45 protein-coding genes (2 of these 45 running past the window's edge) are annotated in these 57,671 nt (G+C 62.0%); 31 read left to right on the top strand and 14 right to left on the bottom strand.

Annotated features, from left to right (window positions below; translation table 11 throughout):
* On the bottom strand, window positions 1–945 hold the 5' portion of the coding sequence (locus ACI2KA_RS15925) for an isochorismate synthase MenF (protein WP_404503444.1). The gene continues 231 nt to the left of window position 1, outside the view; only the first 945 of its 1,176 coding nucleotides appear in the window; its start codon is at window positions 943–945; the stop codon falls past the left edge of the window.
* An 81-nt stretch (window positions 946–1,026) separates the two neighbouring features.
* Between ACI2KA_RS15925 and ACI2KA_RS15930 the strand changes: the two genes are divergently transcribed.
* Window positions 1,027–5,484, top strand: a complete 4,458-nt coding sequence (locus ACI2KA_RS15930; RefSeq protein WP_404503445.1) for an amino acid adenylation domain-containing protein — start codon at window positions 1,027–1,029, stop codon at window positions 5,482–5,484.
* A gap of 63 nt (window positions 5,485–5,547) precedes the next feature.
* Complete coding sequence (locus ACI2KA_RS15935; RefSeq protein ID WP_404503446.1) at window positions 5,548–6,894, top strand: condensation domain-containing protein; 1,347 nt, start codon at window positions 5,548–5,550, stop codon at window positions 6,892–6,894.
* A 160-nt stretch (window positions 6,895–7,054) separates the two neighbouring features.
* Here the strand turns inward: ACI2KA_RS15935 and ACI2KA_RS15940 are convergent, their stop codons facing one another.
* From ACI2KA_RS15940 to ACI2KA_RS15970, 7 genes are all read right to left on the bottom strand, one after another.
* Window positions 7,055–9,895 carry a condensation domain-containing protein gene (locus ACI2KA_RS15940; RefSeq protein ID WP_404503447.1) on the bottom strand — a complete coding sequence of 947 codons (2,841 nt, stop codon included), beginning with the start codon at window positions 9,893–9,895 and terminating at the stop codon, window positions 7,055–7,057.
* 64 nt (window positions 9,896–9,959) lie between these two features.
* Entirely contained in the window at window positions 9,960–10,190 is a 231-nt protein-coding gene (locus tag ACI2KA_RS15945) for a phosphopantetheine-binding protein (protein ID WP_404503448.1), read from the bottom strand.
* Between the two features lie 39 nt (window positions 10,191–10,229).
* Window positions 10,230–11,069, bottom strand: a complete 840-nt coding sequence (locus tag ACI2KA_RS15950; RefSeq protein WP_404503449.1) for a siderophore-interacting protein — start codon at window positions 11,067–11,069, stop codon at window positions 10,230–10,232.
* A 234-nt stretch (window positions 11,070–11,303) separates the two neighbouring features.
* On the bottom strand, window positions 11,304–12,257 hold the full coding sequence (locus ACI2KA_RS15955; protein ID WP_404503450.1) for an ABC transporter substrate-binding protein: 954 nt from the start codon (window positions 12,255–12,257) through the stop codon (window positions 11,304–11,306).
* A 23-nt stretch (window positions 12,258–12,280) separates the two neighbouring features.
* The gene (locus tag ACI2KA_RS15960; RefSeq protein ID WP_404503451.1) at window positions 12,281–13,345 is read right to left on the bottom strand and encodes a FecCD family ABC transporter permease; all 1,065 of its coding nucleotides are present in this window, start codon (window positions 13,343–13,345) and stop codon (window positions 12,281–12,283) included.
* A complete protein-coding gene (locus ACI2KA_RS15965) occupies window positions 13,342–14,355 on the bottom strand; it encodes a FecCD family ABC transporter permease (protein ID WP_404503452.1) in 1,014 nt (337 codons plus the stop codon). Before ACI2KA_RS15965 ends, ACI2KA_RS15960 begins: the two co-directional genes overlap by 4 nt.
* Window positions 14,352–15,152, bottom strand: a complete 801-nt coding sequence (locus tag ACI2KA_RS15970) for an ABC transporter ATP-binding protein (protein ID WP_404503453.1) — start codon at window positions 15,150–15,152, stop codon at window positions 14,352–14,354. Before ACI2KA_RS15970 ends, ACI2KA_RS15965 begins: the two co-directional genes overlap by 4 nt.
* A gap of 214 nt (window positions 15,153–15,366) precedes the next feature.
* Between ACI2KA_RS15970 and ACI2KA_RS15975 the strand changes: the two genes are divergently transcribed.
* Complete coding sequence (locus ACI2KA_RS15975) at window positions 15,367–16,668, top strand: NtaA/DmoA family FMN-dependent monooxygenase (RefSeq protein ID WP_404503454.1); 1,302 nt, start codon at window positions 15,367–15,369, stop codon at window positions 16,666–16,668.
* A 2-nt stretch (window positions 16,669–16,670) separates the two neighbouring features.
* Here the strand turns inward: ACI2KA_RS15975 and ACI2KA_RS15980 are convergent, their stop codons facing one another.
* Entirely contained in the window at window positions 16,671–17,462 is a 792-nt protein-coding gene (locus tag ACI2KA_RS15980) for an IclR family transcriptional regulator (RefSeq protein WP_404503455.1), read from the bottom strand.
* Window positions 17,463–17,715: 253 nt separating this feature from the next.
* On the opposite strand from ACI2KA_RS15980, the gene ACI2KA_RS15985 reads away from it, so the two are divergent.
* On the top strand, window positions 17,716–19,815 hold the full coding sequence (locus ACI2KA_RS15985; protein WP_404503456.1) for a TonB-dependent receptor: 2,100 nt from the start codon (window positions 17,716–17,718) through the stop codon (window positions 19,813–19,815).
* 235 nt (window positions 19,816–20,050) lie between these two features.
* Here ACI2KA_RS15985 and ACI2KA_RS15990 read toward each other — a convergent pair whose 3' ends face one another.
* Window positions 20,051–21,238, bottom strand: a complete 1,188-nt coding sequence (locus tag ACI2KA_RS15990) for an acyl-CoA dehydrogenase (protein ID WP_404503457.1) — start codon at window positions 21,236–21,238, stop codon at window positions 20,051–20,053.
* 96 nt (window positions 21,239–21,334) lie between these two features.
* Between ACI2KA_RS15990 and ACI2KA_RS15995 the strand changes: the two genes are divergently transcribed.
* From ACI2KA_RS15995 to cml, 9 genes are all read left to right on the top strand, one after another.
* On the top strand, window positions 21,335–22,255 hold the full coding sequence (locus ACI2KA_RS15995) for a LysR family transcriptional regulator (RefSeq protein WP_404503458.1): 921 nt from the start codon (window positions 21,335–21,337) through the stop codon (window positions 22,253–22,255).
* A 134-nt stretch (window positions 22,256–22,389) separates the two neighbouring features.
* Window positions 22,390–23,451, top strand: coding sequence for a LacI family DNA-binding transcriptional regulator (locus ACI2KA_RS16000; RefSeq protein WP_404503459.1), 1,062 nt, complete (start codon window positions 22,390–22,392; stop codon window positions 23,449–23,451).
* Complete coding sequence (locus tag ACI2KA_RS16005; protein WP_404503460.1) at window positions 23,448–24,470, top strand: ABC transporter substrate-binding protein; 1,023 nt, start codon at window positions 23,448–23,450, stop codon at window positions 24,468–24,470. The genes ACI2KA_RS16000 and ACI2KA_RS16005 overlap by 4 nt, the downstream gene beginning before the upstream one ends.
* A 380-nt stretch (window positions 24,471–24,850) precedes the next feature.
* The gene (locus ACI2KA_RS16010) at window positions 24,851–25,678 is read left to right on the top strand and encodes an ABC transporter permease (protein ID WP_404503461.1); all 828 of its coding nucleotides are present in this window, start codon (window positions 24,851–24,853) and stop codon (window positions 25,676–25,678) included.
* The gene (locus tag ACI2KA_RS16015; protein WP_003499009.1) at window positions 25,675–26,454 is read left to right on the top strand and encodes an ABC transporter permease; all 780 of its coding nucleotides are present in this window, start codon (window positions 25,675–25,677) and stop codon (window positions 26,452–26,454) included. Before ACI2KA_RS16010 ends, ACI2KA_RS16015 begins: the two co-directional genes overlap by 4 nt.
* A complete protein-coding gene (locus ACI2KA_RS16020; RefSeq protein WP_404503462.1) occupies window positions 26,447–27,472 on the top strand; it encodes an ABC transporter ATP-binding protein in 1,026 nt (341 codons plus the stop codon). The genes ACI2KA_RS16015 and ACI2KA_RS16020 overlap by 8 nt, the downstream gene beginning before the upstream one ends.
* Before the next feature lie 2 nt (window positions 27,473–27,474).
* Window positions 27,475–28,395 (top strand): nucleoside hydrolase, encoded by a 921-nt coding sequence (locus ACI2KA_RS16025; RefSeq protein ID WP_404503463.1) that lies wholly within the window; start codon window positions 27,475–27,477, stop codon window positions 28,393–28,395.
* On the top strand, window positions 28,392–30,185 hold the full coding sequence (locus ACI2KA_RS16030; RefSeq protein WP_404503464.1) for an adenine deaminase: 1,794 nt from the start codon (window positions 28,392–28,394) through the stop codon (window positions 30,183–30,185). Before ACI2KA_RS16025 ends, ACI2KA_RS16030 begins: the two co-directional genes overlap by 4 nt.
* Before the next feature lie 214 nt (window positions 30,186–30,399).
* Entirely contained in the window at window positions 30,400–31,590 is a 1,191-nt protein-coding gene (gene cml, locus ACI2KA_RS16035; RefSeq protein ID WP_404503465.1) for a CmlA/FloR family chloramphenicol efflux MFS transporter, read from the top strand.
* A gap of 68 nt (window positions 31,591–31,658) precedes the next feature.
* On the opposite strand, the gene ACI2KA_RS16040 is transcribed toward cml, so the two are convergent.
* The gene (locus tag ACI2KA_RS16040; protein ID WP_404503466.1) at window positions 31,659–32,831 is read right to left on the bottom strand and encodes a M20 aminoacylase family protein; all 1,173 of its coding nucleotides are present in this window, start codon (window positions 32,829–32,831) and stop codon (window positions 31,659–31,661) included.
* Between the two features lie 310 nt (window positions 32,832–33,141).
* Between ACI2KA_RS16040 and ACI2KA_RS16045 the strand changes: the two genes are divergently transcribed.
* The 14 genes from ACI2KA_RS16045 to ACI2KA_RS16110 all read left to right on the top strand — a co-directional run bounded on the left by ACI2KA_RS16045 (window position 33,142) and on the right by ACI2KA_RS16110 (window position 47,728).
* Window positions 33,142–33,849 (top strand): phosphoribosyltransferase, encoded by a 708-nt coding sequence (locus tag ACI2KA_RS16045; protein WP_404503467.1) that lies wholly within the window; start codon window positions 33,142–33,144, stop codon window positions 33,847–33,849.
* Between the two features lie 206 nt (window positions 33,850–34,055).
* Entirely contained in the window at window positions 34,056–35,111 is a 1,056-nt protein-coding gene (locus ACI2KA_RS16050; protein WP_404503468.1) for a dipeptidase, read from the top strand.
* 49 nt (window positions 35,112–35,160) lie between these two features.
* A complete protein-coding gene (locus tag ACI2KA_RS16055) occupies window positions 35,161–36,801 on the top strand; it encodes an ABC transporter substrate-binding protein (RefSeq protein WP_404503469.1) in 1,641 nt (546 codons plus the stop codon).
* 18 nt (window positions 36,802–36,819) lie between these two features.
* Window positions 36,820–37,887, top strand: a complete 1,068-nt coding sequence (locus ACI2KA_RS16060; protein WP_404503470.1) for an ABC transporter permease — start codon at window positions 36,820–36,822, stop codon at window positions 37,885–37,887.
* Entirely contained in the window at window positions 37,884–38,816 is a 933-nt protein-coding gene (locus ACI2KA_RS16065; protein WP_404503471.1) for an ABC transporter permease, read from the top strand. Before ACI2KA_RS16060 ends, ACI2KA_RS16065 begins: the two co-directional genes overlap by 4 nt.
* The gene (locus ACI2KA_RS16070; protein WP_404503472.1) at window positions 38,813–39,649 is read left to right on the top strand and encodes an ABC transporter ATP-binding protein; all 837 of its coding nucleotides are present in this window, start codon (window positions 38,813–38,815) and stop codon (window positions 39,647–39,649) included. Before ACI2KA_RS16065 ends, ACI2KA_RS16070 begins: the two co-directional genes overlap by 4 nt.
* Window positions 39,646–40,395: an ABC transporter ATP-binding protein gene (locus ACI2KA_RS16075; RefSeq protein WP_404503473.1), complete on the top strand. Its 750-nt coding sequence runs from the start codon at window positions 39,646–39,648 to the stop codon at window positions 40,393–40,395. The genes ACI2KA_RS16070 and ACI2KA_RS16075 overlap by 4 nt, the downstream gene beginning before the upstream one ends.
* Window positions 40,396–40,572: 177 nt before the next feature.
* Entirely contained in the window at window positions 40,573–41,475 is a 903-nt protein-coding gene (locus ACI2KA_RS16080; RefSeq protein WP_404503474.1) for a LysR substrate-binding domain-containing protein, read from the top strand.
* 182 nt (window positions 41,476–41,657) lie between these two features.
* Window positions 41,658–43,193, top strand: coding sequence for an ABC transporter substrate-binding protein (locus ACI2KA_RS16085; protein ID WP_404503475.1), 1,536 nt, complete (start codon window positions 41,658–41,660; stop codon window positions 43,191–43,193).
* Window positions 43,194–43,422: 229 nt separating this feature from the next.
* Window positions 43,423–44,373 (top strand): ABC transporter permease, encoded by a 951-nt coding sequence (locus tag ACI2KA_RS16090; RefSeq protein WP_404503476.1) that lies wholly within the window; start codon window positions 43,423–43,425, stop codon window positions 44,371–44,373.
* Window positions 44,370–45,191, top strand: a complete 822-nt coding sequence (locus tag ACI2KA_RS16095; RefSeq protein WP_404503477.1) for an ABC transporter permease — start codon at window positions 44,370–44,372, stop codon at window positions 45,189–45,191. The genes ACI2KA_RS16090 and ACI2KA_RS16095 overlap by 4 nt, the downstream gene beginning before the upstream one ends.
* A gap of 53 nt (window positions 45,192–45,244) precedes the next feature.
* Complete coding sequence (locus ACI2KA_RS16100) at window positions 45,245–46,642, top strand: amidase (protein WP_404503478.1); 1,398 nt, start codon at window positions 45,245–45,247, stop codon at window positions 46,640–46,642.
* 97 nt (window positions 46,643–46,739) lie between these two features.
* Window positions 46,740–47,306 (top strand): DJ-1/PfpI family protein, encoded by a 567-nt coding sequence (locus tag ACI2KA_RS16105; RefSeq protein WP_404503479.1) that lies wholly within the window; start codon window positions 46,740–46,742, stop codon window positions 47,304–47,306.
* Between the two features lie 71 nt (window positions 47,307–47,377).
* A complete protein-coding gene (locus ACI2KA_RS16110) occupies window positions 47,378–47,728 on the top strand; it encodes a ribbon-helix-helix domain-containing protein (RefSeq protein ID WP_404503480.1) in 351 nt (116 codons plus the stop codon).
* Between the two features lie 183 nt (window positions 47,729–47,911).
* Here ACI2KA_RS16110 and ACI2KA_RS16115 read toward each other — a convergent pair whose 3' ends face one another.
* The 3 genes from ACI2KA_RS16115 to ACI2KA_RS16125 form a co-directional block, all read right to left on the bottom strand.
* Entirely contained in the window at window positions 47,912–48,832 is a 921-nt protein-coding gene (locus tag ACI2KA_RS16115) for an ABC transporter permease (protein WP_404503481.1), read from the bottom strand.
* Window positions 48,825–49,835 (bottom strand): ABC transporter permease, encoded by a 1,011-nt coding sequence (locus tag ACI2KA_RS16120; protein ID WP_404503482.1) that lies wholly within the window; start codon window positions 49,833–49,835, stop codon window positions 48,825–48,827. The genes ACI2KA_RS16115 and ACI2KA_RS16120 overlap by 8 nt, the downstream gene beginning before the upstream one ends.
* A 143-nt stretch (window positions 49,836–49,978) precedes the next feature.
* Window positions 49,979–51,688: a peptide ABC transporter substrate-binding protein gene (locus tag ACI2KA_RS16125; RefSeq protein WP_404503483.1), complete on the bottom strand. Its 1,710-nt coding sequence runs from the start codon at window positions 51,686–51,688 to the stop codon at window positions 49,979–49,981.
* Window positions 51,689–51,993: 305 nt separating this feature from the next.
* Between ACI2KA_RS16125 and ACI2KA_RS16130 the strand changes: the two genes are divergently transcribed.
* From ACI2KA_RS16130 to ACI2KA_RS16145, 4 genes are all read left to right on the top strand, one after another.
* Window positions 51,994–53,157: a M20 aminoacylase family protein gene (locus ACI2KA_RS16130; protein WP_404503484.1), complete on the top strand. Its 1,164-nt coding sequence runs from the start codon at window positions 51,994–51,996 to the stop codon at window positions 53,155–53,157.
* Window positions 53,158–53,205: 48 nt separating this feature from the next.
* Complete coding sequence (locus ACI2KA_RS16135; RefSeq protein WP_404503485.1) at window positions 53,206–55,056, top strand: ABC transporter ATP-binding protein; 1,851 nt, start codon at window positions 53,206–53,208, stop codon at window positions 55,054–55,056.
* A gap of 291 nt (window positions 55,057–55,347) precedes the next feature.
* A complete protein-coding gene (locus ACI2KA_RS16140) occupies window positions 55,348–56,301 on the top strand; it encodes a sugar-binding transcriptional regulator (RefSeq protein ID WP_404503486.1) in 954 nt (317 codons plus the stop codon).
* 144 nt (window positions 56,302–56,445) lie between these two features.
* On the top strand, window positions 56,446–57,671 hold the 5' portion of the coding sequence (locus tag ACI2KA_RS16145; protein ID WP_404503487.1) for an ABC transporter substrate-binding protein. It continues 88 nt past the right edge of the window; the window shows 1,226 of its 1,314 coding nt (coding positions 1–1,226); its start codon is at window positions 56,446–56,448; its stop codon lies off the right edge, out of view.

Here is a 57,671-nt window from a genome sequence, read left to right on the forward strand (position 1 = left end):
AATCAGCCGGTGGGCGCGCTCGGTGGGAAAACCGCAGACAGCCGGCGTCGGATGCAGCAGGCAGGCAAGCTGCAGGGCATTGGTCTCAGGATCGGCGAGACGGCCCTCGATGCGGGTCGAAAGATGCCAGAGCGCGGCGGTGTTGATGAGCGATGGCTTTTCGGGAACGTCGAGTTCCGCGCAGCACGGCGACAGCAGCGAGCGGATGTCCTCGATCACCAGGCTGTGCTCGTAATGATCCTTTTCCGAGGCCGCAAGACGTTCGGCATTGGCCTTGTCCGCCGCCGGATCGACCATGCGTTTTGCCGATCCCGCCAGCGGGTTCGAGGTGATCTTTTCGCCCTGCTTGCGGATGAGCAGTTCCGGGCTGACGCCGATCAGGTCGCCGCCGTCCGGCAGCGGGATGCGGAACTGGTAACCGTCGCGGTTCTGCTTGGCGAGGCTCGCCAGCAATCTTTCGACATTGACCTCGGAGGCGAAGGTCAGTTCGCGCATCACGGAAAGCACCGCCTTGCGGACGTCGGAATGGCGGAAATTGACGATGGCATGTTCGACGGCGCGCTTGAAACCGGTTTCGTCCGGCAGGCTGTTCTGGCCGACAAGCACCGGCATGGCCGAATCAGTGGAAAGCGGAACGGCATCGCGCGCGCTCCACTCATAGTTGTTGGGTATATAAAGGCATGAGGGTTCGCTGACATCGAAGGGGATAGCGCCAATCGCGATCGGATTGTCCTGCCCGGCCCGGCGCGCCCGCTCGAAAGCGCCTTTAATCGCCTGCTGCAAAGGGCTTTCCGTGTCCTCGCCACCTCGGGCGGGAAGCGTTATCCTTTCGCGAATGCCTTCGGCCCGCAGCTGCCCGGAACCGGATGTAAACAAAAATTCTCTATTAAAATCAGTAATTTCGTCGGATTCGACGTCATTCGTCCTGAGTGCTCCCGTTTTCATGGGATGCCTCCTGTTCGAGTGGTTGACGATGGCTTATACTTGATTATGATAATCATGTTTTGTCAATCGGTGCAAATTCACATGCTAAATTTAACCCCGATGCAGGTGGCCTATTGGGTCGGACGCGAGGCGGATGGGATACTCGGAAAAGTTACGCCGCATCTTTATCTCGAATTCGAGGGACAGGCGTTTGAGGTGGAAAAACTGGCTGTTGCGGTTAAAAGGCTTGGCCGGCGTCACCCCATGTTGAGCCTCAGGATCGATGCTGAAGGGCAACAGTCCGTCGACCCTGAGGGCCGGCCGTTGCACCTTGATGTCGAGGATCTGACCGCACTCGATCCGGAAGCGCTTGCACATCGGCTTGAAGCTAAGCGGCGGGACTGGAGCCATCGGCGAACGAATCTGCACATTGCCTCGCCGGCGGCGATCTCGCTCAGCCTGTTGCCGCAGGGACGGAGCCGGCTGCATGTGGATACCGACATGCTGGCGATCGATCCCGCCAGCGTGCGGATCGTGATGGAGGACCTTGCCCGGTTTTACGAAGAGGGCGAAGGCAAGGACAATACCGCGCCTTCGGCCCGGCTGACGCCCTCCTTCTTCGACTGGGCGGCGCGTCTCGCCTCCGATCCGGACCTCAGGGCTCTGCGGGAAAGGGACCGGTCGTGGTGGCGGCAGCAGCTTGCGGATATTCCCGATGCGCCGCCGCTGCCGTTCCGGCCCGATGACGCCACGCCTGCGGTTCACACGGACCGTTTTGCGACGATGCTTTCGGCTGGCGAACGCGCCAGTCTCGAGCAGGTGGCGCGCGGCTGCTCCGTCACGCCGTCGGTGCTGCTGCTCGGCATTTTCGCCCTGGCGCTGTCGCAGGCGACGCAGGCGCAGAAGTTCCGGCTTTCCGTGCCGGCTTTCTGGCGCGCGCCGCTGGTGGAAGGGGTGGATGGTATTGTCGGCGAGTTTTCCAACGTGCTGGTGCTCGGCGTTGAAATCAGGCCGGAAGAGAGCCTCAAGACACTGATCGGCCGGCTGTTCGGCGAGATGAACGGACGTCTTGCCCACCAGTCCTATCCCGGCGTCAGCGTCATGCGCGACCTGTCGCGCCTGCGCGGCGGTTTGCAGACTTCCCCGGTGGTTTTCACCGCCGGCGTCGATCTGGCGGGCGGCGACCTGTTTTCAGAAAGGGTCGGGCGGGTCTTCGGCCCGATGATTCATACCGTCTCGCAGGGGCCGGGGGTTGCGCTGGATGCGCAGGTGGCGGCGATGGATGGCGGCCTGCTGATCAACTGGGATGTGCGGCTGGATGCGCTGCCGCACGATTGGCTGCGGGGCCTGTTCGACACCTATGTCACTCTCCTTCGCCGGCTCGCCGAAAACTGCGATCTCGTTTCCGCAAGCGTGGCGCAATTTGGCGCGCTGGAGCTGAGCCCGGCAATCGAGGTAAAAGGAAAACCGATGGAACGTCCTCTCTCCCCCCTGCAGCAGGCCTATCTGCTCGGGCGCGGCACCCACCTGCCGCTCAGCGGCGTGGCGATGCAGGAGTTTCGCGAATATCGCGGCAATATCGATCCGGCCCTGCTTCGCGCGCGCCTTGCCGCGATGGTGGCGCGGCATGACAGCCTGCGCACCCGCATCGACGAGCGGCGTCTGGTGCAGATGGTCTCCGACGAGACGACGCTGAACCTTGATAGTGTTGATCTTTCCTCCTTGTCTTCGGCCGAGGCGGAAGCGCGCATGGATGCCGTGCGGCGGGATTTTTCGCACGCCCATTTCGATCTCGCGGCCTCTCCCTGGCAGGTCACGGTCTTCCGCCTGCCGGATGTCGATCCGGCTGCGCACAAAGTGGCGGTCTTCCTGCGTTTCGATGCGCTCATCCTCGACGGGCGCGCCATTGCGAGCCTTGCCGCCGAACTCTTCGACGATGCCGCGCCGCCGCCGTCCGGTGTCGTGGCTGCGGCCGCGCAGCAGGACCTTGCCGAAGCGCGCACGCAAGATGCCGCCTATTGGGCCGAAAAGCTGAAGAATGCCGAGGTGCCGTCGCAGCTGCCGTGGAAAGCTCCGCTCGAAACCATCGCCGTGTCGCGCTACAGCCGCCGGAGCCTGACGGTGGAAAAGCAGCGCTTCGCCGTCTTTTCACGCATCGGTGCAAAAGAGCGGCTGTTCAAGAATTCGGCGCTGACGGCGGTCATCCTCGATGTGCTGTCGCGCTGGCTGAATGAAGGCGCTCTCGTCGTCGGCATTCCCGTCGCCCCGCAGGTGGAAGGCGCCTTCGCCAACCGCTCGAGCTTCATCGCCGTTCAGTGGAACGCGGCAGAGGGCGACTTTGCAAAGCGCGCGGCAGGCCTGCAGACCGACGTTCTGGAAGGGCTGAACCATCTTGCCTTTTCCGGTATCGATCTCAACCGCGTTCTTCTCAACGCCAATCAGGGCGGGCTTGCGCTGCCGGTGGTGATCACCAACGGCCTGTCCTGGCCGACGCTGTCATCCGAATCGACCATGCGCTGGACCAATGGTCTCACCCAGACACCGCAGGTGGCGCTCGATTTCCGTTTTTCGCAAAATCCGGCGGGTGATCTCGTTCTCGATATCGATTACGCCGAGCAGGCGATCGATGCGGCCATGGTGGCGGATATTCTCGCTGCCATCGAGCGCGCGATCACCGGGATCGCGGATAGCGGGTCTTTCGCTTTCGACGCCAATGATATTGTCGATCTGTCCCATTACCGGCTGAACGGCGATGAGATGAGCTTCGTCTGCCCGCCATTCCTGGAGCGGATCGCCGGCCATCTTTTCGAGGGCGACACATCCCGCACGGCCTTGATCAGCGGCAAACGGCATGTTTCCTATGGTGAACTGGGTGGACTGGTGGCGCGGGCGATGGCTGGCCTGAGGGCGCGGGGTGTCGGCCGGGGCGATGTCGTGGCCGTGTGCCTGCCGCGCAGCCCGGAACATACCGCCATCACGCTCGCCGCGGCACTGACGGGCGCCATCTGGGTGCCGATCGATGCCGGCTCGCCGGAAGACCGGCTGCATTACCTGCTGACCAATTGCCAGCCGTCGGTCATCGTCGCCCGCAATGTTCCGCAGGGCTTCGAGGCCGTCGATCCGGCGGCGCTTCTCGCCACGCCAACCACGGCGGGAACGCCTGTCGCCATGGCCGAGCTGGCGGCGCTGTCGCGCAGCGAAGAGCCGGCCTATTATCTCTACACGTCAGGCACCACCGGCAAGCCGAAATGTGTCGTGCTGTCCAACCGCGCCACGGCCAATGTCATCGGCAGCACGCTTGCGGAATGGGCGGTGACGGAAAAGGACGTGTTCATTTCCGTCACCCCGCTGCATCATGACATGTCGGTCTTCGATGTTTTCGGCGCGCTGGTCGCGGGTGCGACGCTGGTGCTGCCGGAACCGGGCGAGGAAAAGGATGCGGTCCGTTGGAATGAACTGGTGGCCGAACACGGCGTGACGCTCTGGTGCTCGGTGCCGGCCATTCTCGAAATGCTTCTGTCCTGCCGCCGGGGCGGCCAGCTCTCCTCGCTCCGGCTCGTCGCGCAGGGCGGCGATTACATCAAGCCGATGATCATCGAGGAGCTGCGCCGGCTGGAGCCCGGACTGCGGCTGATCTCGCTCGGCGGCCCGACGGAAACGACGATCTGGAGCATCTGGCACGAGATTGTCGCCGACGACATCGCGGCCATACCCTACGGCCATCCGTTGCCGGCCAATCGTTATTTCGTTCTCAACGACCGGGGCGATCATTGCCCGGCCGGTGTCGTCGGCCGTATCCATACGGTCGGCGTGAATGTGGCGATCGGTTATCTGGAGGACGGCACCATCACCCAGACTGATTTCGTCACGGTGGATGATCCCGAGGGAAGGCCGGTGCGCGCCTTCCGCACCGGCGACCGGGGCCGTTACCGGCCGGATGGCAAGATCATGTTCGCGAGCCGGGTCAATGGCTACGTCAAGGTGCGGGGCGTGCGCGTCTCCCTGCCGGATGTGGAAAACGAACTCATTCGCCACCCTGCCATCCAGCGGGTGCTGGTGGTGGATTACGGCGTCGAGCAGAAAGGCGAGGCCGCCATCGGCGTGCTCTACGTCACCGCACCCGGTCTTGAACTCTCCAGCGCCGATCTGCGTAATTTCTCCCGTAGCCACCTGCCGGAATCGCATGTACCCGGCCGGTTTCTCAAGGTCGACGATCTGCCGCTTTCGGCCAATGGCAAGCCGGATCGCCGCCGTGCCCGCGAGTTGCTGATGGCGACGGCCGGCGGCGCGGAACCGGTCAAGATCGCCGCGCCCGCGGCTGCCGCTGTCGATCAGGGCGATCGCCGGGTGCTGGATATCTATCTTGGCGTGTTGGGCAAGAAATCGGCGAATGTGGATGCGGGCAGCGACCTTCTGGCGCTTGGCCTCCTGCCGTCGCATCTGAAAACCGTGTCGGCGGAAATCCGCACCGCTTTTGGCGTGGAGCTCTCGCCGCAGCAGCTTCTGCGATGCCGCAACGCCAGACAGGTGACTTCGCTTCTGGCCGCCAAGGCGGCGTGATGCCAACCATGTCGGGCGGCGAACCAACCCGTCCGATAACAGGAATAATCCGAGGACAAACAGATGGCGCATATCGATCCTGCCGGCGGCTGGCTGCCGCTGACCCAGCCGCAACTCGATTTCTGGGAGGAGTTTTCCTTCCATCCCGACGAGCCGGTTTCTACCGTCGCCCATTACATCGATCTTTCCGGTGCGGTGAATGAAGGCGCCCTCATTCAGGCGATCGCCCGCACCGTGCGCGAATCCGATGTCCTGTCGATCCGCTTTCGCCTCGGCGAGGATGGCGAGACGCCGCAGCAATGCTGCGATCCGGACCAGGCGCCGGCGGTGGAGCTTGTCGATCTGCGCGCGGATCCGGCGCCGTTTGAAGAGGCCCTGCGTCGCATGAATGCCGATGTGGAGGCGAGGCTCGATCTTAGGACCGACCGGCTTTCCGCGCAGGTGCTCTACCGCATTTCCGATGATCGTTATCTCTGGTACATCCGCGCCCATCACATCGTCGTCGATGGTTATGGCCTGACGCTGGTGGAGCAGCGCTGCGGCCAGCTCTACGGCCACTATTGCGGCAAGGGCGAGGCGGGGCCGGATTTCCACCCCTTCGCCAGTTTCCTCGCCGAGGAGGATGCCTATCGGCAGAGCCGCCGTTTCGCGAAGGACCGCGATTTCTGGACTGCCTATCTCGCCGCACCGGCCGATCTGCCGGTGCTGGACAAGGATTGCGAGGATTATGGCGGCGGCGGCCTGCATGCCGATGCGGGGCTGCCGGAGGGTTTCAGCGAAAGGCTGCAACAGGTGGCGGGCCGGCTGGAAATCGGCTGGCCAGACCTTCTGGTGCTTCTCTCCGGCCTTTATCTCCATCGCATGCTGCCGCGTGCGGATCGCGACGTTCTGACGTTGTGGTTGCCGTTCATGAGCCGCTGGGGCAGTGTCGGGGCGCATATGCCCGCCATGCTCGTTAATATCCTGCCCTTCCACCTGACGGTCGAACCGCAGGAGAGCATCGGCGCGTTTCTGGCGCGCAATGCCGCCAATCTGCGCCGGCAGCGCCTGCATGGCCGTTACCGCATCGAGCAGATCGCTGCTGACCGGGAAATCTCGAAGGGCCGGCGCTTCTTTTTCTCGCCGCTCATCAACGTTCTGCCCTTCAGCGCGCCGGTCTTTGCCGGGCTTGCCGTTTCCCGGCATATTCTCGCCAACGGTCCGGGCGACGGCTTCAACCTCACCTTCCGCGGTGAGGATGACGGCAGCGACCTGAACCTGCATATCGACGCCGATTCGGCGCTGACGCCGGCGGAGGACTTCGCCCGTTATCGCGAGGAATTGCCGCTGTTTCTCGATGCCATGCTGCAGGACGAGGCGATGGCGCTTGCGGCGAAAGAGGCATCCTCGATGGTTCGTCTGGCGGTTTGAGCGGCCGACCGCCCGAGGATGCGCGATCGGCCTCGGGGTTGTGCCCGGGCACGGAATGCGGATGCCGGCGCTGTGCCACACATTCCCATCAGCATTTGCAGGCAAAAAATAACCCGGCTTCGCCACGCGAAGCCGGGTTTTCCCTTTTCCTTTGTCCGTGTCAGGTAAGGGCGGCCAGCGTCCTGCCCGAAGCCCCGGCTTCGGCAAAACGGCTGAAGACGCCGCTGGTGGTGTTGCGCAGCCGCTCGACATCCGCCGGGCCGTAGCGATCCGAGCGGTAGCTCATCAGCACCCGGATGGAGCGTTCGCCACCGATCATTTCCTCCATCACCTCGAATTGCAGCCCCAGCATGGATTCGTGCTTGTCGGGGTCGATCTGGCGGAACTCCACGGACTTGCCATCCTGTCCGGTAAGCGTGCCGTTCAGCTTGTTCTTGGCGTGGATCTGGATGAAGACCTCGAACAGATGGTCGCGGCCCGGCGTCATGCCGAGCGCCTCCTCGACGAGATCGATCGGGATTTCGCTGTGTTCCAGCGAGCCGTTGATGGTGTTCTTCACCGAAGAAATCAGTTCCCCGACGGTCATGGTCTCGCCGAAACGCACGCGATGGGCGACGACCGTGGTGAAATAACCGATCGTGTCGAAATAATTGCTGTCGGTGCGGCCCGAAGCCGAGGTGCCGACCACGAGGTCGGTCAAGCCGCCCAGATGACGCAGCGACGCGGCAATGGCGGCGTAAACCACGTTGAACAGCGAGGCGCTGTTCTGTTTGGCGATGGCGTAAAGCCCGTCGCTGACGTGTTTCTCCAGCTTGAACTCGATCCAGCCGCCTGCCGGAGCTTCGTCCTGCAAGGCCTCGGGCGCCGTGTGGCTCTGCCCCTCGAGGGTAAGGCCCTTCGGCGCATCCCGCAGCATGTCGGTCCAATAGGCGAGATGGCCGGCATTGACGCCCGACGCCACCTGTTTCCGGGCAAATTCGTGGAAGGGCGCCGGCGATGTTGCAAAGACCGGAACCTTGCCCGCCGCCCGTGCCCGATAGGCCTCGGTCAGCTCGTCCATCATCAGGTTCACCGACCATTCGTCCAGCACGATGTGGTGGAAAAGGAAGGACAGAACCTGGCGGCCGGTCTGCGGATCGCGCAGGAAGCGCAGCCGCATCGGCAGTTCGCGTGCAAGATCGAACCGCCAGCCGGCTTCCGAGCGCCGGTCCACGCCTTCGCTTTCTTCGCTGGTCCAGAACCATTTATAACCGGGAAGATCATGCATCGGCACGATCTTCTGCAGGACCGTATCGTCCTCGACGTAAAAATGGGTCCGCAGGCCGGGATGGCGCTCGATGATGTCGAGGAAGGCGCATTCGAAGGCGTTTTCATCCACGGGGTCGAGGAAATCGAGCGCGAAGGGGATATTGAAGATGTCGCCGAAACCGAAGGCGGCATAGGCCTTCCAGAGCGACATCTGCGCCAGAGAAAGCGGCGCGGTGAGCGAGCCGGCCGCCGTCGCCTCGGCTTGGGCGGGCGCTGCGGTTTCGAGCCGGGTCGCCTGCCCGGCGAGCGCGGCGGCGGTCGGATAGCTGAACAGGTCGTTGAAGCGCAGCTCGATGCCGTGATTGCTGAGAAGGCGTCCGATGATGCGGGTGGCGATCAGCGAATGGCCGCCGAAATCGAAGAAATCATCCTCCGGCCCCATATCCGGCGCGGCAAGCGCTTCGCGGAATTCGGCGAGGATCGTCGCGGCGGTGTCGTCATCGCCGTGGCCGGCGGTGGGCTGGGGGGCCAGCCGCTCCGGTAGAAGCGTGGCGTTTTGAGGCGCGATGCCGAAAGAATCAGCGCCGCCTTCGAGATGGCTGACGAAACGTTCCAGCAGGAAGGCAGTCGCATGCGGCGACGTTTCCTTGCCGCCGGTCAGTTCGAGGCGGATATCGCCTGCCGCTGTCAGGCCTGCAGCAAGGGTCAGGCCGAGGCCGGACTGCAGCGAGGGCAGCGGCAGGTGTTCGAACTGGAGGCCATGCTCCTGATCGGCCTGAACCGGCGTCGTCAGCGCCCGCAGGGTGACGGTGGCTGCATCGCCATCATTGTCGTTTCGCTGTTCCAGTCCCGCCAGCAAGGCTTTTTCCGCCTGTTCGGGCGCGTGGCCGCGTTCGATCAATACCCGCGCCGTTGCCTCCCGCAAAATCGGAACGGTGGCATCGACGCCGGGCTGGCGGAGCAAACGCACCGTCACAGTCGCAGGGCCGCCATTCGTTGCCAGGAAAAGCGAAAACCGCGCGCCGACGCGGGCAAGAAGCGCGTTCGTCGCAGTGGCGCTGTTCAGGTCAAGCAGGGTGGCGGGAAGATCGACGCCGTGGCTGTGGCTTGCCGGCCTTTCGACCCTGTCTTGCCGCAGCGTCACGATGCTGGAGCCTGAGGCCGGCCGTTGCAGCCATGGGAGTGGAAGCGGATCGACGCCGCCATTTTCCACCGCCCGCGGCGCAAGCGGCTTTGGCGTTTCGCCGGCATAGGCGGCGGATATGCCGTCCAGCAGGATCTGTGGCGAGAGGACTTCGCCAAGCAGGCCGTGGACCAGAAATGCCAGCAGGATTTCACCTTCGCTCAAAAGCACAACGGCCTGGAAAGGCGGGTCGGTTTCGGCATCGAAGGGTCTTGCCTGAAGGTCGTGCAGCAGGGTGAGGGCCTCACCCGCCGAGGGAACGTGCAACAATTGCACGATGGATGCGGAGGGGGCCTCCAGGCTCTTGGCAAGGGTGCCATCCTCTCCGAAGGCAAAGCGTGCCCGAAGCTCGGGCCAGGTCCCGCAGATCGTCTTCAGCGCCGAGGTCAGGCGCAGCAGGTCGCATTCTTCGCCGATGCGATAGGCGAGAAGATGGCGGAAAACCTGATCGGGATCCTGAAACTGTGCGAACCAGACCCGTTCTTCATATTGGCTTGGCGGGGCTGCGTCCCCTCGCGCGAAGGTGTCTTCAATGCGCCGTGCGAGCATACGCGTATTGTCTGCTGCCATGGTCCTCTCCTTGGAAATATTCGGGGTCGTCGCGCTCAGGCCGGAAAAGTACTGTGCCGCGGGATCAATGCGTCGCGCGCGACCTTTCGATCAGCACCTGCCAGGCGGCGAGCGTGGGTTGCCGGGCCAGATCGTCATAGTCGATCCGCGCCCCGGCAAGCTGCGAAAGCGGCGGGATGAGGCGCATGAGGGCGAGCGAATGAAGCCCGCGGCCGAACAGGTTGTCCCCCGGTTCGATATCGCGCTGCTCATCCTCCAGAACCCCGGCAAGAAGGGCTTTAAGTTCCGTCATCATTGTTTTGCCTCCAGCATGACGCCCGCCGCGATTGCCGGTTCATTCATCGAAATGATCATGAACGCCGCTGGCGCCGCGCCGCCAGTAACCGGAGGCGCGTGTCCATTTGGGATTGGCGCCGAGTTCCCCGATCAGAAGTGCGCGCAGATCCTTTGCGGTTTTCGATTCGCACGCGACCCAGCTGGAAAAATCGCCCCGTGGCAGGTCCAGACTGCGCAGCGCCGCCGTCAATGCGTCGTGATCGGTTCCGTTTTCGCTCTTTTGGGTCACCCAGACGATGGAAGCGTCCGCCTTTGTCGCAATCTCCAGACGGTCCGCATCGGTCTCGACCGCGATCAGGGCGACGGCGCGGGTGCCGGCCGGCATTTCTTCGAGCCGCCGCGCAAGGGCGGGAAGGCCGGTATCGTCGGCGATCAGCAGATGCCAGTCATAGGTGAAGGGAACGGTGAAGGAGCCGCGCGGACCGGCGATCCACGCCCTGTCACCCGCCTTGGCGGCTTTCGCCCAGTTGCTGGCGGGGCCGTCATGATGGGTGGCGAAATCGATGGCGAGTTCACCCTTCTCGGCGTCAAAACTGCGCGGCGTGTAATCGCGCGCCAGAGGGCGCGGCGCGCCTTCCGGGAATTCGAGGCCGTTCGGGCCGATCACCGGCAGGTTCGGCTCGGTTTCGCCCGGAAGCGGGAAGAACATCTTGACGTGGTCGTCAAAACCGAGGCTGGCGAACCCCTCAAGTTCCGGACCGGTGAGGACGATGCGCACCATGGACCGGCTGAGCTTTTCCACCCGTGCGACGTCAAGGCAGCGCAGCCTGACGGTGTGGCGATGACGTTTGGGCGTGCGGTCCGGAAGCGATGACTCTATGGTTTCTGGCATGCTCATGCTGCTGTCTTTCCTGGGATGCCGCCGCCGGGTTCGGCGGTCTCGCTGTCCCGGGCCGGCTTGGCGGACGATCGCGTGTCGGCAGTGTCGTCGGCGCGATGATCCGGCGTTGTTGCGTCAAGATGCGCGAACCATAACAGGCGCTTCCGGCTGCCGCAATATAACTTTCTTCAAAAACTCAAGTTTATGCCCGGCGTATCGCCACGCCGGGATTGGCGCCTGCGGAAGCGCTTCTCAGCGGCGGCTCGCCCAGCTTTCCACGGCATCCAGCGCATGCAGCGCGCTTGGAATGGACGGCGTCGTGACCTTTGTGGAATCGAAGAAAACGATCCTACCGTCGCGGGCTGGTTTTACGAAACGTTCCCAGCCGGGAATGATCTTTTCCAGTGCTGCACGGGTTCCGGCCTCGCCACGGGCGGGGCTGGTGTAGCTGTTCATCACCACCAGCAGGTCGGGGTTGAGCTTGCCGAAAGCCTCCGGGCTCAGCGGTACGGTCAGGGTCGAGCCCATGCCGCCCGAAGAGGCGGCATTGTCGATTTTCAGCCGGGTATAACCCAGGTCCTCAAGCGCCTGCACCGCGCCGGACATGTCGCCGACCGCATTGATCTGGTCGGTCAGGAGGATCGCCAGATAGGTCTTGCCGCTGGCGTCTTCACCCAGCGCTTTCTTGACGGCGGTAAGCCGTTCGTCATAGGCCTTCCGGCGTTCGGCGAAAATGTCGCTTCGTCCCACCAGGCCGGCAAGACTCTCCTCCACATTGAAACCATAGGCATGGCCGGTGCTGACCTTTTGCAGGTAGACGGGTGCGACGGTGGAAAGCTGCGCGGCCTTGCCGCCATCCATTTCCGTGGCCACGATCAGGTCGGGTTGCAACGCCCGCAGCTTTTCAAGATCGATCTGACCGACTGCGCCGAAGCCCTTGGGTTTCGCGTGGCCTTCGCCGAGAACCGTGTCGACGAAATCGACGGCGGTGGCGAACTTGCCGTCGCTGTTGCGGCCATAGGCGCCGACGACATTGGCGCCGAGATCCATCAGCGGCACGCCCAACAGCGGCTCGTGCATGACGACGATGCGCTGCGGCTTTTCCGGGACGGAAACGGTGCGGCCGCCGGCATCGGTCACGCTGCGGTCGGCGGCAAGGCTGGTTCCGGCGGCCAGAAGGGCGGCGACGAGGATGGCAATTCGCATGGCATTCCCTTTATTCGGTTCATTCAGTGGCTGTTGTTTCGGCGCAGCGCCTGCAGGCGCAGCGTGAGGATGAAAAGCGGCACGCCGATCAGCGTCAGCGCCAGGCCGATCGGCATTGGCGTATCGGCCACCAGCCCGCGTGACAGCGTATCGGCCGTCACCACCAATATGCCGCCGGTCAGCCCCGACAGGAGAAGCCTGGCGCGGCCGACGGCGGGCGAAACGAAGGTGGCGAGATGCGGGGCGATGACGCCGAGGAAGGTGAGCGGGCCGACCGCGGTGACGGCGGAGGCGCTGAGGATCACCGCAAAAACGATGACGAGCGGCCGCGAGCGTTTGACCGTTTCGCCGAGCGCCATAGCCATCTCGTTGCCGAGATCGAAGACGGCGAGCGCCCGGCCGATGAGGAAAATACCCACAAGGCTTGCGGCGAAGAGGGGCACGAAAACGACGATGGCCGGCCAGCTTGCCTGAAACAGCGAACCCGCCATCCAGTCGGCCAGCGCCAGCGATGTCTCGGCCGGCGTGTAGAGCAGAAGCACCGAGGAGACGGATGAGAGAGCGGATTCGATTGCGATGCCCATCAGCAATATGGCAAGGCCGCTCGAACGCTCACGTCCGACGAGAGCGATCAGGACAAAGGCGACGGCAAGACCGCCGCCGACGGCCGCCAGCGCCACCATGGTTTTCGGGGCGGCCGGCACCAGCACGAGAAGCAGCATGATGGTGGTCATCGACCCCTGGCTCAGGCCGAAAAGCCCGGGATCGGCCAGCGGATTGCGGGCAACGGATTGTAGCATGGCGCCTGCCAGCGCCACGCTCCAGCCGGCCATGAAACCGAGCACGATGCGTGGCAGCCGCACCGTCCACAGCGCATAGGCCTGGTCATCGCCGAGATGGCCGCCGGCAAGGCCGCGCAGCAGATCTGCAACGCCCGTTTCGGTGCTGCCGAGGCTGACGGACAGGGCGGCAAGCAGCAGCGCCAGCCCCATCAGCCCGAGGCCGGCTTTCAGATTGCCGATGCCGAGCTGCAGGCCGCTCGGCAACCGCAGAACCGCTTTGCCGTCGGTGGCGAATTGCCGTTTCATGCGAGCCCCCTTGCCGAAGGCGAAAGATAAAAGCGCTTGACGATGACGATGAAGACGAGGCCGCCGAGCAGATCCATGAACAGCCCGGTATTGACCACATAGGGCGCAAACAGGGTCTGCGCGCCCAGATCGGCCAGCACGCAGAGACCGGCGCCGACAAGGGCGGCGGCCGGCAGGGCGAGCGTGAAATTCACGCCCACCAGGGGCCGGATCATATGCGGCACGACAAGGCCGATGAAACCGATGGGGCCGCAGATCGCCACCGCCGAGCCCGACGCCAGCATGGTGGAAAACAGCGCGATGCGGGAAACACGCGTGACATTCACGCCGGCGGAAGCGGCTTTTTCCGCGCCCAGCAGAACGAGCGTCAGCGGCCGGGCGACCGACAGCAGGATCACCAGCGCGACGGCGCCGATCCACCAGAAATCGGTGAGCCGTTCGGCATAGACATGGTTGATGTTGCCGCCCACCCAGCTCAGGAATTCGGCGCGACGTGTGGGATTGGAGAGAAGCAGCGCGTTGGTCACGCCGATCAGCAGCATGGAAACCAGTGCGCCGGAGAGGATGAGCGACAGGCCGCGCGGATCGTTCGCCCGGCCGGCGAGACGCGCCACGAAAAAGCAGGCGGCAAAACCGAAGCCCGCGCCCGCGAGCGCGACAAGACCCTGCACTTCGGGAGACACATCGAACACCAGCGCGCCGGTAATCACAAACAGCGTCGCGCCGGCGTTCAGCCCCAGCGTGGAAGGCGAGGCGAGGGGATTGCGGACCAGCCCCTGCAGCACGCAGCCGCTGACGGCCGTGGTGGCGCCCACATAGATCGCAATCAGCGCGCGCGGGATTTGCTGATAAAGCAGCACCGACTGTTCATAGGTTTCTGCCTCGCCACGCCAGAGCGTCGCCATGATTTCCGCAAGCCGCATGTCGCCGGACATCACGAGCAGATTGACGGCGAGGATGGCGACGAGCGAAAGTGCCGCGGCGAAGATCAGCGTCAGTTTCGAGCTCATGCCGGAATGGCCTGTTCCTGCTGCTCGAGCCGGGGCACGCAGATGAGCCGGCCCTGCCGGGAGAAGATGTCGGCTTCAAGGTCGAAGACCGCGGCGACATTTCCGGGCGTGACGGTTTTTTCCACCGGCCCGGATGCCAGAACCTGCCCGGATTTGAGCATGATGACGTCATCGGCGAAGGTGGAGGCGAGGTTGAGATCGTGCAGCACGACGATGACCGTCTTGCCGTGCCTGTCCGTCAGGTCGCGCACGAGACCGAGAACGGCATATTGATATTTCATGTCGAGATGGTTGACCGGCTCGTCCATCAGGATGACCTCGGTATCCTGCGCCAGCACCATGGCGATGAAGGCGCGCTGGCGCTGGCCGCCGGACAGCGTGTTGACCTGCGCTCTTGCCTTGTCCTCCAGCCCGACGGTCTTCAGCGCCTCGGCAAAAAGCGCACGGTCGCGCTCGGTCGGGCCGCCTGCAAGACCGTAACGGGCGTAACCGGCAAGCTCGATCAACTCACCGAGCGTCATATAGTCAGGGCAATGGCACTCCTGCGGCAGATAGGCGATGCGCCGCGCCAGTTCGCGGCGTCCGATCTCACGGACCGAACGCTCGCCCAGCCTTATTGCGCCGGAAGATAAAGGCACGAAACCCATGATGGTCTTCAGCAGCGTCGACTTGCCGCAGCCGTTGGGGCCGACCAGCGCCGTCACCCGGCCGGGCCGGAAACGGGCGGACAGCCCCTGCAAGACGGGAACATGGCCATAACTGGCATGAAGGTCCGTGGCGTCAAGCACCGGATACAACTCCTGTTATTCACAAGCACATGCGTCGAGACGCCGCACGGTCAAGATAAGCTTTTGAATTCATACATCGAACCTGCGCAGAACAGCTCTTGTTCCGGCAAGGTCGACGAGGTGGTCTTGAAGCGACACTAAACTATAGTAAAACTCTCCACAAATCGAAATTTGCCGATTCAGGGTGCGGATTTCTGGCCGGTTATTGCAATCGAGGTGCATCATGTCCGTCGCAGCCAAGCTTCATATCGGCATGTCGCTGGCCCCAACCTGGCTCAGCGGCGAGGCGTGGCGGCGCGCCGACAGCGAGATAGACGGGGTGTTTTCCAGCGATTATTTCGTCGATCTCGCGCAGCGCGCGGAAGCGGCGCATGTGGATTTCGTGTTCCGGCCCGATACGCTTTTCCTGCGCACCGAAGGGCTGGAAACCGGCGGCGGATTTGCCAGCATGGACCCCACCATGTTGCTCGCGGCAATTGCCCGGGAAACCAGCCATGTCGGCCTCCTGTCCACCGTTTCGACGACGTTTCTGCCGCCCTATGTGGTTGCCCGTCAGCTTCAGTCGCTGAATTGGCTGAGCAATGGCCGGGCCGGCTGGAACATCGTCACGGCGCTCGAAGGTCATGAAAATTTCGGATTGCAGCAGATGCCTTCGCCGCAGGAGCGTTATGAGCGTGCCGCCGAGTTCACGCAGGTGGTGCGGCAGCTCTGGGCCAGTTTTCCCAACGAGGCGCTGAAGCTCGACAGGGAAAGCGGCCGGTTTGCCGATTCCTCGCTGGTGCGGCCGGTCGCGCATGAGGGCAGGCATTTCAGCGTCAAAGGCCCGCTCAACCTGCCGGCCCATGCCAGCCGCATTCCGCTGGTGCAGGCGGGCGCCTCGCCGGAAGGGCGGGATTTTGCCTCCTCGGTGGCGGATGCGGTCTTTGCTTCCACGCCGGACATGCAGGCGGCCATTGAATTGCGGGCGGATTTGCGACGCCGGGCCGAGGGTCACGGCCGCAGGCCCGACGGGGTGAAGCTGATGCCCGGCCTCAGCCTTTATCTGGCCGACAGCCGGAAGGAGGCGCTCGAACTCTTCGGCGAGACCCATGCCCGCGCCAGTCGTGCCCGCGCCTTCGCCGCCATCCGCGACATGACCGGCCTCGATCTTGCGGAATGGCCGCTCACGCGGGTCGTGGCCGCCAGCGATCTGCCGCCGCCGCCGCAGGCACCGAGAAGCCGCACCCATGCCGGCCTGCTGCGCCGGCTGATCGAGCGGGAGACGCTGAGCGTCGCGGATCTGCTGCGGCGGCCGGAAGTGATGGGGTCTGGGCACTGGCAGATCATCGGCACCGTGGAAGAGGCTTTTGAAAATATCCGTGAATGGGCGGCGGCCGGTGCGATTGACGGTTTTGTCGCCGTGCCCGGCGGTTCGGTCGCCTCGATGCGGCTGGTGCTGGAGCGCCTGCTTCCCCGGCTGGGCGATGCCGGGCTGTTCCGCACCGGCTATTGCGGCCGCAGCTTTGCGGAGCATCTGGCCGAATAGGCTTACGCGCCGCCGGATTCGGCCGTCGCCTGTCGGGCGGCCTCGATCAATCGGGAAAAATGCCGTTCCGTCTCGGCCGTGGCGACGAAGGATACGGTGGTGACGACGCAACAGAGTTCGCCCTGGGCATCGAAAACCGGCGCGGCCTTGCCCGTGAGGGCCGAAAACAGATGTTCATGGAGCTCCGCGCCGCCCGTGTCGCGGATAGTCTCGAGAATGCCGGCATCGGCGCGGGAGCCGCGAAAGGCGGGTGGTTGCAGCCTGCGCACCGCCGCCACCCTGTCGGGCGGCAGATAGGCCTGGAAAACCAGCCCGCAGGCGCTGTTGTCCAGCGGCAGGACGTCGCCCAGCGCCACGGTGCTGATGGCAAAACTGGCGCTCTTTGCCCATCGCACCACGGTCGGGCCGCGATCGGTCCAGATCGCCACGCCGCAACTGGCGCCGATCTGCGAGGCAAGCATCTTCATCCGGCGGCCGGCGGTCTCGACCGGATTGATTCGCCTGAGCGCGCTGATGCCTATTTTGAGCGCCGCCGGGCCAAGATCGTAGCAGCCGCTCGCAGGGTCCTGCGTCACCAATCCTTCCCGCACGAGGCTTTGCATGTAACGATGCGCGGTCGACCGGCCGGTGCCGGCGCGTTTGGCCAGTTCGCCAAGCGCAACCGCCGTGTCCGATTTTGCGAGAAGATCGAGAAAACGCGCCGCGACCGCTACCGACTGGATGAGAGCCGAGCGCTTCTCGCCATCGTTTTCCGGCAGTTCGTCCGTTTCGTCATCCGTGGTGTTCAAGCGCATTTCCCCCGTTTGCCCAGCATGCCTAACCCATCAGGCCGCGAATCGAAATCGATTTTATCCGCCGCTTTGACGGCTTTCGCGCGTTATGCCGACGATGGCGCAGAGGCGGTCGGTAAATTTTGTTGTAAATATGGCACATCCCGTTACGGAAGCCTTTTTGTCCGCAATACAGAACGCATTCTCTATTGCGAAACGGATAACGCTTCCGTTACTTGAATATGACTTTAATACTCATGTTTATTAGGGGTGTATGATGGGGTTTCGTTCTAGCGGTCGTTTGATGAGCGGGGTCAGCGTTCTGACGCTGTCGGCTTTGTTTGTAACGCCGGTTTTCGGTCAGGATCAGCAGGCTGATGCGGCGGGCAACACCGTCTTGAAGCCGATCGTCGTGACCGGTGAAAAAGTGGCGCGCGACATGAAGAACACGGCGTCGTCCGTTTCGGTCAAGTCCGCCGAGGAAATCAGGAAGGAAAAGACCGGCGACCCGACCGTTTCGGATGCGATCAAGGATATTCCGAACGTCGTCTACACCGACAATGTCAGCGCCCCGATCATTCGCGGTCTGGATACGCAGGGACCGAACACCGGTGCGACGGCATTTTTCGCCGGCACCGTGCCGCGTGCCACGATCAATGTGGACGGCCATTATCTCGGCTATAATGAATTCATCTATGGTGCGACCTCGATCTGGGATGTCGAGAGTATCGAAGTTTTCCGCGGCCCGCAGACCACCTCGCAGGGTGCAAACGCCATTGCCGGCGCGATTATCGTCAACACGAAGGATCCGACATTCACGCCGGAAGCGTCCTATCAGGCGGAAATCGGCAATTACCACCAGAAGCGGGCTTCATTCGCACTTTCGGGTCCGCTCGTTGAGGATCAACTGGCGGCACGTCTGGCGGTTGATTATTCCGGCCGTGACACTTTCATCGATTATATCAATTCAGGGTTCGCGCATGCGGGCACGAATCAGGACTTCAAGGAATTCAACGCTCGTTTCAAGCTTCTGTGGGAACCGCCGGAGATTCCCGGGCTGACGACCAAGCTGACCTATTCCTATAATGCCGCCAACCGTCCGAGCCAGGAAGCGGCATCACGTCCTTTCGAGGATCTCAACCACGTCACCACCACCATGCCGAGCTGGAGCCAGAATACCCATACCGGTATTCTGGACATCAATTACGACTTCGAGAACGGCGTGAAACTTTTCAACCAGACACAGTTCTCCGCCTCCGATGCGCGCCGCAGGGTGGGTGTCGTCAACAACGGCGACGCCGATATCGACCAAACCAACGCTTCACACGAGACCCGTGTCACCTTCGGCGATCAGGACGATGTGGTGAGCGGAGTGGCTGGTATCTACTACGCCCATACACAGGCTGACGAAATTCTGCTTCTCACCGGCCGTTACAACAACAGCGTTTCGACGTTCGATGATACTAAGGACAATCTCGGTATCTTCAGCGAAGTGAGCTACCGGCTAACCGACCAGTGGAGGTTGACGGGTGGATTGCGCTTCCAGCACGACCAGATCCAGCGTGCAGGCCGTTCGGTCTATTCCGCGACGGCTGTGGACTACGACACGACCTTTTCGGAACTCCTGCCCAAGGTTTCGCTTTCTTATGACGTTAACGATGACTGGACCGTTGGCGGCATGATCAGCCGTGGATACAATCCGGGTGGCATCTCGCTCAACGTTTCATCTGGAGAATGGTTGCCGTTCGAGAAAGAAACCATATGGAACTACGAGCTTTATACGCGAGCAAAACTGCTGGACGACCGGCTGACGCTCAACGGCAACCTGTTCTACATGGATTACAAGAACGCCCAGTTTAATATTCCAGTCGTCATCTCGGCAGGCGTTACCCAGTCCTATACCATCAATGCGCAGAAGGCGCATGCCTATGGTTTTGAAATGGGCGCCGATTATCAGATTCTCGACAATCTGACGCTGAAAGCCAGCGCCGGCGTGCTGAAGACGGAGATCGACGAGATTTCCAGCAATGCCAGCTATGCCGGCAATGAATTCGCGAAATCGCCAGGTTACATGCTTGGCTTCGGTGCAAGCTGGGATGTGACCGATAAGTTCACCGTCTCAGGGCAGGTCCGCCATATCGATGGTTATTATTCCGATACGGCCAACACGGCGACCTATGCGATCGATTCCTATACGATCGCAGATGTTCGGGCGAGCTATAAGTTCCAGGATGCAATGGAGGTCTACGCCTATGTCAAGAACGTCTTCGACGAGCGAGCGCCCACCTATATGCAGCAGAACCGCGGCATTGGCGGCATCGAGGCCAGCATGACCGAACCGCGCATGTTTGGCGTCGGTATTCGCGGCACGTTCTGAGCCGTCACCTGGGTTGAAAAGCGAAAGGCCTCCGAAATGATTTTCGGAGGCCTTTTTGTTTCAAGGGGTATTGCTCCCGATGGTACGATTTGAGCTTGGCTCAGAGGGCTGGCTCACATTTGCCGGGCCGTCATGCACTCTCCCTCCGTCATTCCGGCTCAAGGCCGGAATGACGGTGAGAAGAAACGTCGCCGTTTGCTATGATCGACGCCATTCCCGCTCCGGCCCACAAGCCTCAGAAAAACGCCTGAATGCCGGTCTGCGCCCGGCCGAGGATCAGCGCGTGGACGTCATGTGTGCCCTCATAGGTGTTGACCGTCTCGAGGTTCTGGGCGTGGCGCATGACGTGATATTCGATCTGGATGCCGTTGCCGCCATGCATGTCACGGGCCTGGCGGGCGATATCCAGCGCCTTGCCGCAATTGTTGCGCTTGACGATGGAGATCATTTCCGGCGCCATCTTGTGGTCGTCCATCAGCCGGCCGACGCGCAGCGACGCCTGAAGGCCGAGCGCGATTTCGGTCTGCATGTCGGCGAGCTTCTTCTGGTAAAGCTGCGTGCCGGCGAGCGGCTTGCCGAACTGCTTGCGGTCGAGGCCATATTGCCGGGCGCGGAACCAGCAATCTTCCGCAGCGCCCAGCACACCCCAGGAAATGCCGTAGCGGGCGCGGTTGAGGCAGCCGAACGGGCCTTTCAGGCCGGAAACATTCGGCAGCAACGCATCTTCGCCGACTTCGACGCCATCCATGACGATTTCGCCGGTGATCGAGGCGCGCAGCGAAAGCTTGCCGCCGATCTTGGGGGCGGACAGGCCCTTCATGCCCTTTTCCAGCACGAAGCCGCGGATCTCATTGCCATGCGCTTCCGATTTCGCCCAGACCACGAAGACATCGGCGATCGGCGCGTTGGAAATCCACATTTTCGAGCCGCGCAGGCGATAACCGCCCTCGATCTTCTCGGCGCGGGTCTTCATGCCGCCGGGGTCGGAGCCGGCGTCGGGCTCGGTGAGGCCGAAACAGCCGATCAGTTCGCCGGAGACGAGGCCGGGCAGGTATTTCTTCTTCTGTTCGTCCGAGCCGTAAGTGAAGATCGGATGGATGACGAGCGAGGATTGTACGCTCATCATCGAGCGGTAACCGCTGTCGATGCGCTCCACCTCGCGGGCGACAAGACCATAGGCCACGTAGCTGGCATTGGCCGCGCCATATTCTTCCGGCAGGGTGACGCCGAGCAGGCCGGTGCGGCCCATCAGGCGGAACAGTTCCGGTTCGGTGGTTTCGGAAAGATAGGCTTCCTGAATACGCGGCAAAAGTTCGGATTTGCCGAAGGCCTCGGCGCTGTCGCGGATCATCCGCTCGTCATCGGTCAGTTGGTCTTCGAGCAGAAAAGGATCCTGCCAATTGAATGCTGCGCGTTCGCTCACGTTATGCCTCCGGATTTGCTGGCCGGATTATTGGTATTCAAGCCGGATGGCACAAGCCATGTTTACTCATTTTTGCATTACATATAGTAATGGCTCATGACGTCTCTCAGCCGCAAACTCCTGCCCTCCACCAGCGCGCTCGCTGCCTTCGATTCCGTGGCCCGGCTCGGCAGCTTCTCCGCTGCCGCCGATGAGCTGGCGCTGACGCAAGGGGCGATCAGCCGGCAGGTTATGTCACTGGAAGAACAGCTTGGCGTGCGCCTGTTCGAGCGCGGCGCGCGCGGCGTGGCGCTGACGGCCGAAGGGCAGCTCTATGCGAAATCCATTGCCGCAGCCCTTGGCGAGATACGCTCCGCGTCGCTGCAGATCATGACCAAAACGCATGGCAATACGCTGAACCTCGCCATGCTGCCCACCTTCGGCACCCGCTGGCTTTTGCCGCGCATTCCCGATTTTGTGGCGAGCCATCCCGAAATCACCATCAATTTCGCCACCCGCATCGGCCAGTTCGATTTCGAGCGTGAGCAGCTGGATATGGCGATCCATATCGGTCAGGCCGACTGGCCGGGGGCGGAAAGCACCTTTCTGATGCATGAAATGGTCGCGCCGGTGTGCAGCCCGCAATTTCTTGGCGCCCACCCGGTGGAAAAGGGCGAGGACATCGCCGCCCTGCCGTTGCTGCACATGGCCTCGCGGCCGGGCGCATGGGGCCACTGGTTCGAAAGCCTCGGCCTGTCGCTCGCCTTGCCGCAGGGCATGCGCTTCGAGCAGTTCTCGAGCGTCGCGCAGGCCTGCATCGCCGGGCTCGGCGTGGCGCTGATGCCGCTGTTCCTGATCGACAACGAGCTGAAATCGAAGCAATTGGTGAAAGCCTTCGATCATCAGGCCAAGAGCCCCAGTTCCTATTATGCGGTGGCGCCGCTTTCGCGCGCCAATCACGTGCCGGTCGTGTTGTTTCGCGACTGGCTGGTGCGCCAGGTCGAGGCTTATCGTGCAGCCAGCGCCCAGGCCTTGTAAAAATAATCGCTCTTTTTTCGGGCATTTAACCTTTGTGCCCAGCTTTTCGCCCTATTTTGTCGGCGCAGGACTCGACAGCGGTCCGCGCCTCGCTTATCCTGATTAAACGTTTAATCAGTCTTCCCGGACCATTCATGGCGTCGTCACGGCCTGCCACCAATCTGAGCGCGATCGCAGCGGCACTCGGCGTGTCGGCGGCAACCGTGTCCAATGCACTCTCCGGCAAGGGCCGTGTTTCGCCTGAGCTGGTGGAGCGCATCCGCAAGACGGCGGACGAACTGGGTTATGTGCCGAGTTCGGCGGGCAGGGCGCTGCGCACCGGCAGAAGCGGTGTGCTTGGGCTGGTTCTGCCCGATATCGCCAATCCGCTTTTTCCGCAGATCGCGCAGGCCATCGAAAAGGCGGCGGTCACTGCCGGTTACGGTGTGCTGATTGCCGATTCCCGCGGTGAGGTCGCCATGCAGACGGACGCCATCAACCGGCTGATCGAGCGCGGCGTGGACGGCATGGTGATCGTTCCCCGGCGCGGCACCCGCATCTCCAATGTCGATTGTCCCGTCGCGGTGGTCGACAGCCCCTCGACGCCCGGCAATACGGTCGCCGCCGACCATTGGGATGGCGGCCGGCAGGTGGGTGACTATCTGGCGGGGCTCGGCCATCGCAAGGTGGTGCTGGTGGGCAAGAACCGCGATTCTAACGTGCAGAACGACCGGCTTGGCGGCATACGCGACGGTCTCGGCAAGACGTGTGTGACGCAGACGCTCTGGATAGACGCCATCGAAAAGGCGGATGGCGCGGGCTGCCGGCTGGGCCTTGCCGATCTGGTGGCCGAAGGCTTTACCGCCTTTGCCGCCATTTCCGACCTACATGCGCTGCGCGCGCTGACGGAATTGCAGCGCGAGGGCATCGAGGTGCCGGAACAGGCGAGCGTTACCGGTTTCGACGATCTGATTTTCTCGGCCGTGGTCACCCCGCCGCTGACGACCATGCGCATGGATATGGGCCGCATCGCCGATCTTGCCGTCGGCGCGCTGCTGCGCGCGATCGATGGCGCGGGTGAAAACGGCATCGCCGCCGATGTGGCGGCGGATATCTCGAAAGTACCGATGGCGCTGATCATGCGCGGCTCCACCGGCAAGGCAAAGCATGATGCGATTGAAGCCAAAAACACGACAGCAGGAGAACTCACACCATGAAAAAGATCATTTTTGCATCGGGCGCCGCCCTGATGCTGACGATGGGAGCGGCGCAAGCTGAGGACAAGACGCTGACGATTTCCGTCTACGCCTTCGCGCAGGATGAATTCAAGGAACTGGTCTATACGCCCTTTGAGCAGAAATGCGGCTGCAAGCTGGTGGTCGAGACCGGCAACAGCGTCGAGCGCCTGGCCAAGATGGAGGCCAACAAGGCCAATCCGGTGGTCGATCTTGCCATCGTCTCCATGGCCGATGCGCTGTCCGCCACCCGCAAGGACCTGATCCAGAAGATCGATGCCTCCAAGGTTCCGAACATCGAAAAGCTCTACGACATCGCCAAGGACCCGAATGGCGACGGCGTGAGCGTCGGCGTCAATTTCTACGCCACCTCCATCGTTTACCGCACCGACAAGATGAAGATCGATAGCTGGGCCGATCTTTTGAAGGACGGCATTGTCGATCACGTCGCCTTCCCGAACGTCACCACCAATCAGGGTCCGCCGGCGCTTTACATGCTGGGCAAGGCCATCGGCAAGGATACGCCGGACCTTTCCGGCGCCATCGAGGCCGTGGGCGAAAAGAAGGACGATATCGTCACCTTCTACGTCAAGTCTTCGCAGCTGGTGCAGCTGATGCAGCAGGAAGAAATCTGGGCGGCACCCATCGGTCGCTTCTCCTGGGCGCCTTTCACCAAGCTTGACCTGCCGCTCGCCTGGGCAACGCCCAAGGAAGGCCAGACCGGCGGCATGAATGTGCTGGTGGTGCCGAAGGGTACAAAGAACGAAGATCTTGCGCTGCAATTCATGGATTTCTGGCTGTCGACCGATGTTCAGAAGGCGCTGGCGGAAAAGCTGGTGGACAGCCCGACCAACAGGGAGGTCAAGGTGTCCGACGCGGTGGCGAACAACATCACCTATGGTGACGAAACCGCCAAAAGCCTGCAACTCATTCCCTCCGACGTGACGCTTGATAATCGCGACAAGTGGCTGTCGGAGTGGAATTCCAAGGTCGGACAATAAGTCCTTCACCCTTTGGAATGGGGCATTGAACGTCCGTCAGGGCGGCTCCATTCCGGGAAAAGCGGTTCGGTCGTCCCCTGACCGCTTTTCCACCCCTCTTGATCGTAGGCCGGCAGGCCAGTTAACCGCAGCATCAGGCCCAATGATCTTGTACTTCGGCCCACCACACACTCCCTCATTCCTGTGCTTGTCACAGGAATCCAGTCGACGCGCGTCTGCGCGGCGAGGGGAGTCCTTTCAGCCCAAGGACTTGGGCTGGCTGGATTCCTGTGACAGGCACAGGAATGAGGGTGGGATGATGCCTCGTCGATCCCCGCTGCCGTCGATGAACTCCAACCACAGCCGGCGCACACCGACGCTGCCGTTCAGGGAATAAACCCATGTTTCAGAACCGGGCCGAAGCGCTGGCGCTTGCCTTGCCCGCCGCAATTTTCGCGGCGGCGGTCTTTCTTGTGCCGGTCTTCATGCTTCTGTCGGAGGGCTTTCGCACCGCTGACGGCTGGACATTGTCGGCCTATGCCGATTTCTTCTTCGATCCGCTGAACCGGACTGTGTTCCTGCGTACCCTCAAGCTCGGCGCGCTCGTCACCGTCGTCTCGGCGGTGGTGGGATATGCAGCGGCCTTCGCCATCGTCAATCTGTCGCCGGGCAAAAAGGGCCATGTGGTCAATCTCGTCGTGCTGCCGCTGATGATTTCGCCGGTTGCGAGAACCTATGCCTGGATCGTCATTCTCGGCAGAACCGGCATCGTCAATCAGGCGCTGCAGGCGGTAGGCCTTAGCGACGCGCCGATCCGCATCCTGTTTTCCGAAACGGCAGTCTTCATCGGCCTTCTGCAATTGTTCCTGCCGCTGATGATCATCTCGCTCATCAGCGCGCTGGAAAACATGCCGAAGGATACGATCGCAGCCGCCCGCGTGCTCGGGGCAAGCTGGCTGCAGGTGTTCTGGAAAGTCATCCTGCCGCTCACCAAGGAGGGGCTGGTGGTCGGCGGCACGCTGGTCTTCACCGGTTCGCTGACGGCCTATATCACCCCCGCCATTCTCGGCGGCTCGAAGGTGCTGATGCTGGAAACCCTGCTTTACCAGCAGGTGACGGTTTCCAACAATTTCGTCGCCGCCAGCGTCATCGCTTTCATCCTGATCGTCATGAGCTTTGCCGCCAATATCCTGCTGAAGCGCATCGCCACCGCAAGGAACAAGACATGACCCGGCAGCTGTTCATTCCACTCACGCTTCTTCTTGTCGTCGGTTTCCTCATCGGGCCGTTCCTCATCATCGTGGCGGCCTCGTTTTCGGCCGGCGATACGCTCGCTTTTCCGCCGCAGGGCTTTTCGCTGAAATGGATCGCCAAGGTCTTCACGGTCGAAAGCTTCCGCGAGAGCTTTGCCATGTCGATGTTCCTTGCCATCGGCGGCACGTTTGCGGCGCTGATCCTCGGCATTCCCGCTTCCTACGCCATGTCGCGCTACAAGCTGCCTTTTGCCGAGACCGTGCGCACCATCGTTTCCGCGCCGATCATCGTGCCGGGCATCATCGTCGGTCTCGCGCTGCTGCGTTATTTCGTCGTGCCCTTCGGCATCGGCATCACGCTTGCGCTGTTTCTTGCGCATACAGCGCTCATCCTGCCCTATGCGGTGCGGGTGGTGTCGGCCAGCCTCAACAATCTGCGGTCTGATATCGAGGAGGCGGCGGTGCTGCTCGGCTCGTCGCGGCTTGGCGCATTTTTCCGCGTGGTGCTGCCCAATATTCGCGGCGGTATCCTGTCGGCCTTCATCCTCGGTTTCGTGACGAGCTTCAACCAGGTGCCGGTATCGCTGTTTCTGTCCGGTCCGGGCGTGCGCACGCTGCCCATCGACATGCTGGGTTACATGGAAATCGTCTTCGATCCCTCCGTGGCCGCCCTTTCCTCGCTGCTCGCCTTCCTTTCCATCGGCATCGTCTTCATGGCCGAACGTTTTCTGGGGTTCTCCCGTTATGTCTGACGCACATTACCTTTCGCTCAAAAAAGTCTCGCTCGCCTATGGCGGCAATGTCGCCGTCAAGGATCTCGATCTCGATATCCGCAAGGGAGAGTTGCTCGCCCTTCTCGGACCGTCCGGCTGCGGCAAGACCACGACGATGCGCGCCATTGCCGGCTTGATGCCGGTGGCGGGCGGGCGCATCGATCTCGACGGCGCCGACATTACCCGGGTCGCGGCCAACAAGCGCGCCGTGGGTCTGGTCTTCCAGTCCTATGCGCTCTTCCCGCATCTGACGGTATACGAAAACGTCGCCTTCGGCCTGAAGCTCAAGGGCATGAGCGGCAAGGCGCTGGAGGACAAGGTCGCCTCCGGGCTGAAATCGGTGGGCTTGTCCAATTTCGCCTCGCGCAAGCCGGCGGAGCTTTCCGGCGGCCAGCAGCAGCGCGTTGCGCTGGCGCGCTCCATGGTCATGGAGCCGAAGGTGCTGTTGCTCGATGAGCCGCTCTCCAATCTCGACGCCCGCCTGCGCCTTGAAATGCGCACGGAATTGCAGCGTGTGCAGAAGGAAACCGGTGTCACGATGATCTTCGTCACCCATGACCAGATCGAGGCTCTGGCGCTCGCCGACCGCATTGTCGTCATGAAGGGCGGCAAGATTGAGCAGATCGGCACGCCGGAAGAGATTTATAATGCGCCGGTTTCGTCCTTCGTGGCGGATTTCGTCGGTTTTGAAAACATCTTCGCGCTGGAAGGCGGCGCGTTGAAAACCGCAAACGGCACGACACCGCTTCCCGGACCAGTCCTTTCAGCATCCGGACTGGCCTGGCGGCCGCGCATGGTCACCCTTGGTTCAGGTCCTTTCCAGGGAACCGTGCGCGGCACCTCCTTTGCCGGCAACAGCCGCGAATATCTGCTGGATACGCCGCTCGGCCCCATCAAGGCGGAAACCGACGCGGCGCTTGCCGCCCACGCCATCGGTGATACGCTCGCCTTCGACCTGCCGGTCGAAAAGGCGGCAAGCCTGAAGGTGTTCAACTGACCATGGGCGTGTGGATCGATACCGATATGGGCTTTGACGATATCGCCGCCATCCTGGTGGTGCGATCGGCAGGCCTTGCCATCGATGGCATTTCGCTGGTTTTCGGCAATGCCACCCTTCAGGCCGTCTGCCGCAATGCCGCCGGCGCCGCCAGCGCCTTCGGCTGGTCGACGCCCATCCATCAGGGCCGTGCCATGCCGGTTCTCGGTGTGCTCGAAACCGCCCAGTCTATCCTCGGCGACAGCGGCATTCCGACCGCCGGCCAAAGCCTGCCGGATGCGCCTGCTCTGCCGAAAAGCGATGCCTTTGCAGCACTCTGCAACTGGCTGGAAGGGGCAGGCGAGAAGCGCATTCTCGCACTCGGCCCGCTCACCAATATCGCCGCCCTTTGCCTTGCCCGGCCCGATCTTGCCGCAAAAATCTCCGATCTCACCTGGATGGGCGGCGGCGTGACCAGCGGCAATCATACGGCATCGGCCGAATTCAACGCCTTTGCCGATCCGGAGGCGCTGGCCATCGTGCTTGCCCACGGCCTGCCGCTGCGCATGGTCGATCTCGACGCCTGCCGCAAGGTCACGGCCTCGCCGGCCGATGTGCTGCCGATCCGCGCTGCCGGCGGCAGGAACGCCGGGCTGATTGCCGATCTGCTGGACGGTTTCATCGGCATCGCCACGAGCCGCGGCAGGGCCGCCATGGCGCTTTACGATCCCGTCGCCGCCGTCGCCTTCACTTCCGGTCTCATCGGCTGGCGGCCGGCGCGGATTGACGTCGAGCTTCATTCCGGCTTGACCCGGGGCCGAACGGTGGTCGAGCCGCGCGCCGACAAGGTTGAAGCCTTTAATGCGCATTTCGCCGAAACCGTTGATGCGCAGGCCACGAAGGCGGTTGTGCTGGAGGCATTGCGCCGGGAGGCTGCCCGATGAGCGTGAATTCCCCCAAAAGCGAGCCTGCCGATCTCACCGATGATCTGCTGCGCACCCGTGCGGTTGCCGCCGCACGTGGTGACGCGCCTTTCGATGTTCTCGTCACCGGCGGAACGCTGGTCGATGTGGTAACCGGCGAGCTTCGCGCCGCCGATATCGGCATTGTCGGGCCGCTGATCGCCAGCGTGCACGAACCGGCAAGCCGCAGCGATGCCGCGCAGGTCATCGATGCGGCGGGGGCCTATGTCTCGCCGGGACTGATCGACACGCATATGCATATCGAGAGCTCGATGGTCACACCGGCCGCTTATACGGCTGCGGTGGTTGCCCGCGGCGTTACCACCATCGTCTGGGACCCGCATGAATTCGGCAACGTGCATGGTGTCGATGGCGTGCGCTGGGCGGCGAAGGCCATCGAAAACCTGCCGCTGCGCGCCATTCTGCTCGCCCCTTCCTGCGTGCCTTCCGCACCGGGGCTGGAGCGCGGCGGCGCGGATTTCGACGCCGCCATCCTTGCCGATCTTCTGTCATGGCCGCAGATCGGCGGGGTCGCGGAAATCATGAACATGCGCGGCGTCATCGAGCGCGATCCGCGCATGAGCGGCATCGTGCAGGCCGGGCTTGCCGCGCAAAAGCTGGTTTGCGGCCATGCGCGCGGTCTGAAGGGCGCCGATCTCAACGCCTTCATGGCGGCGGGCGTCTCCTCCGATCACGAATTGGTCTCGGGCGAAGACCTGATGGCGAAACTGCGGGCAGGGCTGACGATCGAACTGCGCGGTTCCCACGACCATCTGCTGCCGGAATTCGTGGAGGCGCTGAATGCGCTCGGCCACCTGCCGCAGACGGTGACGCTCTGCACCGACGATGTCTTCCCTGACGACCTGCTGCACGGCGGCGGTCTGGACGATGTGGTGCGCCGGCTTGTGCGTTATGGCCTGAGGCCCGAATGGGCGCTGCGCGCCGCAACGCTCAATGCCGCGCAAAGGCTCGGGCGTTCCGATCTCGGCCTTATCGCCGCCGGCCGCCGTGCCGATATCGTCGTTTTCGAGGATCTGGGTGGTTTTACCGCCCGCCACGTCCTGGCCGCGGGCAGGGCGGTTGCCGAAGGCGGGCGCATGCTCGTCGACGTTCCTGCCTGTGATGCGGCGGCACTCGAAGGATCGATGAAGCTGCCGCCGCGCACCGTTGATGATTTCCGGGTCGCCTCCGAAGGCGCAAAGGTGCGCCTTGCCACCATCGACCGCCCGCGCTTTACCCAATGGGGTGAAACGGAAGCCGAGGTGAAGGAGGGTTTCGTCGTTCCGCCGGAGGGTGCGACGATGATTTCCGTCACCCATCGTCACGGCAAGGCCGAGCCCACCACAAAAACCGGTTTCCTCACCGGCTGGGGAAACTGGAACGGCGCCTTCGCCACCACCGTCTCGCATGACAGCCACAACCTCACCGTTTTCGGCGGCAATGCAGAAGATATGGCGCTGGCCGCCAATGCGGTGATCGGCGCCGGCGGCGGCATGGCCGTTGCCTCCGGGGGCAAGGTCACCGCGCTGCTACCCCTGCCGCTTTCCGGCCTCGTTTCGAATGCGCCGCTTGAAGAGGTGGCGCGGGCTTTCGAGGACCTGCGCGAAGCCGTCGGCAAGGTGGTGGAATGGCAGCCGCCCTATCTCGTCTTCAAGGCCTGCTTCGGCGCCACGCTCGCCTGCAATATCGGCCCGCACCAGACGGATATGGGCATTGCCGATGTGCTGAAGGGACGGGTGATGGAGAGCCCGGTCATTGCGGTGGTGGAGTAGGGCAGGGCCAAGCGTTGCCAAAAAGCTGGTATATTGCTAAATCCAACCTCTGTTTACCGGTCGCTTTATAGGAATGTTGAACATGGGTGCCTCGAAGTCAGCAGATAAGTAAGCCGCAACGACGATATTTTCGTTGTTGCGGCGTTCTGTCGAGCAATCCCTGTTCCATCGGGCAGACGCCGCCAAATGTCCTCATTTGAGCGGATCAAGTCTCATGTCTATTCAAACTCCCGTTTGGGGGAGATCGCTGTTTGCAGCAATGCTGCTCATGGCTCCCTTTGATATTCTCGCCTCGCTGGCGATGGATATTTACCTGCCGGTTGTCCCCATCATGCCGGAAGCTCTCGGCACGACGCCGGTCGTCATCCAGCTGACGCTCACCGTTTACATGGTGATGCTCGGCCTTGGCCAAATCGTGTTCGGCCCAATCTCGGACCGCATTGGCCGCCGGCCGGTTTTGATAGGCGGTGCCGTGCTGTTCGTCTTGGCCTCGTTCTGCCTCACGGCCGTGACAACCGCGAGTGCCTTCATCGTTTTCCGCTTCCTTCAGGCGGCGGGTGCTGCGGCGGCCTTGGTTGCCACTTTCGCCACCGTTCGCGATGTCTATGCGGATCGCCCGGAAGCAACGACAATATACGGAACGTTCAGCTCCATTCTGGCATTCGTCCCGGCGCTCGGCCCGATTGTCGGCGCGGTCATCGCCAATGGGTTGGGCTGGCGTGCCATCTTCGTCACCTTAGGCGTGGCGGCTCTCATCGCCACGGTTGCTGCCATGGTGAACTGGAGTGAAACCCGACCGGTGACGGCAGCGATATCGCGCCCATCGCCCTTGCGCATGTTGGGCAGTGGCCGTTTCTGGACCTATACGCTTGGGTTCAGCGCTGCGATGGGGACGTTTTTCGTATTCTTCTCCACCGCTCCACGCGTCATGATCGGCAGGGCAGAACTCTCGGAGGTAGAGTTCAGCCTGGCTTTTGCAACGGTGGCGATCGCCATGATCGTTACCACCCGCTTTGCGAAGTTTTTCGTCGCCAGATGGGGTGTTCAGGGCAGTCTCGTCAGGGGCATGTCCCTGTTGCTAGTGGGGGCGTTTCTGTTCGCGGCTGGTGAAGTCGGGGCAACCCCGTCGTTTCTGACATTCATCGTGCCGATGTGGGTCATGGCGGTCGGTATCGTTTTTACGGTCTCGGTTACCGCCAATGGCGCGCTGGAGGAGTTCGGGAATATGGCGGGAACGGCCGTCGCCTTCTATTTCTGCATTCAAAGTCTGTGTGTGGGAATAGCGGGCACGCTGGCAGTCGTCGTCCTGCCGGGTGATACCGCATGGCCGGTCGTCGCCTATGCGTCGGCCATGGCCTGCCTTGTCCTGACTGCGCTTTATTGGCTGAAGCGGCGAAACATCTGAGAAAAAAGCCGGGCAGTGCGTTTGTCGCTGCCCGGCTTTTTTGGGAATACAGAAAACGGCTTACCGCCTTATTCCGCCGCCAGCTCCTGCTCCACCAATGTCGCCCAGAACGCGACGCCCGGCACGATGGCCGCATCGTTGAAGTCGTAGGAGGTGTTGTGGTGCAGCGCGCCATCCACCGCCGGGCCGTTGCCGAGCCAGACGTAGCAGCCGGGGGCTTCGCCGGCGAAGAAGGCGAAGTCGTCGCCGGCGGTCGAGGGTGGGAAGGCGGTGCGGGTTTTGTTGCCGAAGACGGTCTTTGCGGCGCGCAGCGCCCGTTTCGTCGCGTCCGCCTCGTTGATGACGGGCGGAATGCGGCGGATGAAGTCGTAATGCGCCTCGATGCCGAACATCGCCGCCGTGCCCCTGGCGAGCTTGCCGATTTCCGCTTCCAGCTGGTCGCGCACCTCCGCCGCATAGGCGCGCGCGGTGCCGCCGATTTCGACGAGATCGGGAATGACGTTTAGCGCCTTCGGATCGCCGGCCTGCACCGAGCAGGCGCTGACCACGGCAGGCTGCAGCGGGTCGACGACGCGGCCGACGATGCTTTGCAGCGCGGCGAGGAAGGTGCCCGCCGCCGTCACCGGGTCGCGGCCGAGATGCGGCTTGGCGCCATGGGTGCCGACGCCCTTGAAGGTGACGCGCCAGCTATCCGAAGAGGCGAGCTGCGGGCCTTCCACCACCGCCATTTCATCGATACCCAGTCCCGGCATATTGTGCAGGCCATAAACCGCATCGCAGGGAAACAGGTTGAATAGCCCGTCTTCGACCATTTTTTTCGCGCCGCCGCGGCCTTCTTCGGCCGGTTGGAAAATGAAATGCACGGTGCCGGAAAAATCGCGGGTCTTGGCGAGGTAACGCGCCGCACCCAGCAGCATGGCGGTATGGCCGTCATGGCCGCAGGCATGCATCTTGCCGGGAAATTTGGATTTATAGGGCCGGTCGGGCACCTCAGGCATGGCCAGCGCATCCATGTCCGCCCGCAGGCCGACGCTGCGGGTGCCATTGCCCACCTGCAGGGTCGCGACCACGCCGGTGCCGCCGAGGCCGCGATGCACCTTCAGCCCGGCGCGCTCGAGAAGATCGGCGACGATGGCGCTGGTTCTTTCCTCTTCAAAGCCCAGTTCCGGATGCGCGTGCAGGTCGTGGCGAAGCTCCATCAGGAATGGCAGGTCCTCACCGATCCGGTCCAGCAGTCTCATGGGCAGCTTGTCCTTGAATATGGGAAAAACCCGCGTGATGGGTGGGCTTGTCCGAATGCGTTTTGCGTTGTTTCCGTTCTAGAGCATTTCCAGCAAAACTGTGTAGCGGTTTTGCGTTCGGGCATGCGTGAAACAATAAGTTAGAGTATTTTCGTGTTTCGCAGAAAACGAAAATACTCTAGCGGAAAAAGCCAATGAAATGAACCCGCAGCGTCTCTGCGGTTGCTGAAATGACAAATGTGCGGAATGGGACTGGCGCGGCTGAAAACCGCATCCGTCTTGCGCCATTCCGGTCCTGAAAGGAAAACCGATGCCACCATCCGCATCGCCCGTCGCCCCGTCTCCCGCCGCGCCGCACGAGTTCTGGCAGGATATTCTTCCGCCCGGCACCTTTGTAACGGCAGGTCCGCATTCCACCTTCTTTCCGGCGGAACTGGATGACGACAGGCAGATCTGCCTGCCCATCCGGCCGCTTGCGGATGGCGAACATGCGCTGGCATCGCTCATCGTCAATCAGGCTTCATTCGAGGTGCTGGAGGCGCTGGCGGCCGATCTTGCTGCGAAGCTGGCATCCTTCAGCCCTGACGTTGTGATCGGTCTGCCGACGCTGGGCTTGACGCTTGCCGCCGCCGTTGCCCGTCACCTCGGCCATTCCCGTTACGTGCCGCTCGGCACCTCGCGCAAGTTCTGGTATCTGGAAGAGCTGTCGGTGCCGATGTCCTCCATCACCACAAGGCAGGAAAAGCGGCTCTATATCGATCCGCGCATGTTGCCGCTCATCGAGGGCCGGCGGGTAGCGCTGGTGGATGACGTCATCTCCAGCGGCAGCTCCATCATCGCCGGCCTTTCGCTTCTCGCCGCCTCCGGCATAAGGCCGGTGGCGATCGGCGCGGCCATGCTGCAATCGGATCGCTGGCGGGAAAAAATCGCCGCTTTCGGACCGGAATGGCCGGAGCGGGTGACGGGCGTTTTTTCCACGCCGCTGCTCACGAAAGCGGAAGGTGGCTGGCGCGCCTGACGTTGCGCAAGTTCCGGCAAAAGGCAAGTGGTGATAATTTCACCGGTGCCTAATTTCTATCTTGCGAAGCTCGAAGAGATCGTCCTAAGATCGCCTCCGACAGACAATAGCGGTCGGCGAATAATACGCTGGTTTGCTTTCGCGCGGTGTCATTCCGGCGTCTGCCCACCCCCGTTTGTTCTTTCCGATGACTGGAATTTCTTCCCATGCATGCAGTGTTCGACGGTCATAATGATGTGCTGCTTCGGTTGTGGCGCAACAGCAAGGCCGGTGCCGATCCGGTTGCGGAATTCAAGAACGGCACGCGCGAAGGCCATATCGATGGACCACGGGCAAGGGCCGGCGGCCTCGGCGGCGGCATCTGCGCCATTTACATTCCCTCCGGCGATCTGATCCTGCAGGAGCCGGATGCGAACGGCCATTACGATACGCCGCTTGCAGCACCGCTGGAGCGTCTACCCTCGCTCGACATCGCCGTGGAAAAGACCGCAATCGCGCTCAAGCTGGACCGCGCCGGCGCCTGGCGGCTCTGCCGGTCGACGGCCGATATCCGCAAGGCCTTCGCCGAGGATATCTTCGCCGCCGTGCTGCACATGGAAGGCTGCGAGGCGATCGGGGCGGATCTCGACGCGTTGGAGGTGTTTTATGCCGCCGGTCTGCGCTCGCTCGGTCCGGTCTGGAGCCGGCACAATATTTTCGGTCACGGCGTTCCCTTTTCCTATCCCATGTCGCCCGATACGGCGCCCGGTCTCACCGACGCCGGCTTCGCGCTGGTGAAGGAGTGCAACCGGCTCGGCATTCTCATCGATCTCGCGCATATCACCGAAAAAGGCTTCTGGGATGTGGCCAGGACCACCGACCAGCCGCTGATCGCCAGCCATTCCAATGCGCATGCGCTCACCCCCGTCGCCCGCAATCTCACCGACCGGCAGATGGATGCCATTAAGGAAAGCGGCGGGCTGGTCGGCCTGAATTATGCCGTCACCATGCTCAGGCCCGATGCGCGTGACATTGCCGATACGCCGCTTTCCGACATGGTGCGCCATATCGATTACATGGTGGAGCGCATGGGCATCGACTGCGTGGCGCTGGGATCGGATTTCGACGGCGCCACGGTGCCTGTCGGCATTGCCGATGCCAGCGGCAATCACAATCTGGTTGCGGCGCTGAAATCGGCGGGCTACGGTGATGAAGAACTTGCTAAAATATGCCGGGAAAACTGGCTGCGCGTTTTGTCCGAGGCCTGGCACGAGGCGGCCTGAGAGCAGTTTAAGCGAACGAAATCAAACGTATAACAAAAGGGGAGATCCTATGATCAAATCGCTCAACAAATCCATGCGTATTCTCAGCACCAGCGCCGCTTTGTCGCTGATGATGCTGTCTGCACCCCATGCTTTTGCCGCCACCCCGGCCGATACGCTGGTCGAAGGTTTCGCCATCGATGACATCATCACGCTCGATCCGGGCGAGGCTTTCGAACTGTCTGCCGCCGAAGTCACCGGCAATACCTACAGCAAACTGGTTTCCATCGATCTCAACGACACCTCCAAGGTGATCGGCGATCTGGCCGAGAGCTGGACGACCTCTGAGGATGGACTGACCTATACGTTCAAGCTGAAGTCCGGCCTGAAATTCGCCTCCGGCAATCCGGTCACCGCTGAAGACGTCGCGTTTTCCTTCGAGCGGGCGGTGAAGCTCGACAAGTCGCCGGCGTTCCTTTTGACGCAGTTCGGCCTCAGCGGCGACAACGTCGCTGACAAGGCCAAGGCTGCCGACGAACACACCTTCGTGCTGACGGTCGACAAGCCCTATGCGCCGAGCTTCGTGCTGAACGTGCTGACCGCGACCGTCGCCTCTGTGGTCGACAAGAAATTCGTCACCGAAAAGGCGAAGTCGGTTACGCCGAGCGCCGATTACAAATACGACACGGATTTCGGCAACGAGTTCCTGAAGACCGGTTATGCCGGTTCCGGCCCTTACAAGATCCTTGGCTGGAAGGCCAACGAGGCGGTCATCCTGGAAGCCAATCCGAATTATTACGGCGAGAAGCCGAAGCTGAAGCGCGTCGTCTATCGCCATATGAAGGAAAGCTCCGGCCAGCGGCTGGCGCTTGAAAACGGCGATATCGATGTTGCCCGCAACCTCGAGCCGGGTGACATGGAAGCCGTTTCCAGGAAGGAAGGCCTTGCCGTCACGTCTGCGCCCAAGGGCACCGTTTATTACTTCAGCCTCAACCAGAAGAACGAGAACCTGAAGAAGCCGGAGGTCGTCGAGGCCTTCAAATACCTCGTCGATTATGACGCGATCGGTGCGACGATCATCAAGGGCATCGGCGAGATTCACCAGACCTTCCTGCCGAAGGGCCAGCTCGGCGCGCTTGACGAGAACCCCTACAAGCTCGACGTCGCCAAGGCGAAGGAACTTCTCGAAAAGGCCGGCCTGAAGGACGGCTTCACCGTAAGTATGGATGTGCGCAACACCCAGCCGGTGACCGGCATTGCCGAAAGCGTGCAGCAGACGCTGGCGCAGGCCGGCGTCAAGCTCGAAATCATTCCGGGTGACGGCAAGCAGACGCTGACCAAATACCGCGCCCGCACGCATGATATCTACATCGGGCAATGGGGTTCGGATTATTTCGACCCGAACTCGAATGCGGAAACCTTCACCATCAACTACGACAATTCCGATGAGGGCAAGAACAAGACGCTCGCCTGGCGCAATGCCTGGGACGTTCCTGATCTGACCAAGGAAACCCAGTCGGCGCTTCTGGAAAAGGACAGCGCCAAGCGCGCGGCGATCTATGAAAACCTGCAGAAGGAAGTTCTGGCGAAGGGTCCCTTCGTCATCATCTTCCAGCAGACGGAAGTTGCCGGTTATTCCGCCAAGCTCAAGGGCCTGAAGCTCGGCCCGAGCTTCGACACCAACTATGTCTATACGATCTCCAAGGAATGATCCGGAAGGATCGGTCTCTTGAGCATCGTTGAAGCAAACAGCAGGGCGAGGCAGGGCAAACGCCGTGCGAACGCCCGCGTGAAAGCCGTTCTCGGCTTCGCCGTCACCGTCATCACCACCTTTCTGGGGCTGATGGCGGTCACCTTTTTCATTGGCCGCGTGGTGCCGATCGATCCCGCACTGGCGATCGTCGGCGACCGTGCGCCTGCGCATGTGGTCGAGCGGGTGCGTGAGCAGCTCGGCCTCAACCTGCCGCTCTGGCAGCAGTTCTTCCTTTATCTGAAGCAGGCGCTTTCGGGCGATTTTGGCACCTCCGTCCTTACCACCAATCCGGTGATGGAGGATATCAAGCGGGTGTTTCCGGCGACGATCGAGCTTGCCACGATCGGCACCATCATCGGCGCCGTCTTCGGCATTCCGCTCGGCGTTCTCGCGGCCGTGAAGCGCGGCAGCTTTGCCGACCAGGTCGTGCGCGTCATCGGCCTCATCGGTTATTCCGTGCCGATCTTCTGGCTCGGCCTGCTGGCGCTGCTCGTCTTTTACGCCCGGCTGCAATGGGTCGCTTATCCCGGCCGCATGGATATCGTCTATGAATTCAGCTTCACGCCGGTCACGGGTTTTTTCCTGATCGACGCGATCTGGCAGCGGCAATGGGACGTGTTGTGGGATCTCTTCCGCCACATCATCCTGCCCGCCTCCCTGCTCGGTTATTTCTCGCTCGCCTATATCAGCCGCATGACGCGTTCCTTCATGCTGAACGAGCTCGCCCAGGAATATATCGTCGCGGCCCGCGCCAAGGGGCTGTCTGAAACCCGCATCATCTGGTTCCACGCGCTGCGCAACGCCGCCGTGCCGCTGGTGACGGTGATCGCGCTCTCTTATGCCGGTCTGCTCGAAGGGTCGGTGCTGACCGAAACCATCTTCGCCTGGCCGGGGCTCGGGCTTTACATCACCAATTCCCTGCAGAATGCGGATATGAATGCCGTTCTCGGCGGCACGATCGTGATCGGCGCCATCTTCGTCGGCATCAATCTCTTCTCCGATCTGCTTTACCGGACGCTCGATCCAAGGACGCGCAGCCGATGACGATGTCGACAGATACGATCAAACCCTATAGCCGCGAATGGCTGCTTTCCGACCGGCCGTCCTCGCGCAAGCAGGCCCGCCTTGGCCGCGCTTATGTCATCTGGCGGCGCTTTTCGGAAAACCGGCTGGCGCTGCTCGGCCTCGGCATCATCATTGCGCTGCTGTTCGTTGCGCTGTTTGCCGATGTGCTCGCCCCGCATAACCCGGTGCAGGGTGACCTGCGCAATGCCCGGCTTCTGCCGCCCGGTACGGAAGGTTACCTGCTCGGCACCGACGATCAGGGCCGTGATATTCTCTCGCGCCTCATCCACGGTTCGCGGCTGACGCTGTTCGTGGTGCTGCTGGTCGCCATTATCGCCGCGCCCGTCGGCCTCATCGTCGGCACGGTTTCCGGTTATGCCGGCGGCTGGGTGGATGCGGTCCTGATGCGCATCACCGATATCTTCCTTGCCTTTCCGAAGCTCGTTCTGGCGCTGGCGCTGGTTGCGGCACTCGGGCCGGGCATCGAGAACGCGGTGCTTGCCATCGCGCTCACCTCATGGCCGCCCTATGCGCGCATTGCGCGTGCCGAAACCATGACCTTCCGCAACTCCGATTTCATCGCGGCGGTCAAGCTCATGGGGGCATCGCCCTTCCGCATTGTCCTCAAACACGTCATGCCGCTCTGCCTGTCGTCGCTCATCGTCCGCGTGACGCTGGATATGGCCGGCATCATTCTCACCGCCGCCGGCCTCGGCTTCCTCGGTCTCGGCGCCCAGCCGCCGCTGCCGGAATGGGGGGCGATGATCGCTTCCGGCCGCCGTTTCATCCTCGACCAATGGTGGGTTGCGGCCATGCCGGGCGTGGCGATCCTCATCGTCAGCCTCGGTTTCAACCTTTTGGGCGATGGGCTGCGCGATGCGCTGGACCCCAAGGAGGCGGGCCAATGAGCGCGCCGCTTCTGACTGTTCAGAATCTCCGCGTGTCCTTCCCCACCCGCACCGGGCTGGTGGAGGCGGTGCGCGGCGTGTCCTTCACGCTCGGGCGTGAGCGTCTCGGTATCGTCGGCGAATCCGGTTCCGGCAAATCGCAGACCGGCCGAGCCATCATGGGGCTGACGCCAAAAAGCGCGCGCATCGAGGCGGATGCGCTGCGCTTCGGCGATATCGATCTGCTCAAGGCGTCTGCGACAGAGCGGCGGATCATGCGCGGCAAGCGCATGGCCATGATCCTGCAGGACCCGAAATATTCGCTGAATCCGGTCATGACCATCGGCCGCCAGATCATGGAAACCTTGCGGACCCATGAAAAGATCGGCAGCGGCGAGGCGCGTCAGCGCACGCTTGCGATGCTCGAAGCGGTGCAGATCCGCGATCCCGAGCGCGTCTTCAATCTTTATCCGCACGAGGTTTCCGGCGGTATGGGCCAGCGTGTCATGATCGCCATGATGCTGGTCTGCGGCCCGGAACTGCTGATCGCTGACGAACCGACATCGGCGCTTGACGTCACGGTGCAGCTGGAAGTGCTCGATATCCTCGACAGGCTGGTGCGCGACCGTGGCATGGGACTGATCTTCGTCAGCCATGATCTCAGGCTCGTCTCCTCCTTCTGCGACCGTGTTCTGGTCATGTATGCCGGCAAGGTGGTGGAGGAGCTGTCTTCCGCCAATCTGAAGGAAGCCAAACACCCCTATACGCAGGGCCTGTTGAACTGCCTGCCGGAAATCGGCGGCCACCGCCATCCGCTGCCCGTTCTGGAACGCAAGCCGGAGTGGCGCGCATGAGCACAGTTCTTTCCGTCCGCGACATGGTGGTGGATTTCGACGGTTACATCGCGCTCGACAGCGTCAGCATCGATGTCGCCGAGGGTGAATCCTTCGGCATCGTCGGCGAATCCGGTTCCGGCAAATCGACGCTGCTGCGCGCCATTGCCGGGCTCAACCATTTCGATGAAGGCTCATTGATGGTGGCCGGGCGTTCCTATTCCGGCAAGCGCCGCGACAGGAGCTTTTATAGCGACGTGCAGATGGTGTTTCAGGACCCTTACGGCTCGCTGCACCCGCGCCAGACGGTGGATGCGCTGCTGCTCGAACCGCTGGTCATCCACGGTCTCGACAATCGCGAGCAGCGCATTGCCCGGGCGCTGGACGAGGTGGGGCTCGGTTCGGGTTTCCGCTTCCGTTATTCGCACCAGCTGTCCGGCGGTCAGCGCCAGCGCATCGCCATTGCCCGCGCGCTGATCGTCGAGCCGAAAATCCTGCTGCTCGATGAGCCGACCTCGGCGCTCGACGCCTCCATCCAGGCGGAAATCCTCAACCTTCTGGAACAGGCCCGCAAGGACCGCAACCTCACCTTCGTCATGGTCAGCCACGATCTCGGTGTCATCAGCCACATGTGCGACCGCCTGGCGGTGATGAAGAACGGCAAGGTGGTGGAAATGCTGGAGGCCGAGGCACTGGAAACCCGGGAATTCAGCGCGGATTATACAAGGCAGCTGCTGGTGGCGAGCGAGGGGTTCAAGCGCGGTTGAGGCGCCGCTATAGTCGGGTCAAATGACATCTTCCGTCATTCCGGCCTTGAGCCGGAATCCAGCGACCGCGCGTCTGCGCGGTCAGAGACTCTATTGCGATCAAGGACTTGATCGCGCTGGATGCCGGGTCAAGCCCGGCATGACGGACGGTGTCGGCCAAAACAAGGTATCCAGACCATGCAATTGCGCGCCCTGATGTATTTCGACGAACTCGTCCGCACCAATTCCATGCGCGCGGCGGCGGAAAACCTGAATGTCGCGCCGACGGCGGTGAGCCGGCAGATCGAGAACCTCGAATATTATTTCGGCTCGCCGCTGGTGGAGCGGTCCAGCCGCGGCGTGAAGCTGACGGCGGCTGGCGAGCTGCTTGCCGCCCGCGCCGGCAAGACATTGCGCGAGCTCGACCATGTGCATCAGCTGATCGACGATCTGAAAGGCCTGCAACGCGGCCGGGTCACGGTCTATGCCAATGGCGCGACGGTGGCGAACCTTCTCGCACCGGTGCTGGCGCAGTTCAGCCTCAAATATCCGAAGCTGCGCTTCGAGGTGCATATTACCAGCGCCCGGCAGGCGATGGAGGCGCTGGGCGCGGCGGAAGCCGATCTGGTCGTCAGCCTGTTCGCGCCCAAGCTCTCGGGCGTGAAGGTGCGCTCGCGCACCCGCATCAGCTATGATGTCATCTTCCCGGCCGGTCACGCGCTTGCCGCCCAGCCGGAGGTGTCGCTGAAGGAACTGGCCGGGCTGCCGCTTGCGCTGCCGGACAAGAGTTTTGGCGCACGGCAGGCTTTCGACACGCTGTTTGCCGATGCGGGCATCGATCTCGATCCCGTCTTCATCACCAGTTCGCTGGAGATGCTGAAGGAGCTGGTGCTCGGCCATGCCGCCGCCACCCTCTTGCCCGCGCTTTCGGTGGCGCGTGAAATCCGCAGCGGCCAGATGGTCGCGGTTCCGCTTTCCGGCAAGAAGGGCATCCATACCCAGATCGATCTCTGTGTTGCGCCCGACCGGCAATTGTCCTTCGCCGCCTCCAAGCTTGCCGATTTCATCGAGCGTTTCATGCGCGAGGCGACGGCGGGGTAAGCGGGGCAGTCGTTGTCTCTGTCGGAGAGGTTGATTTTAGTTCGCGTTTCCGTGTAGCCATTTCAGCTACACGGAGCACACAAAAATCGAGATTGTGTGTGCGCCTGCAACATGACACTCTTTTTGCAACGGGCGGTCTTTGGAAGGGCAAAAATGCCCCGGCCGCCAGACAGGGGACAATGATGCCACGCACTTATCTTTCGCAGGCGACAAGGTTTTCGCGTCGCACGGCGCTGACCCTCGCATTGGGTACGGCGCTCTGGTTGCCATTTTCGGCCACGGGTGCCGAGGCTGCAGCGAAAACCGGGTTGACGTTGGGCATGGCCGTCGAGCCGACCGGCCTCGATCCGACCATCGCCGCGCCGGTCGCCATCGGCCAGGTCACCTGGCAGAATGTATTTGAAGGTCTGGTGACGATCGACCGCGACGGCAAGGTGAAGCCGCAGCTTGCCGAAAGCTGGGAGATTTCTCCTGACGGCAAGACCTATACGTTCAAGCTGCGCAAGGGCGTTACCTTCCACGATGGCGAAGCGTTCGATTCCGCCGTCGCGAAGTTCGCGCTGGACCGGGCGCGCGGAGAGGCTTCCGTCAATCCGCAGAAACGTTTCTTCGCCGCCATCGACAGTATCGAGACGCCGGATGCTGCAACGCTGGTGCTGAAGCTGAAGCAGCCGGCCGGCAGCCTTCTCTACTGGCTCGGCTGGCCGGCCTCCGTCATGGTCGCGCCGAAAAGCGCCGAGGGTAACCGCACGACACCCATCGGCACCGGGCCGTTCAAATTCGTCAGCTGGGCCAAGGGCGACAAGGTCGAGCTGGAAAAGAACGACGCCTATTGGGACAAGGCCGTGGCGGTGAAGCTCGACAAGGCGACGTTCCGCTTCGTGTCCGATCCGCAGGCGCAGGCGGCGGCCCTGAAATCCGGCGATATCGATGCCTTCCCGGAATTTGGCGCGCCGGAACTGATGACCTCCTTTGACGGCGACAAGCGCCTCGGCACCTTTATCGGCAATACCGAACTGAAGGTCGTGGCCGGCATGAACAACGCCCGCAAGCCCTTTGACGACAAGCGCGTGCGCCAGGCGCTGATGATGGCGGTGGATCGCGGCACTGTCATCGAAGGCGCATGGTCCGGTTTCGGCACCGCCATCGGCAGCCATTACACCCCGAATGACCGCGGTTACATCGATACGACAGGCGTGCACCCTTACGATGTCGACAAGGCCAGGGCGCTGCTGGCCGAAGCGGGCTATCCTGACGGTTTCAGCTTCACCATCAAGGCGCCGCAAATGGCCTATGCCCAGCGCACCTCGCAAATCCTGCAGGCGATGCTGGCGGAAATTGGCGTGACCATGACCATCGAGACCACCGAGTTTCCGGCCAAATGGGTGGCGGATGTCTTGAAGGGTGCGGATTACGACATGACCATCGTCGCCCATGCCGAGCCGATGGATATCGATATCTATGCCCGCGATCCCTATTATTTCAACTACAGGAACCCGGCCTTCAACGAGGTCATCGCCAATGTCGAAAAGACGGCGGATGTGGCTGAGCAGGAAAAGCTTTACGGCGACGCCCAGAAAATCCTTGCCGAAGATGTGCCGGCGCTGTTCCTGTTCGTAATGCCGAAGCTTGGTGTCTGGGACAGGAAGGTGAAGGGGCTGTGGGAAAACGAGCCTATTCCTTCGAATGTGCTGACGGACGTGCATTGGGAAGAGTAGGGTTTGACGTGGATGGTGGGGCGCAGTTGCCCCCGCCACCTCATTCCTGTGCTCGTCACAGGAATCCAGCCAGCCCAAGTCCTTGGGCTGGAAAAGACTCTCTCGCCGCGCAGACGCGCGTCGGCTGGATCCCTGTGACAGGCACAGGGATGAGGGAGGAATGCGCGGGTATGGCGATAGACCCATTTGCCATATCCGGCCGCAAAACCACGCAAGGAGCAGATGCCAGATGTTAGCCGTCCTCATCCGGCGTCTCGTCAGCCTCGTCATCACGCTGCTGGCCGTTTCCCTCATCATTTATGTCGTCATGGGCCTGCTGCCGGGTGATCCGGCCGCCATCATGCTCGGAACCTCGGCAAGCCCCGATACGCTTGCCGCGTTGCAGAAGCAGATGGGCCTCGACCAGCCCCTGCCGCTGCGTTACCTCCACTGGCTCGCCGGCGTTTTCCGCGGCGATCTCGGGCAGTCCTATACCTATGGCGTGCCGGTGGCGGGGCTGATTGTCGAGCGGCTGGCCGTTACCCTGCCGCTCGCGCTGCTGGCCGTCTGCCTGTCTGTCGCCATTGCCATCCCGCTCGGCGTGGCGGCGGCAAGGAGCCGCAACGGGACGGTGGATTTCGCCGCCGGACTGTTTTCCCATGTGGGCATTGCCGTGCCCGGCTTCTGGGTCGGGCTGCTGCTCATCATCGTGTTTTCCACCACGCTCGGCTGGATGCCGGCCGGCGGCTTTCCCGGCTGGACGCCAAGCTTTTCGGCCGCTCTCACGGCGCTGGTGCTTCCGGCGGTCGCGCTGGCGCTGTCGCAGGCCGGCGTTCTCACCCGCGTCTGCCGTTCCGCCGTGCTGGAGGTGATGAACGAGGATTTCGTGCGCACCGCCCGCGCCAAGGGTTTGAGCGAACGGGTGGCGCTGTGGCGGCATGCGGTGCCGAACGCGATGATACCCGTCGTCACCATGATCGGCCTGCAATTCACCTTCCTCATTGCAGGTGCTGTGCTGGTGGAAAATGTCTTCAACCTGCCGGGCCTTGGGCGGCTTGCCTATCAGGCGCTGACGCAGCGGGACATCGTCGTCATGCAATCCGTCGTGCTGTTTTTCTCGGCGCTGGTCATCATCATGAACTTCGTGGTCGATATCGCTTATCTCTTCATCGATCCGAGATTGCGGGCGGGTGCGCGATGATGCGATTTATCCGCCGCCGTCCGGCCTTCGTCATCGGCATCGCCGTCACCACCTTCCTCATCGCCGTTGCCCTTTTGTCGCTGGTCTGGACGCCGGTTTCACCGACCAAGATGCAGATCGTCCAGAAGCTGAAATCGCCCTTGGTTTATGGCGGCCTCGGCACGGATCATTTCGGCCGCGATGTGCTCTCCATGCTGATGGCCGGCGCGTGGAATTCACTCTCCACCGCCATTGCCGCCGTCGCCATCGGCGCATCCGTCGGCACGGCCATCGGTGTTGCGGTGGCGGCCCTGCGTGGCTTGACCGAAACCGTGGTCATGCGCATCTGCGACATCATCTTTGCCGTGCCGCCCATCCTCTCGGCGATGATGCTCGGCGCTTTCATCGGCACGGGGCGCTTTACCGCCATCATCGCCATCGCCACCTTCATGGTGCCGGTCTTTGCCCGGCTGACGCTCGGCGCCGCACTGCAGATATGGGCGCGGGACTATGTTACCGCCGCCATCAGCATCGGCCAGAACCGCGCCAGGATCACGCTTTTCCACGTCGTGCCGAATATTTCCAACCAGATCATCGTGCAGGTAACGATCCAGCTCGGTCTGGCGATATTGACGGAAGCCGGCCTTTCCTTCCTCGGTCTCGGCATGCCGCCGCCCGCCGCCACCTGGGGGCGGATGCTGGCCGATGCCCAGACCTATCTCGGTGTGGCGCCCTGGCTTGCCATCATGCCCGGCCTCGCCATTGCGCTTGCCGTCTTCGGCCTCAACCTTCTCGGCGATGGCCTGCGCGATCTGCTCGACCCGCGCGATACCAGCTGATCGCCTAAAGCCGATATCGCCCCCATTTCCTGTTTTTCTGACGAGACGATGCCATGACCGATCTCATAGACCTCAACACGCTCGAAATCCTGGCGCTTTACCGGGAAAAGACGCTGTCGCCCTCGGAATATTGGCAGGCGGTGGAGGCGCGTATCGAGGCTTTCGAGCCAACTGTGAATGCTCTTTATGCCTATGACCCCGAAGATGCCCGCAGGCAGGCGGCGGCGTCGACGGAGCGTTGGCGGAAGGGCGAGACGCTCGGCGCGCTTGATGGGCTTCCGGTCTCGCTGAAGGAACTCATCGCCACGAAGGGCCATCCCGTACCGCTCGGCACAAAGGCGGTGGAACTGGTGCCTGCGGCAGAAGACGCGCCGGTGGCCGCCCGCTGCCGGGAAGACGGCGCGATCCTTTATGCCAAGACCACCTGCCCGGATTACGGCATGCTCTCCTCCGGCCTTTCCAGCTTCCACAAGCTCAGCCGCAACCCGTGGGACCCCACCCAGAACCCCGGCGGCTCCAGCGCCGGCGCGGCTTCGGCCGGCGCTGCGGGGTATGGCACGCTGCATGTCGGCACGGATATTGGCGGCTCGGTGCGGCTGCCGGCCGGGTGGACCGGGCTGTTCGGTTTCAAGCCGAGTCAGGGCCGCATCCCGGTCGATCCCTATTATACCGGCCGCTGCGCCGGGCCGATGACCCGCACCGTGGTTGATGCCGCCTATGCCATGGCGACGCTTTCGCGGCCCGACTGGCGGGACGGCACCTCGCTGCCGCCAAACAGTATCGACTGGATGGATCTCGATATAGATGTGAAAGGCCTGAAGATCGGCCTGATGCTGGATGCCGGCTGCGGCCTGGCGCTGGACGAAGAGGTACGGAACGCCGTGCTTTCCGCCGCGAAGCTGTTCGAGGCGGCCGGCGCCATCATCATTCCCGTCCAGCCGGTGCTGACGCGCGAGATGCTGGATGGGCTGGATGATTTCTGGCGGGCGAAATTCTGGGGCGACATGGCGGCGCTGAGCGATGAACGCCGCGCGGCGATCCTCCCCTATATCCTCGAATGGGCCGGGAAGGGGGCGGAGGTCACCGGTTCGCGCGCGGTCTTCGGTTTCAACCAGACCATGGAAATGCGCAAGACCTGCGGGCGGCTGATGCAGGAGGTGGATGCGGTTATCTCGCCCACCAATCCCATCGTGTCTTACCCGGCTGACTGGGCCTCGCCCACCAATGACCCCTCACGGCCCTTCGAACATATCGCTTTCACGGTGCCGTGGAACATGTCGGAACAGCCGGCCTCCTCGATCAATTGCGGCTTTTCGACATCCGGCATGCCCATCGGTCTGCAGATCGTCGGTCCTCGTTACGAGGATTTGTTCGTGCTCAAACTGTCCAGGGCGTTCGAGGAGTGGGGCGGTGGTGTGCGGCGCTGGCCGAAGCCGCCGCAGGCCGGCTGATCCCACCTTTATCGGCCATGTAGTATTGCCATAATACCCGCATCTCGATCCTGCCTGTTAGGGTGCCCAAAGGCATTCGAAAACGGGAGGAGCAGACATGCCGAAGAAGATTTTGATGATCACCGGCGATTTCGCCGAGGATTATGAGACAATGGTGCCGTTCCAGACGCTGCTCGCTGTCGGCCACATGGTCCATGCCGTCTGCCCCGGCAAGAAAGCGGGCCAGACCATTGCCACTGCTATTCATGATTTCGAGGGCGACCAGACCTATTCGGAGAAACGCGGCCATAATTTTGCGCTCAACGCCACCTTCGCCGATATCAAGGTGGCGGATTACGATGCTCTGGTCATTCCGGGCGGCCGTGCGCCGGAATATCTGCGGCTCAATCCGGAAGTGCTGGCGGCGGTGAAACATTTCTTCGAGGCCGACAAGCCGGTGGCCGCCGTCTGCCACGGCGCGCAATTGCTGGCGGCTGCGGGCGTGCTCAAGGGCCGCACCTGCTCGGCCTATCCCGCCTGCCGCCCCGAAGTCGAGCTTGCGGGCGGCATCTATGCCGATATCGCCATCGATGCGGCCGTCACCGACGGCAAGCTGGTCACGGCCCCCGCATGGCCGGCGCATCCGGCCTGGCTTTCGCAATTTATGGCCGTGCTCGGCAAATAAGGCTGGCGAAACGGGGCTTTTTCCGGCCCCGTTTTCCGCCTATCCTTGTGAGCGTGGTGAGGGAGGAAACCATGTGCAAGCTCTTCATCAAGGCAGACCCGACGCTTTGGGAAAGCCATACACGGTCGCTCAGGATCGACGGCATGGTCACCAGCGTGCGGCTTGAGAACTTCTTCTGGGCGACGCTGGACGAGATCGCGCGCCGCGACGGCATGAACAGTGTGCAGCTTATCGCCAAGCTTTATAATGAATCGATCGATGCCGGGCACGATCTCGGCAATTTCACCTCGTTCCTGCGGGTCTGCTGCGGGCGTTATCTCGCGCTGCAGCTTTCCGGCGATATTCCCGTGCGGACGGATATTCCGATTGCGGCGCTGGATGCGGACAGCATTCTCGATGCGGAGAAGGTGAATTACCACTAGGACGCGTTCGTTTTTTATGTGCCGGGGCATCCCCTCCACCTCATTCCTGTTCCCCGGAACAAGCCCGAGGATGTCACAGGAATCCAGCCGACGCGCGTCTGCGCGACGGGGAGAGTCCTTTCAGCCCAAGGACTTGGGCTGGCTGGATCCCTGTGACGAGCACAGGGATGAGGGAGAGAGCGTTTAGCTCTTCAGCGCCCTTGGATCGAGTGCATCACGTACGGCATCGCCGATGTAATTCACGCTCAGAACCGTCAGCGAAATCGCCAGACCCGGCCACAGCACGCGCGACGGCGTCAGTTGCAGGAAGTTCGCGCCATCAAACAGCAGCCGTCCCCAGGTCGGAAAGTCGGAGGGAAAGCCGAGGCCGAGGAAGGAGAGCGCCGATTCCGTGATGATGGCGGACGCGATGCCAAGCGTGGCCGACACCATGATCGAACTCAGTACATTCGGCAGAATGTGCCTCAGAATGATGCGGTATTCGCGCATGCCGCTCGATTTCGCCGCCATGATGAATTCCTGGCTTTTGATCGTCAGCACATCGCCGCGCACGATACGCGCGGTGTGCATCCAGCTGGTGATGCCGATCACGAAAACGATCAGGATGAAGATGCCGCTCTCCGGCCCGAAGGCGGCGCGCAGCGTATCGCGAAACAGCATCAGGATGACGAGCAGCAGCGGCAGAAGCGGCAGGGCCAGGAACAGGTCCGTCAACCGCATCAGCGGTCCGTCCAGCCTGCGGAAATAGCCGGACAGCACCCCCACCAGCGTGCCGAGAAACAGCGCCAGCAGCATGGCGGTGATGCCGACGGCAAGCGAGATGCGCCCGCCGGCCAGAACCTGCGCCAGCATGTCCTTGCCGAGATTGTCGGTGCCGAAGGGATGCGCCAGCGACGGCCACTGGTTGCGCGCCTTTACATTGATGGCGTTCGGGGCAACGGTGTGGATATAGGGGCCGACATAGACCGCGAGCAGGATGAAGACGAAGACGAAGAGCCCCGCCACGCCGCCCTTGTGGACGCGGAACTGTTTCCAGATATCGGCAAGAGCCGATTGTGTGGGGGTGGCCGCAACCGTCGGCGCTGCGATGGTGGCGTCAGTCATAACGGATCCTCGGGTCGAGAATGCCGTACAGCACGTCGGCAATCAGGTTGAAGAGCACGATCAGCACCGCGAAAATGAAGGTCAGCGTCTGCACCAGCGGAATATCCGCGCCCTGAACGGCGGTGATCAGCAATTGGCCGAGCCCGTTCACGCGGAATATCTGCTCGGTGATGATGGCGCCGGAAAAGATCGTCGGCACACCGAGCGCAATCACGGTAACGACCGGGATCAGGCTGTTGCGCAGCACATGGATGAGCAGGACGGATTTTTCCTTCACGCCCTTGGCGCGTGCGGTGCGCACATAATCCTGATGCAGATTGTCGAGCATGGAGGCGCGCACGAAGCGGCTGATCTGCGAGACGTTGTAGAGCGTCAGCACCAGCACCGGCAGGAACATCTGCTTCACCTGCGCCACGAAACTTGCCCAGTCCGTGACCCTCAGATTGGTGTCGTAAACGGATGGGAACCATTGCAGATGGGAGCTGAAGATGACCACCAGCAGCACGCCGGTGAAGAAGGTCGGCACCGAATAACCGACCATGGAAACGAAGGTGCCGATCTGGTCGAAGATCGAATATTGCTTATAGGCGGAAATGACGCCGATCGGGATCGCCAGCAGCGCACCGAAGAGATAGGCAAGGCCCACCACCCACAGCGTCTGCGGCATGCGCTGGATGACGAGATCGACCACCGGGCTGCGTGTCGCCCACGAAAGCACCCGCATGCGGCTGCCATCGCCGATCTGCCAGCCGGTCAGCTTTTCGAAGAGGTTCAGCGGTTCGTTGATGAAGAATTGCTGCAGCCACATCAGGTAGCGGGTGACGAAGGGCTGGTCGAGACCGAGCGAGGCGCGGATTTTTTCGCGCACTTCCGGCGGAATGGTCAGCGGCAGGTCGCCGGTCGGGTCGTTGGGCGCGAGATCAAGCAGCGCAAAGATGACGAAGCTGATGACGAGCAACGTCGGAACGGCAAAGGCAAGCCGCCGGAGCGTAAAGGTAAACATCTGAAACTCTCCAGACCCAGAGCGCGGCAGGACGAAAATTGGGAGCGTTTTCGCCGTAACGCGGCAAATGTGTCTTCAGATCATGGTCCAGGGGCATGCAGAAGGCCGGCCCCTCCGGGTGGAGAAGCCGGCGCATCCGCGTGTTATTTCTTGCGGGACCAGTCCGCGACGTTCCAGAGTTCCGAATCCCAGGCATTCATACGGACACCTTCCAGCGTCAGCGAATGCGAGGAAACGCTGCCGCGGTGGATCAGCGGAATATGCGCGCCTTCCTCCGTCAGCATGTCATTGAGCTGCTTGGAAAGCTCCGCGCGCTTGCCAAGGTCGGCCGTCTTGGAGAGTTCACCCACCAGCTTGTCGAATTCCGGGTTGCAATAACGCGGAATGTTCTGGCCCTGCCAGCCATTCTCGGGGGCCGGAATCTTGTCGCACAGCCATTCCGCCAGATATTTTTCCGGGTCGGTGCCGTCGAAATTGTTGGTGTACATTTCGACGTCGGCATAGAACTTCTGGAAGGTGTCCGGGCTGGCCGGATCGCCGCCGAAGAAGACCGAGGCGCTGACATTGCGCAGTTCGGAGGCGACGCCGATCTGCGACCACATGTCCTTCACCAGCTCCTGCGTGGCTTGGCGAACCGAGTTGGTGGAGGTCTGATAGAGGAAGGAAAGCTTCACGCCGTTCTTGGCGCGAATGCCGTCGGCGCCCTTCACCCAGCCGGCATCGTCCAGCAGCTTGTTTGCGCCTTCCACATCCTGCTTCAGGCACCAGCTGTCATTCTTGGTGGAAGCGACGGCTTCCGGAGCCGGCACGATGTTGCAGGTCGGCTTGCCGGCCTCGCCGTAACCGGCTTCGTCGATCACATCGCGGTCGATGGCGAGCGAAAGCGCACGGCGCACGGCGGGGTCGGAAAGGGCAGGGTGTGGGCCGCCCTGCTTGGTGGAGCGCTTTTCGCCCAGCGAAGGATCGGGGTTGTACCAGTTCAGATTGATACGCTCGACCTGGGTGCCGAAAGCGGTTTCCAGCTTGCCCTTGCCGGCGGCCACCATGGTCGCGAGAATTTCCGGCTCCACCTGCATGTTCCAGGCATAGTCGAATTCGCCGGTTTCCAGCACGGCGCGCGCGGCGGAAGCGGCGTCACCGCCGCCCTTCAGGGTCGCGGTCGCAAAGGCGGGCTTGGCGGGATCGCGGTAATTGGTGTTGGCGACGAAGCTGATGACGTCGTTCGGCTTGAAATCCTTGACCACGAAGGGGCCGGTGCCGATGGGGCCGAAATTGGCGGATGTGCAGCCGGGGGCTGCGGCGCCGACGCAGTTTTCGAACTGTTTCTTCTGGATAACGGGCGATTGCGCGCCGACGAATGCGGAATAGGGGTAGGGTTTCGGTTCGGTGAAGCTGATCTTGACGGTGTGGGCGTCGACGGCCTCGACATTCTTCACGCCCTCATATTGCGCCGCCTGCGCGCAGCCGCCATCCGGTGCGATGCAATATTTCCAGGTGAAGATCACATCCTCGGCGGTGAACGGCGTGCCGTCCGACCACTTGACGTCGCTCTTCAGCTTCCAGGTCATGCTGAGCAGATCCTTCGCGACGCCGCCATTGTCGACCGTTGGAATTTCGGTCACCAGCATCGGCACCAGCTCGCCCTTTTCGTCATAACGCGCCAGCGGTTCGATCACCATCGACGAACTGTAGACTTCCTTCGTGCCGGCGGAAAGATAAGGGTTTAGTGTCGATACGGCCTGCCAGAACAGGATTTTCAGTTCGCCGTCACTGCCGCGCTCGGCATGGGCGGCAGAGCCTGCGAGAGCCATGGCCGCCACCGTGCTGGCAAAGAGAACGCTGCGCTTCTTCATCGTGGTTTTCCCCTTTTAAGATTTTATCTGTTTGAATGTTTGACGCTTTTCCTGTCGTCATGGGCAAAGTCTTTTATTCTAAGTATTTGACTTTGCTACGGAATATTCCTCCATTCCCGATGATGCTATTGTCAGTTTTTTTGAAAAGCAAGCCCCAAAGTCTCATTGATGAACAAAATTTGAGCCATTCGACTTTGGGCCTATTTTTCGCTCATGCAGCAAAATTCATGCTTGCAAAAGGAGAAATTCCAAACGCAATATGGCGTCCGACAACCCGGCGGGGAACAAAAAAAGGGAAAAAGAGAATGCCGATATTGAACCGTGTGGCCGAAATGCAGGAAGAAGTTGCCGGCTGGAGGCGCCATCTGCACGAGCACCCGGAACTGCTCTACGATGTCTACGAAACATCGAAATTCGTGGCCGAAAAGCTGAAATCATTCGGTTGCGACGTGGTCGAGACCGGCATCGGCAAGACCGGTGTGGTCGGCATCATCAAGGGTCGGCACGGCGATGGCCCGACCATCGGTTTCCGCTCCGACATGGACGCGCTGCCGATCCTCGAGACCAGCGGCAAGCCCTGGGCGTCGAAGACGCCGGGCAAGGCCCATTCCTGCGGTCATGACGGGCATACCGCCATGCTTCTGGGTGCGGCGCAATATCTGGCCGAAACCCGCAATTTCAAGGGTTCCGTGGCCGTGATCTTCCAGCCGGCGGAAGAGGGCGGTGCGGGCGCGCTCGCCATGCTGAACGATGGAATGATGGAGAAATTCGGCATTTCGCAGGTCTATGGCATGCATAACGAGCCGGGCATTCCCGTTGGGCAATTCGCCATCCGCAAGGGTTCCACCATGGCAGCGGCGGATAGTTTCGAGATCGTCATCACCGGCAAGGGCAGCCATGCGGCCGCCCCGCATCTCTCCATCGATCCGGTGTTGACCTCGGCGCATGTCATCATCGCCCTGCAATCCATTGTTTCGCGGGAGACGGACCCGCTGAAATCGCTGGTCGTCACCGTCGCCACCACCCATGGCGGTACGGCCGTCAATGTCATTCCCGGTGCCGTGACGCTGACGGGCACGGTGCGCACCCTGCTGCCGGAAACCCGCGATTTCGCCGAAAAGCGACTGAAGGAAGTGGCGACCGCCACCGCCATGGCGCATGGCGCCACCGTGGAGGTGAAATATCATCGCGGTTATCCCGTCACCTTCAACCACAGCGACGAAACCGAATTTGCGACCGGCGTGGCCATGGGCGTGGCGGGCGCGAATGCCGTCAACACCAATCCCAACCCGCATATGGGCGCCGAGGATTTCTCCTACATGCTGGAAGCGCGCCCCGGCGCCTTCATCTTCATCGGCAATGGCGATACTGCCGGGCTGCACAATGCGGCTTATGATTTCAACGACGACGCGCTGCCTTACGGCATCAGCTACTGGGTTTCGATGGCCGAAACCGCACTTGCTGCATAAGACATCCGGCGGCCTTCATGGCCGCCTTCTGCTTTTCAGGAGATCGGCATGCTTTTGGCGGCAACGTCCATGGAACAGACCGGCGGTTCGGTAAGCCCGGTTCTATCGGTTCAGAATCTCACCACATCCTTCCGCGTCGATGGCGGCTGGAAATCCGTGGTCCGCAATATGAGTTTCGAGATCGCACCGCGCGAAACGGTGGCGATCGTCGGCGAAAGCGGCTCGGGCAAGAGCGTCACCTCGCTCTCCATCATGCGGCTGCTCGATAAAAAGACGAGCCGGATCGAAGGCAAGGTCATACTTGGCGGCCGCGACCTGCTGGCGCTGCCGGAAGAGGAGATGCGCAAGGTTCGCGGCAAGGACATTTCGATGATCTTCCAGGAACCGATGACCAGCCTCAACCCGATCTTCCCGATCGGCAAGCAGATCGCCGAGGCGCTGACCGTGCATCAGGATATTTCCTCTTCCGCCGCGCGCGCCGAGGTCATCCGCCTGCTTGAGAAGGTCCGCATTCCCAATGCGAAGAACCGTTTCGACGATTATCCGCACCAGTTTTCCGGCGGCATGCGCCAGCGCGTGATGATCGCCATGGCGCTCGCCTCCAAACCGAAGCTGCTGATTGCCGACGAGCCGACGACGGCGCTTGACGTCACCATTCAGGGCCAGATTCTCGACCTCATCAAGCAATTGCAGGAAGAGGAGGGCATGTCGGTGCTCTTCATCACCCACGACATGGGTGTGGTGGCGGAAGTGTCCGACCGCACCATCGTCATGTTCCGCGGTGATGTGGTGGAAACCGGCACCACCGACGACATCTTCCACCGCGGCCGCCACCCCTATACGCGCGCCCTGCTTTCGGCGGTGCCGAAGCTCGGCTCGATGAGGTCGCGGGTGCTGCCGGCTCGGTTCCCGATCATCGACATCAAGACCGGCGAAAGCCAGCCTGTGGTGGAGGTGAAGGATACGGTATCGGGCGGCAAGACCCCCATTCTTTCGGTCAAGGACCTGACGACACGTTTCGACATCCGCTCCGGCCTTTTCGGGCGTAAATCCGGGGCCGTGCATGCGGTGGAAAAGGTCTCCTTCGATCTTGCCGAGGGTGAGACCCTGTCTCTCGTGGGCGAATCGGGTTGCGGCAAGTCCACCACCGGGCGGTCGATCACCCGGCTGATCGAGCCGACCTCCGGCAATGTCATGCTCGATGGCTACGAGGTGCTGAAACTCGACAAGACGACGCTGCGCACCATGCGCCGCAGCGTGCAGATGATCTTCCAGGACCCCTTCGCCTCGCTCGATCCGCGCATGAGCATCGGCACGGCGATCATGGAACCCTTTATCGAACATCGCCTCGGAGCCAAGCCGCAGGCCCGCGACAAGGCGGCGGACCTCCTGGAAAAGGTGGGCTTGAGCCCGGATATGATGCGGCGTTTCCCGCATGAATTTTCCGGCGGCCAGCGCCAGCGCATCGCCATTGCCCGTTCGCTGATGCTCGATCCCAAGGTGATTGTCGCCGACGAGGCGGTCTCGGCGCTCGATGTGTCGATCAAGGCGCAGGTCTGCAACCTGCTGCTCGACCTGCAGCAGAGCCTCAATCTGGCCTTCCTGTTCATCAGCCATGACATGGCGGTGGTGGAACGCGTCAGCCACCGGGTGGCGGTGATGTATCTCGGCGAGATCGTCGAGATCGGCCCGCGTGCGGCGGTTTTCGACAATCCGCAGCATCCCTATACCAAAAAGCTGATGTCGGCGGTTCCAGTGCCGGACCCGGCGCGGCGGCAGATCCGGCGCAACATGGCGACGGACGAGATCAAAAGCCCGATCCGGCCGGTGGATTATGTGCCGCCTGAGCGCCATTACCGCGAGGTTTCCGCAGGGCATCTGGTGCAGGAAGCGGCTTGATTGAGGGTACGGGCATAAACCCAGCACCGTCACCCCGGACTTGATCCGGGGTCCAGCGCGATCAAGTCCTTGATCGCGAAAGACTCTTCTCCCGGCGCAGACGCGCCTTGGCTGGATTCCGGCTCAAGCCGGAATGACGGAAAAATAGCGACACGGACGCATAAGCCGTCAGTCACCGTTCCTCATCCGCCAATTTTCGCGCCGCATAGTCTTTCCGCCCATCCGCCGTTTGACAGCCGGCGCAAAAAAATGCCAGCAAATGCGCAAGCATAATTCCTAGAGGGCAGCGGCATGGCCAGACGAAACGACGCACATGGACGGCTGGACGATGCAGCCCGCGCCGGCTGGCTTTATTATGTCGCCGGCCGCACGCAGGATGAGATCGCCGCCGCCATGGGCATTTCCCGGCAATCGGCGCAGCGGCTGGTGTCGCTTGCCGTCGCCGAGCGGCTGATCAAGGTCCGGCTCGATCACCCCATCGCCGCCTGTCTCGAAAAAGCCGAGCGGCTCAAGGAAAAATTTGCCCTCAAATATATCGAGGTGGTGCCGAGCGATCCGGCCGGGATCTCCTCCACCGTCGGCATTGCCGAGGCCGGCGCGGCGGAGATCGAGCGCTGGCTGAAAAACGCCGATCCCATCGTGCTTGCCATCGGCACCGGCCGTACCTTGAAGGCTGCTGTCGACCAGCTGCCGCCGATGGAATGCCCGCAGCACCGTATCGTCTCGCTCACCGGCAATATCGGGCCGGACGGCTCGGCCGCCTATTATAACGTCATCTTCAGCATGGCCGATGCCATCAAGGCGCGGCATTTTCCGATGCCGCTGCCGGTTCTGTGCTCTTCTGCGGAAGAGCGGGAGCTGCTGCATGATCAGTCCATGGTACGCTCCACGCTGGCGCTCGGCGCTGCCGCCAATGTCACCTTCGTCGGTGTCGGCGAACTCGGGGAGAACGCGCCGCTCTGCGTTGATGGTTTCCTCGGCGTCGATGAGATGAAGGCGCTGATGGCAAGCGGGGCGGTCGGCGAGATTTGCGGCTGGATGTATGATGCCGATGGACATATTCTCGACCATCCGGTCAATGAGCGTGTCGCCTCCGTTCCCATCCCCGCGCGGCAGACCTGTACGGTGATCGGCATGGCGCAGGGCGGGCGCAAGAACGCCTCGATTCTGGCGGCGCTGAGGGGTGGCCTTCTAAACGGCCTCATCACCGATGAAGTCACGAGCGAATATTTGCTCACGCACTGAGCAAAAATTAAATGCATAAAATCAAAGGCTTGGTTTTCCCATGTGCGTCGCAGCACAGGATGTCGCTTGACATTTTTGCCCATGAAGTGAGTAAATGCCCCAGAGCAAAGCGAATGCTCATCATTTTTCTTCTGGGAGGAAGATATGACATTGAAGACCATTTTGCTGGGCGCATGCTCGGCACTCGCCTTTTCGACCCTTGCTTCCGCCGAGACGCTGACGATTGCGACCGTGAACAACGGCGACATGATCCGCATGCAGGGTCTGACCTCGGACTTCACCGCCAAGAACCCCGACATCAAGGTCGAATGGGTGACGCTTGAAGAAAACGTCCTGCGTGAGCGCGTGACGACCGATATCGCCACCAATGGCGGCCAATATGACATCATGACCATCGGCAACTACGAAGTGCCGATCTGGGCCAAGCAGGGCTGGCTGCTGCCGCTCGAAAAGCTCGGCGACAAATATGACGTCGACGACCTGCTGCCGGCGATCCGCGGCGGCCTCTCCAGCGAAGGCAAGCTTTACGCCGCGCCCTTCTACGGCGAATCCGCGATGATCATGTATCGCAAGGACCTGTTTGAAAAAGCCGGCCTGAAGATGCCGGATAGCCCGACGTGGGAATTCATCGGCGACGCCGCCCGCAAGATTACCGACCGCAAGGCCGATATCAACGGCATCTGCCTGCGCGGCAAGGCCGGCTGGGGCGAAAACATGGCCTTCATCAGCGCGCTCACCAACTCCTTCGGCGGCCGCTGGTTCGATGAAAACTGGAAACCGCAATTCGATCAGCCGGAATGGAAAAGTGCGCTGCAGTTCTACGTCGATCTGATGAAGGATGCCGGCCCGTCGGGCGCCTCCTCCAACGGTTTCAACGAAAACCTGACGCTGTTCCAGCAGGGCAAATGCGGCATGTGGATCGACGCCACGGTGGCTGCCTCCTTCGTCTCCAACCCGAAGGATTCCACCGTTGCCGACAAGGTCGATTATGCCATTTTCCCGACCCATGGCGAGCTGAAGAACCATGGCAACTGGCTGTGGTCGTGGAACCTCGCGATCCCGAAGAGCTCGCAGAAGTCGGAAGCGGCTGAAAAGTTCATCGCCTGGGCAACCAGCAAGGAATATACCGAGCTTGTCGCCTCCAAGGAAGGCTGGGCAAACGTGCCTCCGGGCACCCGCACCTCGCTTTACAAGAATGCCGAATATGAAAAGGCAGCCGCCTTCGCCAAGCCGACGCTTGCCGCCATGGACGCCGCCGACATCACCAAGCCGACTGTAAAGCCCGTGCCTTATACCGGTGGTCAGTTCGTGGCGATCCCTGAATTCCAGGCGCTCGGCACCACGGTCGGTCAGCTGTTCTCGGCGGTCGT

The organism is Agrobacterium sp. NPDC089420, from assembly GCF_044900305.1.
Lineage (GTDB): Bacteria > Pseudomonadota > Alphaproteobacteria > Rhizobiales > Rhizobiaceae > Agrobacterium.

Excerpts from the sequence above, each read along its gene's own strand:
- ACI2KA_RS15930 (WP_404503445.1), top strand. The coding sequence starts at position 1,027 with ATGCTAAATTTAACCCCGATGCAGGTGGCCTATTGGGTCGGACGCGAG.
- ACI2KA_RS15935 (WP_404503446.1), top strand. The coding sequence starts at position 5,548 with ATGGCGCATATCGATCCTGCCGGCGGCTGGCTGCCGCTGACCCAGCCG.
- ACI2KA_RS15940 (WP_404503447.1), bottom strand. The coding sequence starts at position 9,895 with ATGGCAGCAGACAATACGCGTATGCTCGCACGGCGCATTGAAGACACC.
- ACI2KA_RS15945 (WP_404503448.1), bottom strand. The coding sequence starts at position 10,190 with ATGATGACGGAACTTAAAGCCCTTCTTGCCGGGGTTCTGGAGGATGAG.
- ACI2KA_RS15950 (WP_404503449.1), bottom strand. The coding sequence starts at position 11,069 with ATGAGCATGCCAGAAACCATAGAGTCATCGCTTCCGGACCGCACGCCC.
- ACI2KA_RS15955 (WP_404503450.1), bottom strand. The coding sequence starts at position 12,257 with ATGCGAATTGCCATCCTCGTCGCCGCCCTTCTGGCCGCCGGAACCAGC.
- ACI2KA_RS15960 (WP_404503451.1), bottom strand. The coding sequence starts at position 13,345 with ATGAAACGGCAATTCGCCACCGACGGCAAAGCGGTTCTGCGGTTGCCG.
- ACI2KA_RS15965 (WP_404503452.1), bottom strand. The coding sequence starts at position 14,355 with ATGAGCTCGAAACTGACGCTGATCTTCGCCGCGGCACTTTCGCTCGTC.
- ACI2KA_RS15975 (WP_404503454.1), top strand. The coding sequence starts at position 15,367 with ATGTCCGTCGCAGCCAAGCTTCATATCGGCATGTCGCTGGCCCCAACC.
- ACI2KA_RS15980 (WP_404503455.1), bottom strand. The coding sequence starts at position 17,462 with ATGCGCTTGAACACCACGGATGACGAAACGGACGAACTGCCGGAAAAC.
- ACI2KA_RS15985 (WP_404503456.1), top strand. The coding sequence starts at position 17,716 with ATGGGGTTTCGTTCTAGCGGTCGTTTGATGAGCGGGGTCAGCGTTCTG.
- ACI2KA_RS15995 (WP_404503458.1), top strand. The coding sequence starts at position 21,335 with ATGACGTCTCTCAGCCGCAAACTCCTGCCCTCCACCAGCGCGCTCGCT.
- ACI2KA_RS16000 (WP_404503459.1), top strand. The coding sequence starts at position 22,390 with ATGGCGTCGTCACGGCCTGCCACCAATCTGAGCGCGATCGCAGCGGCA.
- ACI2KA_RS16005 (WP_404503460.1), top strand. The coding sequence starts at position 23,448 with ATGAAAAAGATCATTTTTGCATCGGGCGCCGCCCTGATGCTGACGATG.
- ACI2KA_RS16010 (WP_404503461.1), top strand. The coding sequence starts at position 24,851 with ATGTTTCAGAACCGGGCCGAAGCGCTGGCGCTTGCCTTGCCCGCCGCA.
- ACI2KA_RS16015 (WP_003499009.1), top strand. The coding sequence starts at position 25,675 with ATGACCCGGCAGCTGTTCATTCCACTCACGCTTCTTCTTGTCGTCGGT.
- ACI2KA_RS16020 (WP_404503462.1), top strand. The coding sequence starts at position 26,447 with ATGTCTGACGCACATTACCTTTCGCTCAAAAAAGTCTCGCTCGCCTAT.
- ACI2KA_RS16025 (WP_404503463.1), top strand. The coding sequence starts at position 27,475 with ATGGGCGTGTGGATCGATACCGATATGGGCTTTGACGATATCGCCGCC.
- ACI2KA_RS16030 (WP_404503464.1), top strand. The coding sequence starts at position 28,392 with ATGAGCGTGAATTCCCCCAAAAGCGAGCCTGCCGATCTCACCGATGAT.
- cml (WP_404503465.1), top strand. The coding sequence starts at position 30,400 with ATGTCTATTCAAACTCCCGTTTGGGGGAGATCGCTGTTTGCAGCAATG.
- ACI2KA_RS16040 (WP_404503466.1), bottom strand. The coding sequence starts at position 32,831 with ATGAGACTGCTGGACCGGATCGGTGAGGACCTGCCATTCCTGATGGAG.
- ACI2KA_RS16045 (WP_404503467.1), top strand. The coding sequence starts at position 33,142 with ATGCCACCATCCGCATCGCCCGTCGCCCCGTCTCCCGCCGCGCCGCAC.
- ACI2KA_RS16050 (WP_404503468.1), top strand. The coding sequence starts at position 34,056 with ATGCATGCAGTGTTCGACGGTCATAATGATGTGCTGCTTCGGTTGTGG.
- ACI2KA_RS16055 (WP_404503469.1), top strand. The coding sequence starts at position 35,161 with ATGATCAAATCGCTCAACAAATCCATGCGTATTCTCAGCACCAGCGCC.
- ACI2KA_RS16065 (WP_404503471.1), top strand. The coding sequence starts at position 37,884 with ATGACGATGTCGACAGATACGATCAAACCCTATAGCCGCGAATGGCTG.
- ACI2KA_RS16070 (WP_404503472.1), top strand. The coding sequence starts at position 38,813 with ATGAGCGCGCCGCTTCTGACTGTTCAGAATCTCCGCGTGTCCTTCCCC.
- ACI2KA_RS16075 (WP_404503473.1), top strand. The coding sequence starts at position 39,646 with ATGAGCACAGTTCTTTCCGTCCGCGACATGGTGGTGGATTTCGACGGT.
- ACI2KA_RS16080 (WP_404503474.1), top strand. The coding sequence starts at position 40,573 with ATGCAATTGCGCGCCCTGATGTATTTCGACGAACTCGTCCGCACCAAT.
- ACI2KA_RS16085 (WP_404503475.1), top strand. The coding sequence starts at position 41,658 with ATGCCACGCACTTATCTTTCGCAGGCGACAAGGTTTTCGCGTCGCACG.
- ACI2KA_RS16090 (WP_404503476.1), top strand. The coding sequence starts at position 43,423 with ATGTTAGCCGTCCTCATCCGGCGTCTCGTCAGCCTCGTCATCACGCTG.
- ACI2KA_RS16095 (WP_404503477.1), top strand. The coding sequence starts at position 44,370 with ATGATGCGATTTATCCGCCGCCGTCCGGCCTTCGTCATCGGCATCGCC.
- ACI2KA_RS16100 (WP_404503478.1), top strand. The coding sequence starts at position 45,245 with ATGACCGATCTCATAGACCTCAACACGCTCGAAATCCTGGCGCTTTAC.
- ACI2KA_RS16105 (WP_404503479.1), top strand. The coding sequence starts at position 46,740 with ATGCCGAAGAAGATTTTGATGATCACCGGCGATTTCGCCGAGGATTAT.
- ACI2KA_RS16110 (WP_404503480.1), top strand. The coding sequence starts at position 47,378 with ATGTGCAAGCTCTTCATCAAGGCAGACCCGACGCTTTGGGAAAGCCAT.
- ACI2KA_RS16115 (WP_404503481.1), bottom strand. The coding sequence starts at position 48,832 with ATGACTGACGCCACCATCGCAGCGCCGACGGTTGCGGCCACCCCCACA.
- ACI2KA_RS16120 (WP_404503482.1), bottom strand. The coding sequence starts at position 49,835 with ATGTTTACCTTTACGCTCCGGCGGCTTGCCTTTGCCGTTCCGACGTTG.
- ACI2KA_RS16125 (WP_404503483.1), bottom strand. The coding sequence starts at position 51,688 with ATGAAGAAGCGCAGCGTTCTCTTTGCCAGCACGGTGGCGGCCATGGCT.
- ACI2KA_RS16130 (WP_404503484.1), top strand. The coding sequence starts at position 51,994 with ATGCCGATATTGAACCGTGTGGCCGAAATGCAGGAAGAAGTTGCCGGC.
- ACI2KA_RS16135 (WP_404503485.1), top strand. The coding sequence starts at position 53,206 with ATGCTTTTGGCGGCAACGTCCATGGAACAGACCGGCGGTTCGGTAAGC.
- ACI2KA_RS16140 (WP_404503486.1), top strand. The coding sequence starts at position 55,348 with ATGGCCAGACGAAACGACGCACATGGACGGCTGGACGATGCAGCCCGC.